The following is a 41,500-nucleotide window of genomic DNA, read 5'->3' as shown; positions in this document are numbered from 1 at the left end:
TACTGCTTGATAGATTGTGAAATTTAGCCTGCATGCAACTGGAAAAATACACTATCAACACTTCTTGACAAAGAGCCACAAATACGGCAGGGATCTTTACTTTATTAATATTCACTTGAACGAATACCGAAACGACGATAATCAATACCGCGCATCTCACACCAGTCGATAATATCACGTTGGAAGATGACATCGGTTTGCTTCAACTCAGCAACTGACTTTTTACCAAGTAACGTCATAATGGATGTCATTTTTTCTTTCCAGCTAGCAATGGTTTCGATGGTTTTCTCTGGGCCTTCTTCTAGCACCATATGCAGGAATTGTCCCGAAAGCCCAACCGCTTCAGCACCTAAGGCAAGTGCCTTCACAATATCATAAGGCGACTTCACGCCCCCAGAAGCTAATAAATGCACGCGGTCATTTAGTTCTTCACCTTCTAGCAAGGAAAGAACAGTAGACTGTCCCCAATTTTCTAAATCATCATAAGAAAAAGTGGTACGGCGAGCATTCTCGATTGCGGCAAAGTTTGTCCCGCCACGACCAGAAACGTCAATCCACTGAACGCCAACGCTGATGAGCTGCTCCATGGTTTCTCTACTCATACCAAAGCCAACCTCTTTGACCATAACCGGTACCCCAACTTTAGCTACGATACGCTCAATTTGCTTGAGCCACATAGAAAAATCACGATCACCTTCTGGCATAACAAGTTCTTGAGGAGCATTGATGTGGATCTGCAAACCATTTGCTTCTAAAATATGAACTGCTCGCTTTGCATTTTCTAAAGTGTGATGCGCACCTAGGTTAGCCAAAACAATACCGTTAGGATTCACTTGGCGGATCACCTTGAATGTGTCAGCGAGTTCAGGATGTTTAATCGCTGCGCTTACTGACCCGGATGCCATGATTAAGCCAGTAGCCTTCGCCACTTCGGCCAAATTCGCATTAATTGTTTTTGTTTTTTCGCTGCCACCCGTCATTCCATTGATGTAAAACGGCAACTCCATTGGATAGCCTAATAAATTTGATGCTAATGAGATATCAGCCGTTTTTATTTGGGGAAGGGAGTGGTGAACAAAACGTACTTTTTGAAAGTCAGACTGGCTGGCAGCTTGATATTGCCTTTCTGCCAAGTCTACGTGTTCGTCCTTGCGATTAGAGTCTATATTCATTCTTTTTCCTCCTGATCTTCTTGATACACTTGAAGGTCTAGGTGCTGGATACCAGCTTCTTGCCATTGATGTAGTAAATCTGTAATATTAGCGTCTTGCTCGATTAAGACAATGCCGCAATCACCACCGCCAGCGCCAGAACTTTTAGCAGCTCCACCAAACTGTTCTGCGATTTGAATAAGCTTGGTAAGCAACTTCGTTTCAATCAGGACACCTGTTTGTTCTGCAAGTTCATTCAATAACTGACGATTGGAGCGGATGCCCGTCTTAATAGCGGATAAGTGATCGTGATCAAAGGCATCAATTAATTCATTAACATATCGTTTACTCTGTGTTAAAAACTGTGGGAAAAATTCATTCAAGCCACTGCGCTTGTGATTTACTTTGTCAACTAAGTGGGTAGTGGAAGCAGGAGAACCGGTCCACCCGATTAATAACCGCAATTTTCGTGAAGGGTTTAACCGACGAATCATCAATCCAGGCCATGCAAGATTAACGAGCTGGGAAATGGATTGGGTTTCTTTTTGCGTTAATACCCAGTTGCGGTCAAAGCAAGAATAAGCAATCCATCCCGTATACGAGCTTGCTGCAATGTCACCAAATGAACCATTGCTGTTTACCGATAGGTGAGCGAGTGCTGCTAACTTATAAACTAATTCATTAGAAGACGGCAATGCGTAAAACTGCAATAATGCTTTAATCGTTGCTACGGTAACCGCACCGCTTGAGCCAAGGCCATATTTTTTTCCATGGGAATTATCTAATTTGCTCTCGACGGAGAGGTGGAAATAGACCAATTCTTTTCCTTGTTCTTGAATATATTGCTCTGTTATTTTGACTGCTTGGGTAATATAAATGAACGGATTTTCCCGCTCATCAATGGATAACTTACCTTCTTGTCTGGTCCAAGGAATTGGCAGCCCACCATTCAATGACGAGTGAATCGTCCCTTCATCTTCAGCTTCTTCCAATGTTACCGTGATAAATTGGTTGACAGCAATTAAAATAGCAGGGTGATTATGGGTTACTACGGCATACTCACCTGCAATGAATAATTTTCCTGGCGCGCTTGCTTTTATCAAATTCCTCTTCCTTTCTTCCTGACTACGATCGTTTCCACCCGTATGCAGTGACTTCTTCTTTGGTTAACTCTCGTATTCCTTCTCCTGGTCCAGTGACGAGGAGCTGTTCTTCATTGAAATATTTGGATAGTTCTTCTTTAATTTGTTTTGCCTGAGATAGTCGGCAGAGTACCTTTACATTCGGACCGGCATCCATTGTAACATAACAAAGCACGCCTTGCTCTCTCAAACGATTTACACATTGAATCGCTTGAATACTATTAGGTTCAAAGTACATAATGGGCGGATTAGCCCCCAACATCGAGCCATGCATTTTCATAGCACTGTGCTCTGCAATTTCACCCATTGTCTGAAAATCGCGCTCTTTGATTGCTTCTTTGATTGCTTGTAGATCAGTTTCTGCTGTCTCTACCCAAGAAGGGTAAAAAGGAGAAGTTTCAACAGTTTGCTTCATTCCAACTCGGCTCGAAACTTTCTTCGCTGAACGGTTTACCGCAACAATGACCATACCGATATCCCAATCCGCATCATCAACCGGAATCGCATACGAATCCGTTGGAGAAGTCCCTTTGTTCCATTCAACAAAGCCGCCGTAAATACTACGTGTCGCGCTGCCGCTTCCTTGGCGGGCAAACATGGAGAGGGTTTGATCATCTAACTGCAGTCCTGTTGCAAGGTTTGCCGCGCCTGCTAAGGCAGCAAATGCAGAAGCAGAAGAGGCTAGACCAGCTGCTGTGGGAACATGGTTGATGCTTTCCACGCGAGCTCGCACAGAGAGATTGGCTTCTTTGCGAAATAAATCAAGAAAACGAGAAATTTTTACCGTCTCTTGTTCACTTTGTTGTTTCCCGTTCAGATAAAATAAATCAGCTTCTAATGTTTCATCAAAAGTAACGCATGTATCGGTATATAACTCATTCAAAGTAAGAGAAAGACTACTGTTCATCGGAAGGAAGTATTCTTCATCCCGCTTTCCCCAGTACTTGATCAAAGCGATATTCGTGTGTGCACGAACTGCTGCTTGTCTCATTTTTCTTCCTCCTGTCTTAGGTGGGTAATCCACGTTGCCACTGCACCAGCTTCACGAAGAGCAGCACTCACTTGTTCAGCATCTTCTTTTGTTTCTGCTAGAGCAATCATACAACCACCACGGCCGCCACCGGTCAACTTTGCCCCTAGCGCGCCTGCTGCATTTGCTGCAGAAACAAGTTGGTTTAACTCGGGACTTGAAACGCCTAGATCAGTCAACAGCTCATGTGCTTGATCCATTGCCTGACCTAGTTCAGTTGGACGATTTTGTTCTAAATAATGTCGTGCTTGTTCTGCCAATTCTCCTAGAGACCGAATTTGGTTTAAGGTGCGTTTTTGGTCACCATTTTCAATTCGGCTGGCAATACTGGAAACAGCTTCTTTCGTTTGTCCAGTCACGCCGGTGTCTGCTACGATTAGGTAGGCATCCATATGTAACTGGAAGGGGATGAAGGGATGTCCTTTACGGAAAAAGACCGGCTCGTCACCGCTTGTCGTTACCGCATCTAGTCCGCTTGGATTTCCATGTGCTACTTGTTCTGAAAGGTGAACCAGTTCCAATAAAGCTTCGTTGCTTAACTTCGCACCATAATATTGATAAATCGCTCGAGTTACCGCAACGGCAACCGCAGCACTAGAGCCCATCCCGCGTTCAGGTGGAATGGTGCTTTCGATTGTAACACGAATATTTCTCAGCGGTTTCCCCAATGAAAGTAACGCTGTTTCAATTGCTTTTTTCAAGCTTTGTAGTACTTCCGGCATGTCGTTTGCAATGCCTTGGTAATAGGAACAATCAACCAGTAACGCTCCTGTTGTCGGCTTAACTGTCGCTGTCATAACTGCTGCGGGAAAGGGAAGAGCAATCGAAGGTTCCCCATAAACAACGGCATGCTCGCCCATTAAAATAATCTTCCCATGTGAATGGCCATTTGCCAATTTTTCTTCCATTTTCATCTTCCTTTACGTTCTATCTATTATGCAAACCATGAAATAATAAATGGTGCAGCATACAGGGTCATGAATTGAATCCCGTAGTTCATGCCCAGACGGTTTAGTGAACCTGCGACAAATCCGATTAACATGACTCCAAACACATTCAGAAGTCCGGCATCCATATAGGAAAGGAGGAGGACCAAGGCGATGAATAAGCCTAAAATAGCCTCATGAGGGACTTTCGTCAGTACCAAAGCAGTAATTCTAGTCGCATAGCGAATCGCTAGAAAATAAGCTAGGGAAATCGCAATTAGCGCACCTAAGAAAATAGCTAAGGTGAATTCGCCCATGGAGAGTGCATGGTGGATATTCGCTTCCAGAGTCAATACGGGAGGAGCTGTAAATAAAGCACCTCCGGGACCAATCGCAGCGGGTGATAATGGAATACCTAGTGCCACTACACAAATAATAATGCCCGATAAATACGTAGACTGTGCCAGAGCACTCATCGTAACAATAGAAGTGCTGGCACGTTTGACAGGATCCTTTTCACGTTTACCTACCAGTTCACCAAATAAAATAATAATACCTACTGGACTTAATACAAAAATAAACGTAGAAAAGAACGCCACGATGGCTGCTGGAATGGTTTCTTCTTTAGCTGCAATCTTGAATGGGTTCATCGTTTCTCGTTTCCCATCAATCACTGGAATCCAGGTTTCAGCCATTTCATCTTTTTCAGCCGCTTCTCTCGTTGAACGAATCAAGAACGACAATAGGTTTACCAATAAAGGACCTACCGTGATTCCTAAAAAGAAGGAAGTCGTAATATTCTTATCCGCTGGAACAATATTCAAGTCCCAATACAAAGTGCGTAAACTTTGAAAGAGCAGGGCAAGCGGGAGAATCATGAAGAGGGAAAGTGACTTTGCCTTCGACATCAGCGACAGAAAGATCGCTCCAACAACGAATAACCAACCTGAATAGGACTTGATTACTTCTGCATAAGGAGCGATTAGGTTTGCCACGAGCAGGCTAATCGGAACCGATACAAGAACACCAATTAATGCGCCTACTGCTGACTTTTTAATGTTTTGATGTGTTAAACCTTCTTTTTTGAGGGTCATCGAATGCCCAATCATCGGCGTAGAAAGAACCCCACCTGGCAACCCAACGACTAATGTCGGCATGGCATTCATCAGGTTAAGGGAAACAATAGCTGCAATAAAAAAGGTTAACACAACGATTGGATGCACGCCTGAGAGTACCACTGCCAATGTAATAGGCATTAATACGGCAGTTTCATCCGTTCCCGGGATGAAGCCAATCAAAGTATATAAGAAGGTAGCGCCGAGTGCGACAATGACCATCTGAATGAGTAATTGAAAATCCACAAAAATTCCTCCAATTAACGTTCTTGATTACTTTGCTTAATCAAACGTTTGGGCTTGATAAAAATGGTGTTTACGAGAAGGGCGAGCACAGCTCCTGCTAAACCAAAAAACAATTGTTTGGTTGTATCTCCGGCGGGAGCTAAGAAATAACCAGCCATTGTTAAGACGGCGGAGAGAAGCATTGCTTGCAGTAAATCACGGAGACTAACTAAATCACCCCATAATTCTAAATATTTCTCCTTTTTTTTCATTTTTTCACCACTTTCTCTTCTTTTATGCTTCTTCATTTTAACGAAGCCCCTTCTTAAAGTAAATGAAACACCACCTTTATTTAGGAAAATTTAACTACACTTTCGTACACTGGATTGCTCTTCTACATATTTGCTCTGGTACCCTTCCTAAAAGGTATGTTACAATGTTCGAAAATGTGAAGGATATGAAAGGAATCAAGCATGACTTCTAATAGCAACTACCATCATATTGAACGAGCTGAATGGAGAACATTCCATGAAGAATCGATTCCGATGATTTCGGAAGAAAAATTAATGAGTTTGACTGCCTTAAATGATAAGCTGTCCTTGGCAGACGTGAAAGATATTTATGTACCGCTTGTAGAAATGATTGACCTCGTACAACAAAACTATCGAAACTTAAATCGGGTAAAGAGTAAGTTTTTGCAACACCCATTTGATCCTTCTCCGCTCATTATTGGTGTTTCGGGAAGTGTAGCTGTTGGGAAGAGTACCACGGCTCGTGTGCTGCAGAACTTGCTTCAAAAATTTTACGCGGATAAAAAAATTGAAATGATCACGACAGACGGTTTTCTATATCCGAATGCGGAACTAAAAAAACGAGATATCATGAACCGAAAGGGATTTCCGGAGAGTTATGATATGGAGCGCTTGATTCAATTTTTACTAGACGTGAAAACTGGGAAGGAAAATGTCCAATTTCCCGTGTATTCGCATCGAATTTATGATATTGTACCAGATAGGTTTGAGGAAGTGGATCAGCCTGATATACTCATTGTAGAAGGGATTAATGTGTTACAACTTCCGAGTAATCAAACCATCTATGTCAGTGACTTTTTCGATTTTTCCATTTATGTGGATGCAGAAGTAGAAAATATTGAGAAATGGTATTTGGAACGCTTCGAGATGTTAATGGATTTGGCCAAAGACCAGCCTGATAATTACTACCATAGTTATGCAATCGGTGATCGAGAAGAAGCGATCCAAATGGCAAAGGGTGTTTGGAAGAACGTAAACTTGAAGAATCTGACTGAGTATATCGCGCCAACCATGACGCGCGCTGATTTGATTATCCATAAGGCAGATAATCATTACATTGATTACTTGAGCATCAAGAAGTATTAAACTAAATTACTTATTTTTGGAGGGACCAGATCGATGACGACAGACTTAGCTTCAATGGAAAAAATTATTGTATTAGACTTCGGTAGTCAGTACAACCAACTACTTACCCGCCGTATTCGTGAGTTCGGCGTGTTTTCTGAATTACTTTCTCACCGCACAACAGCGGAAGACATCAAGAAGATGGAAAATGTTAAAGGAATTATTTTTTCCGGTGGACCAAATAGTGTATATGAAGAGGGCGCCTTTACGGTTGACCCAGCTATCTATGAACTCGGCTTACCTATCTTGGGTGTATGCTATGGCATGCAATTAATGACTGTTCAATTCGGCGGTACCGTAAAAAAAGCAAGACATCGTGAATACGGCAGCTCAAATATTGAAATCTTAAATACAGCGAGCCCTTTGTTTAAAGGCTTAGAATCCAGCGAAACAGTATTGATGAGCCATGGGGACTTAATTGTTGATATCCCTGCTGGCTTTGACGTGACAGCAACAAATGCACAATGTCCTGTAGCAGCCTTTGCGAACCAAGCGAAGAACTTCTACGGCGTACAATTCCATCCAGAAGTGCGTCACTCCATTCATGGGAATGAAATGTTACGCAACTTCGCCTTTGATGTATGTGGTTGTACAGGAGACTGGTCTATCGCTGACTTTATCGATATTGAAATCGCAAAAATTCGTGAGACAGTCGGAGATAAGCGAGTCTTGCTTGGATTGTCAGGCGGGGTTGACTCTTCCGTTGTCGGCGTATTGCTTCAAAAAGCAATCGGCGACCAATTGACTTGTATTTTTGTAGACCACGGTTTGTTGCGGAAAAACGAAGCAGAAGCCGTAATGGAAAGCCTGTCTGGGAAGTTTGGCTTGAACATTATCTTGGTGGATGCGAAAGAACGCTTCTTATCTAAGTTAGCCGGCGTGAGCGATCCAGAACAAAAACGAAAGATTATCGGAAATGAGTTCATATACGTGTTCGATGACGAAGCAACCAAATTGGACGGAATTGAATTCTTGGCACAAGGTACGCTATACACAGACGTAATTGAGAGTGGTACGGAAACCGCACAAACTATTAAGTCTCATCATAACGTAGGCGGTTTGCCAGAAGATATGCAGTTCAAACTAATTGAACCATTAAATACATTGTTCAAAGACGAAGTACGCGAACTTGGAACCCAACTTGGTATGCCTGACAGCATTGTTTGGCGCCAACCGTTCCCAGGACCAGGACTCGGTATTCGTGTCTTAGGTGAAATCACGGAAGAAAAACTTGAAATTGTCCGCGAATCCGATGCCATCTTACGCGAAGAAATCGCCAAAGCTGGACTTGATCGTGATGTATGGCAATATTTCACCGTTCTTCCAGGTATCCGCAGCGTAGGAGTGATGGGTGACGGCCGTACCTATGACTACACAGTAGGAATCCGCGCAGTAACGTCTATTGACGGAATGACTTCCGAATGGGCACGCATTCCGTATGAAGTGCTAGATACGATTTCTAGAAGAATTGTAAACGAAGTAGAGCACGTGAACCGGATTGTGTATGATATTACGAGTAAACCACCAGCTACGATTGAGTGGGAATAATTTACTAACTTGATTTGGTAGTAAACGATTGGTTTAACAGGCTTCTTTCGGTTCTTAAAATGGATAAAATGGTTTGAATTGATTACGTTTCCCGCCAAAATCCCGCCAGACGTGTTGAAAGTGGGACTTTATCAATTCATAGTTTAGAGGGTGCATTCTTATGAAATGTACTCTCTTTTTTCTCCGCCAAAGTTTTGACTAACCATACTCTGCATTGAGTATACGATATATAAAAAATGCAATTTCAGTGTAGTGTTTGCTCATATTGAGCGTTGAATTCCTTAATGAAAAATTCTTTAAGTCTAATAATTAAAAGTAAGGCGATCAGAAATGAGCATATTAACTTTTTTACAAAATATATCTCCAATATGATAGAATTAAGAAAATAGTTGGAGGTAAATCATGTCAAGAGCAGAATCATACATCACAAAAGTTCTTTTTCAAAATAGAATATACAAATATGATGGCCAACAGTTTGAAGACTTTTTTGTAGCCATTATGTCTAAGTGCAATAATAAATTCCAAGCTGTTAAGCCTTATGGTAACATTGGAGATCGTAAGAACGATGGATTTGATAAGACTGCTGGAATTTATTTTCAAGTATTCTCACCTGAAGATATAACAAAAACAAAAACAAAAAATGATGCTATAAATAAGCTTGAAAATGATTTTATTAAACTCTATGCTTATTGGAATAAAATTTGTCCAATTAAAGAGTTTTATTTTGTTATAAATGATAAGTACAAAGGAATACCTTCCCCTATCATTGAAAAATGTATAGAAATTGGAAACAGAAAAGAATATAAGCATCTAAGTTTAAACATATTTAGCGCTAAAGATTTAGAAAAGCAATTTGATAGTCTTGATGTTTTGCAAATACAAGATATTATAGGCTACATACCAGACGAGGAGTTAGAAATAATCAAATACGATGCTTTGAACGAAACAGTTCAATTTCTAATCAATATTGAAGTAGATAATGGTGCTATAGATGTATTAAGTGTTCCAAATTTTGATGATAAAATTATGTTTAATGGTCTTAGCGATCAAGTAAAAATTTATCTAACAAACGGTTCTTATCAAGAAGGAACTCTAACTCAATATTTTAATGAAAATCCAGGCTTAGATAAGATACTTCAAGAAAAATTTCATTCTTTATATTTAAATTCAAAGGAAGAGATTTCTGGCGACTTAGAAAACGCAAGTGATGCTAGATTTTTTAGTATTCTTGAAGAGTCATGTTATAAACCTACTGTACCAATTCAGAGTTGTGTTTTCGTACTTATGGCACACTATTTTGCTAGTTGTGATATTTTTGAAGAACCCCTAGAAGAGAGGAGTGATTCCGCATGATATTACCGAAAAAACATCTATCAATTCATGAATCACTAATAGGATTTGGTGGTTTTTTATTAACACAACTACAGCAACCGTTGGATGTTGATTCTTTGTGGGAACGTTATAATAATGCATACTATAATCTTAAATATCCAGTAAAATTTACTTTTGACGAATTTATAATTGCTTTAGATTTCTTATACATGATTGGTGCTATTAAATCCAATAAAGGAGTTTTACATTATGAAATTGATTAGTTTAACTTCAAATATGCCTTCATTTCATAGTGTAATTTTTAAAGAAGGCGTAAATATTATTTTAGGAAAACAGGCCTCTCCCACTAAAGGAAACGACGGGAACACATACAATGGCGTTGGAAAATCTTTTACTATTCACCTGATTCATTTTTGTCTAGGATCAAATAAAATTGGTAGCTTTGAAAGTAGCCTTTCCAACTGGTCATTTACTTTGAAATTTTCGATTGATGGAAAAGTGTACACTTCAACTCGACATGCTGATGAACAAAATAATTTAATTTTTTGTGGTGAAAAAATCCCTCTTAAGACATTTAGGGCAAAACTTTTAAGTTTATGTTTTAATATTGAAGAAACACCTAATTATATGACTTGGAATACATTGTTTTCGCGTTTTGCAAGACGATATAGATCTAGTTATATTAATTTCGACACTTTTGTACCAAAAGAAACAGATTATAGTAAACTATTAAACAATGCATACTTATTAGGTATTGACTATGATCTTATAATTAAAAAAAGGAATCTCAGAGATAAACAAGATTCTGCTAATAAAACAGAAAAAGCAATTAAAAAAGACCCAGTATTCAAACAGTATTATCTTGGAAAACACGACGCAGACATTGATGTTACTGAATTGAACTATAAAATAAATCAACTACAAAGTGAACTTAATAGCTTTAAAGTATCTAGCAATTATCATGAATTAGAAAAAGAAGCAAACGATAAGAGTTTCAGTAAAAAGAAGTTGGAAAACAAACGATCGTTAATCAACTCTAATATTAAAAATATCACTATTTCTTTAAATCAGAGTATTGATGTAAATTCAGATCAATTATTGAATGTTTATAAAACGGCCAACGTTGAAATACCAGACATGATTAAAGAAAGAATTGATAATGTAATGGATTTTCACAACGAATTATTGAAAAGCCGGGAAATCAGGCTAAAGAAAGAACTTCAAAAAAACAACATTCACCTTTCTTCTATTGAAAATCAAATTAAGGAATTAGGAGAAGAAATGGATCGGCTTTTAAGCTATTTAAACTCGCATGGAGCATTGGAAGAATATTTAGCGTTAACTGAACAATTGTCTTCGTTAGAGCATGAAAAAAATAGAATAAATGATTATAAAAAAATTCTTAAGACATATCAAGAAACAAGATTAGATATTAAAGCAGATTTTATTTCTCAAGATAAAGAATCTGATACATATCTTGAAGAACAGAGTGACTATCTTGATCGGTTAAAAGAATCATTTCGTAGTTTATCTAAAAGATTTTATCCTAAAAAAAGTAGTGGCTTGATAATCAAGAATAATCTTGGCGAGAACCTGCTGAGATTTAATATAGATGCTAGAATTGAAGATGATTCTTCTGATGGTGTTAATGAAGTTAAAATATTTTGCTTTGATTTACTCATACTACTAAGTAAAGTAAGCAATATGCGCTTTCTTATTCATGACAGTAGGTTACTTGCGAATATGGATCCTAGGCAAAGAGAAATTTTATTTAGATTGATGAATGAGTATACTGAGACTAAAGAATTTCAGTATATATGTACTGTAAATGAGGATACTTTGCAATCAATAGAGCCGCTTATGAAGAAAAACGATTATGAAGAAATTATTGAAAAGAACATTGTACTTGAACTAAATGATGATTCTCCTGAAAGTAAGTTGCTAGGTGTTCAAGTTGATGTTGATCTAGAAGGAAATAACAAAAAATAATATTATTTATAAGACGTTCAGAAATGAGCGTCTATTTTTTTATTTAAATTTGAAAGGAGTCGATAATTTTAAAAAACAAAAACAAAAAAATAAAGGGACGCTCTCCATCCTGTAAGACCATCAAACTATTTAAAAGAAAGGATAGGTATAAATATGGAACTAAAATTTGTTATCCCAAATATGAAAGAAACATTCGGAAATTTAGAATTCGCTGGAGAGGATAAAATTGAACAGCGAAGAATTAACGGACAACTGACTGTCCTATCTCGTAGCTTCAATCTATACTCTAATGTTCAAAGAGCAGATGACATTGTCGTTGTTCTTCCTGCCGAAGCTGGAGAAAAGAACTTTGAATTTGAAGAAAGTGTAAAACTAATTAATCCACGCGTTACAGCAGAGGGCTATAAAATTGGTAATCGTGGATTCACTAATTATATTTTACATGCAGATGACATGATAAAAGCATAAAGAAAGAGAGGAATTTGATTATGAGATTAGCTAATGGCATTGTATTAGAAAAAGAGGCAACCTTTGGAGAGTTGAAATTTTCCGCACTCCGTCGTGAAGTCCGTATTCAAAATGAAGATGGGACAGTTTCAGAGGAAGTTAAAGAACGTACCTATGATCTAAAATCCAAAGGACAAGGACGTATGATTCAAGTAAGTATTCCTGCCAGCGTTCCTTTAAAGGAATTTGACTATAATGCAAGGGTAGAAATTATCAACCCAATAGCTGATACTGTCGCTACTGCTACCTTTCGAGGGGCAGATATAAACTGGTATATTAAAGCAGATGATATTATTCTGGCGAAAGATTCTAGTACATTTAGGAATCAACCACCTAAAAAAGAACCTGCTAAATAAAAATTGGCACTCTATCTCCCACTAAATAGAAAGGGGAAGATAACGGATGAAACAGATTGCATTTCATAGTAAAAGGATTCGCCCGAATGACAAAGATTTAGTCTTTCATTTTACAATAGCTACTTTGCTACCAATTTTCCTGCTGGTTGTTGGACTGTTTCATATTCAAGCAATCCAGCAGGTCAATTGGCAAGACTTTAATCTATCGCAAGCAAACCAGATTGACATTCCCTATTTAATGATGAGTATAGGTGTCGCAATTCTTGTTTGCTTACTAGTGGTATTTCTATTCAAAAGATATAGATATGATACAGTAAAACAACTCTATCACCGTCAAAAGCTGGCAAAGATGATTTTAGAAAATAAGTGGTATGAATCGGAACAGGTTAAAACAGATGGCTTCTTTAAAGATTCATCCAGTCGTAACAAAGAGAAGATAGCTTACTTCCCCAAAATCTATTATCGTCTTAATAACGGATTGATACAAATTCGGGTAGAAATTACTTTAGGGAAATATCAAGACCAGCTCTTACACCTAGAAAAGAAATTAGAAAGTGGCTTGTACTGTGAGCTGATGGATAAAGAGTTAAAGGATTCTTACGTGGAATATACCTTGCTTTACGATACTATCGCCAGTCGGATTTCTATTGATGAAGTACAAGCTACAGATGGGAAATTACGACTGATGGAAAATGTATGGTGGGAATATGACAAGCTCCCTCACATGTTGATTGCTGGGGGTACAGGTGGCGGTAAGACTTATTTTATTTTAACATTGATTGAAGCCTTGCTTTATACAGATTCAAATATGTATATTCTTGACCCAAAGAATGCTGACCTTGCAGATTTAGGCTCTGTGTTAGAAAATGTTTACTACAAAAAAGAGGATATGCTTTCCTGCATTGATAATTTCTATAAAGAAATGATGAAACGCAGTGAGGATATGAAGCAAATGGAAAATTATAAAACAGGAGAAAATTATGCCTATTTAGGACTTCCAGCCAACTTTCTTATTTTTGATGAATACGTGGCTTTCATGGAAATGCTGGGAACAAAAGAAAATACCGCAGTTTTAAATAAGTTGAAACAAATTGTTATGTTAGGTCGCCAAGCTGGATTCTTTTTAATACTGGCTTGTCAACGTCCAGACGCAAAATATTTAGGCGACGGAATCCGTGACCAATTTAATTTCAGAGTGGCACTTGGAAGAATGTCTGAAATGGGCTATGGCATGATGTTTGGTAGTGATGTACAAAAAGATTTCTTCTTAAAGCAAATCAAAGGACGTGGCTATGTAGATGTGGGAACAAGTGTCATATCAGAATTTTACACGCCCTTAGTACCAAAAGGTCATGACTTTTTAGAGGAAATAAAGAATTTATCTAACAGCAGACAGTCCACGCAGGCGACGTGCGAAGCGTAAGTCGCAGGTGTGGGCTGATCTTGCTGGCTGGTGTGGCGATAGCCGCGCCAGCACTTAACCCCCCGTATCTAACAGGGGGGTACAAAACAACAAGAAACAGACAAAAAATAGTAGAAAACCCTTTGGTTATAAGGGATTTAGAAAATTTGAGCGTATGTCAAATGAGCTTCAACAGTTGACATACGCTTTTTTGATTGGAGAGATTAAGCTGAGTGAAAAAACTTGGGTACAGGAATTAAAAGAAAAACGTCTTGTTTATGGGCTTTCACAAAATCGTATGGCAATTGCAACAGGCATTACAAGACAATATCTTAGCGACATTGAAACAGGCAAAGTAAAGCCATCAGATGAACTACAAGAATCACTTTGGCAAACACTGGAACGATTCAATCCAGAAGCTCCCCTTGAAATGCTCTTTGATTATGTGAGGATTCGATTTCCTACAACAGATGTCAAACACGTGATTGAGGATATTTTGAGATTGAAAATTTCCTATATGCTTCATGAAGAGTATGGTTTCTACTCTTATACAGAACATTATGTTTTAGGTGATATATTTATTCTATGCTCCCATGAGATAGATAAAGGAGTACTGGTTGAATTAAAAGGTCGTGGTTGTCGTCAATTTGAAAGTTATCTTTTGGCACAGCAAAGAAGCTGGTATGAGTTTTTTATGGACGCCTTAGTGGCTGGTGGTGTGATGAAACGCCTTGACCTTGCTATCAATGATAAAACTGGGATTTTAAATATTCCTAACCTCACAGAAAAATGTAGACAGGAAGAATGTATTTCAGTTTTCCGTAGTTTTAAAAGCTATCGTAGTGGTGAGTTGGTACGCAAAGATGAAAAAGAATGTATGGGAAACACACTCTATATCGGTTCGCTCCAAAGCGAAGTCTATTTTTGTATCTATGAAAAAGACTATGAACAGTTCAAGAAAAACGATATTCCCATTGAAGATGCAGACGTAAAAAATCGTTTTGAAATTCGATTAAAAAATGACCGTGCCTATTATGCAGTACGTGATTTATTAGCCTATGACAATCCGGAGCGTACTGCCTTTAAAATTATCAATCGCTATATCCGTTTTGTAGATAAAGACGGTACAAAGCCCCGTTCTGATTGGAAACTCAATGAAGAATGGGCTTGGTTTATTGGAAGCAACCGTGAACAATTAAAATTAACGACAAAACCAGAACCATATTCTTTTCAACGGACGTTGAACTGGCTGTCCCATCAAGTCGCACCTACTTTAAAGGTAGCCATGAAATTAGATGAAATCAATCAAACACAAATTATCAAGGATATTTTGGATAATGCCAAACTAACGGAACGACATGAGGATATTTTAAGACAACAGTCAGTAAACGATAAGGAAGTAATCACTTAGTACGTTCCTGTAAATTAAACAATTGTAAAAAAGAAAGGAGAATTTTTATGAATTTTGGACAAAATCTTTATAACTGGTTTCTATCAAATGCTCAATCGCTGGTACTCTTGGCTATCGTTGTGATTGGCTTGTATCTTGGCTTCAAGCGTGAGTTTAGCAAGTTGATCAGCTTTCTCATCATTGCCATTATTGCAGTAGGCTTGGTTTTTAATGCAGCTGGTGTGAAAGACATTCTATTGGAGTTATTCAATAGAATTATTGGCTCATGATACTTCTATAATAATGATATAATATATCTAATTAAAACATAGGAGGATTGATGAATGACTAAAAACTCAAAAAATTCAAAGTTTTTAAAAATAATTTACTTTGATGAAGTAGCGGCTAATGATTTTGTAACCATTAAAAATGGTGGGAAAATTGATTGGTCAACAAATGAAAATAAAGAAAGGTTAGCTAAGCTTGTGGCGGAAATAGATGCTCAAGCAAAAACTGGATTCAACTTTTTTTCTACTTTTAAGGCAACTATTTCAGGTAGTGTTAATACAGGTTATGATTCTAAAATGGCTAAAATAATGGAATCAACAATATCAAACACTTTATTAACTGATTATCTGTCACTAGCTGTAAAGGATAAAAACATTCATATCTTTAAATCTGAAGATGTATATGCTCCAGAAGAATCCATAACCATTTATAAAATGTATAGTTCATATTTAAATGTGGTACCTAAAGAAGAAATACCCATTGATTTAACTGAACTTAATAAAGCTATACTTGGGGATAGAGGATATTATCAAATGCTTTTAGGAAGCGAACCTGTTCCTAAAACAGTTTTAAGATTTAATATTAACGCTTTTAAAAATAGTTATACGTTAGCAGACTTATCAAAAATGAATCTTACTTACTATGGAATTAAAGTAGGAACTTGCACAATGAATCAACTATCAATGGAAAATGAGTTTAAATTCGAAAAGAAAAAAAGTGAAATTGACGTTACTGAAATAGTTACTGGGGAAAAAAATGAAGATAAAAATGATTTACTAGATGTATACGATGTAGTGTTGGGTGGTGTTATTAGTGAGTGATATAGTGATATTTTATGGTTCAAGAGTAGAATTTAATAAATCAATTCCAACTCAATATAAAACACTAACTGAATTAGTATATGAGAATGACAGAGATTCAAAAAATATGGTTATTCAGATATCTGATCAACCCCAACCAAAGAGTGAACCAGAAAAGATTAGGATAGAAAATATAGTTGTAGGTTCAGATGAATACGCTGGCGTTAGAGAACATGTGATCATTAACTTTAATAATTTTTTAAGTAAATTTGATTATGATAGATTATATCTGCATAATCCTCCATTACAAATTAGTGATCAAATTAAGCGGTTATTTCCAGAAACAGAAGTGTATAATCAAGAATATATTAATTTGGATATAGATGATTTAAAAGAAATCAATTCAAAATACGATGACAGAATTATTGGTCAAAAAAGTGCAAAAGATAAATTACTACAAGCATTGTTTCCTGTTACCTTATCTAATCGTAAAAAACCAATAGTTATACTATTATATGGAATGTCTGGAATCGGTAAGACCGAAACTGCAAAATTCATTTCAGAGATTATTGGTGAACCATTATTTAGAAAACAATTTTCTATGTATCAAAATAGTCAGTTTGCTAATTATCTTTTTGGTGGTGCACATTATGAAAAGAGTTTTGCTAAAGATTTATTAGATAGAGAATCAAATGTATTATTACTAGACGAATTTGATAAAGCCCATCCCTCATTTCATAGTGCTTTTTATCAACTATTTGATGAAGGAATATACGAGGATCAAAACTATTATTTAGAGTTAAAAAAATCAATAATAATCTGTACATCGAATTACCTAAGTCTTGAAGAAATTGAAGAAAACCTAGGAAGTCCTATATTTTATAGATTCGATAAAATTATACATTTTAAAGAGTTAACTAGTGAAGAAAAAAATAAAATCGGTCAAAAAATCCTTGTTGAATCTTCAAAACAATATGAGATGACCCTATCTCCTGATGTTAGAGAAAGACTTTTTGATAGTTTTATATATTGTTCAAATGTTAGACAGATTAGAAATTTAATACAGGATACTTTTGCATTCAATGCAATAGTTAATGAGATTGAAAAAGAATAATAGTAAAAACATTCGTATTGTTAAATAAAAAAGCATTAGATAAATTAATCTAGTGCTTTTTTTATGCAAATTTTAAAGAAAGAATGTGAATTTTATGGATGATATGCAAGTCTACATTGCCAATTTAGGAAAATATAATGAGGGGGAATTAGTAGGGGCATGGTTTAAACTTCCTATTGATTTTGAGGAAGTAAAGGAACGTATTGGGTTAAATGATGAATACGAAGAATATGCTATTCACGATTATGAATTACCCTTTGAAGTTGACGAATATACGTCTATTGGCGAATTAAATCGCCTGTGGACGATCGTTGAGGGATTACCAGATGAAATACGCGCAGAACTATCCAACCTGCAATCTCATTTTGGAAGCATTGAAGAACTCAATGAACATCAAGAAGATATTATTTGTCATTCAGATTGTGATGATATGGCAGATGTTGCACGCTACTATATTGAAGAAACAGGAGATTTAGGAGAAGTTCCTGCTAACCTACAGAACTATATTGATTATGAATCTTATGGTCGTGATTTAGAAATCGAGGGAACATTCATTTCTACTAGTCACGGGATATTTGAAATCTTATATTAAATCTATCAGTAGAGAAATGTCTGATAGATTTTTTATTTTATGGGTAGCTGAAACGAGCTACCCTGTTTTTTGTGAAAGGATTGATTACATGAAGAAAATACGAAGCTATACCAGTATCTGGTCGGTAGAAAAGGTGCTCTATTCTATCAATGATTTTCGTTTACCTTTCCCCATTTCTTTTACACAAATGACTTGGTTTGTAGTATCACTCTTTGCGGTGATGTTACTTGGAAACTTGCCACCACTTTCACTGATAGAGGGAGTATTTCTAAAATATTTTGGTATTCCTGTAGTTCTCACATGGTTTATGAGCCAGAAAACCTTTGATGGGAAAAAACCATATGGATTTTTAAAAGCTGTGATTGCCTATCTGACGCGTCCAAAACTGACCTATGCTGGAAAATCAATTAAGTTGAAAAAATCCCAACCAACAGAAGCCATTACAATCGTTAGGAGTGAAATCTATGACGTATCCGATTAAATACATTGAAAATAATTTAGTCTGGAATAAAGACGGGGAATGTTTTGCTTATTATGAGCTGATTCCCTATAACTATTCTTTTCTAAGTCCAGAACAAAAATATCTAGTTCACGATTCTTTTAGGCAGTTAATTGCACAAAACCGTGACGGAAAAATCCATGCCTTACAAATCAGTACAGAATCGAGTATAAGAGCTACACAAGAACGCTCCAAAGAAGAAATTACAGGAAAACTTAAATCAATGGCTTATGAAAAAATCGACCAGCAAACGGAGGCTCTTGTTTCCATGATTGGTGAACATCAAGTAGACTACCGATTCTTTATTGGTTTTAAGTTACTTTTGAATGATGAAGATTTTTCTATGAAAAATCTAGGTAAAGAAGCAAAAATGGCTTTTGCTGATTTCTTTCATGATGTGAATCATAAACTTATGGGGGATTTTGTCAGTATGAGCAATGATGAAATCTGGCGTTTTCAGAAGATGGAAAAATTACTGGAGAATAAAATCTCTCGTCGCTTCAAAATCCGCAGGCTGGAAAAAGATGATTTTGGTTATCTGATTGAACACCTATACGGACAAACAGGAACAACTTATGAAGATTATGAATACCATCTTTCAAAGAAAAAACGGAATAAGGAAACTCTTGTTAAATATTATGACTTGATTAAACCGACCCGTTGTCTACTGGAAGAAAAACAAAGACATTTAAAGATTGAACAGGAAAATGAGGCCATCTATGTGGCTTACTTTACTATTAACAGTATTGTTGGCGAATTAGACTTCCCATCATCTGAAATTTTTTATTACCAGCAACAACAATTTACATTCCCGATAGATACCTCAATGAATGTAGAAATTATAGCAAATCGTAAAGCTCTAAGTACCGTAAGAAACAAGAAAAAAGAATTAAAAGACTTAGATAATCATGCATGGCAAAGCGATAACGAAACCAGTTCTAATGTGGCAGAAGCCTTGGAAAGTGTAAATGAATTGGAATCTAATTTAGACCAAAGCAAGGAATCCATGTATAAGCTCTCTTATGTAGTACGTGTTTCAGCCAATGACCTTGACGAATTAAAACGCCGTTGTAATGAGGTATGTGATTTTTATGACGATTTAAGTGTAAAACTGGTTCGTCCTTTTGGAGATATGCTCGGTTTACATGAAGAATTTTTACCTGCAAGCAAAAGATATATGAATGACTATATCCAATATGTAACTTCTGATTTTCTCGCTGGTTTAGGTTTTGGAGCTACTCAAATGCTAGGTGAAAATGAGGGAATCTATGTTGGCTATAGTTTAGATACAGGCAGAAATATTTATCTGAAACCTGCTCTTGCCAGTCAAGGAGTGAAAGGTTCTGTAACCAATGCTCTCTCTGCTGCTTTTGTTGGTTCATTAGGTGGCGGAAAATCCTTCTCTAATAATATGATTGTTTATTACTCTGTTCTCTATGGAGCACAGGCAGTCATTGTAGACCCAAAGGCAGAACGTGGCAAATGGAAAGAAACATTGCCAGAAATCGCTCATGAGATCAATATTGTTAATCTAACCTCTGATGAAAAAAATAAAGGCTTGCTCGACCCTTATGTCATTATGAAAAATCCAAAGGATTCCGAATCACTGGCAATTGATATTCTTACATTTCTAACAGGAATTTCTTCCCGTGATGGACAGCGTTTCCCTGTTCTTAGAAAAGCTATTCGTGCAGTAACCAATAGTGAAGAACGTGGTTTAATGAAAGTGATTGAAGAATTACGAGTTGAAAATACAACCATGAGTAATAGCATAGCCGACCATATTGAAAGTTTTACAGACTATGATTTTGCTCATCTGTTATTCAGTTATGGAGAAGTTGAACAATCCATTAGTCTTGAAAAACAGTTAAATATTATACAAGTAGCTGATTTAGTGCTACCAGACAAGGAAACTTCTTTTGAGGAATACACCACAATGGAATTACTTTCCGTAGCCATGCTTATTGTCATTTCTACCTTTGCCCTTGATTTTATTCATACAGACCGTAGTATCTTTAAAATTGTTGACCTTGATGAAGCATGGAGTTTCTTACAAGTAGCACAAGGTAAAACCTTGTCTATGAAATTAGTAAGAGCTGGACGTGCTATGAATGCAGGAGTTTATTTTGTAACTCAAAATACAGATGACTTATTGGATGAAAAACTGAAAAATAATTTAGGACTAAAATTTGCCTTTCGCTCCACTGATCTCAACGAAATTAAAAAGACCCTTGCCTTTTTTGGCGTTGATCCAGAGGACGAAAATAATCAGAAACGACTTCGAGATTTAGAAAATGGTCAATGCTTAATTAGTGATTTATATGGACGTGTCGGTGTGATACAGTTCCATCCTGTTTTTGAGGAACTGCTTCACGCCTTTGACACAAGACCTCCTATTAGAAAAGAGGTGTAAAAATGAAACCATCTATGGGAATAACTAAATTAAAAGAAAAATGGAATCTCAAACAAATTTTAAAAATGACAGGTACAGGTTTTTTAATCCTTGTAACTGTCATTTTGCTTTTAGCAACATTGGGTACAGTAGCCCATGCCACAGGTTTAGTGGATGATACGATAAATACTGCCAATGCGTATAGCAAATATCCACTAGGGAACTATCAATTAGATTTCTATGTAGACAATAGCTGGGGGTGGCTACCTTGGAACTGGTCGGACGGCATTGGAAAACAGGTCATGTATGGTCTATATGCTATTACTAACTTTATCTGGACAATTAGTCTTTACCTTTCCAATGCTACTGGTTATTTAGTACAAGAAGCCTATTCCCTTGATTTTATTTCATCTACTGCCGATTCTGTCGGTAAAAATATGCAGACCTTAGCTGGCGTGACATCCGGAGGTTTATCATCAGAAGGATTTTATATTGGATTTCTCTTAATTTTAATCCTGGTTCTTGGGATTTATGTTGCCTATACAGGATTAATAAAAAGGGAAACTACAAAGGCAATCCATGCCATTGTAAATTTTGTCATGGTCTTTGTACTATCCGCTTCCTTTATTGCCTATGCTCCCGACTACATTAACAAAATTAATGACTTTTCATCCGATATTAGCAATGCCAGTCTTTCTCTTGGTACAAAAATTGTTATGCCCCATTCCGACAGTCAAGGGAAAGATAGTGTGGACTTAATTAGAGATAGTCTGTTTTCTATACAGGTACAACAACCTTGGCTCTTGCTTCAATATGATAATTCTGATATTGAAAGTATTGGTGTAGAACGAGTGGAAAATTTACTCTCGGTTAGCCCCGATACTAATAATGGCGAAGATAGAGAAACAATTGTCAAAGAAGAAATTGAAGATAGAGATAATGCGAATCTTACCATTACAAAGACCATCAACCGACTAGGTACTGTTTTCTTTCTCTTTATCTTCAATATTGGTATTTCCATTTTTGTATTCTTGCTAGCAGGAATCATGATTTTTTCACAAGTGCTTTTTATCATCTATGCCATGTTTTTACCCGTAAGTTTTATTCTAAGTATGATTCCCTCTTTTGATGGAATATCAAAACGAGCTATCACAAAGCTGTTTAATACCATTTTAACGAGAGCGGGAATTACATTGATTATTACCACTGCTTTTAGTATTTCTACCATGCTTTATACCTTATCTGAAGGCTATCCATTTTTCTTGATTGCCTTTCTACAGATTGTGACCTTTGCAGGAATCTACTTTAAGCTGGGCGATTTAATGAGTATGTTCTCTCTACAAAGTAATGATTCTCAAAGTGTTGGTAGTCGTATCATGAGAAAACCTCGTATGCTCATGCACGCGCATATGCACCGATTACAACGAAAGGTTGGTCGTTCTATGACTGCTTTAGGCGCTGGTACTGCCATTGCTAGTGCTACAGGAAAAGGACAGTCGGGTTCGGGAAGTTCTGCGAGAACACAAGCAGATCACTCACGACCAGACAAACAAGAAAAATCGTCCCTTGGAAAACGTGCAGGTCAAAAGATTGGGGCTATAGCGGATACCAAAGACAGAATCAAAGATAGTGCTGGAAACTTAAAAGAACAAGTCAAAGATTTACCAACCAATGCAAAATACACCGTATATCAAGGAAGATCAAAAGTGTCGGATAATGTCCGTGACTTGACAACTAATATCTCTCAAACAAAATCAGAAGAAGCCATGAGGCGGAAGGAACAGCAGGCGCAAAGACGTACAACGATTGCAGAACGTCGAACCAAAATGGAACAAGCTAAACAGAAAAAACAATCTGTTTCTACTAATCATGCAAGACCTACTACCAGACAGGAAATCTATGAGAAACGTAATAGACGACAGGAACAATTCCATGAGCGTCCTACTGCTCGACAAGAAAACTCTTATAAGCAAGCAGCTACTAGAACTACCACTCCACTGATTAACAAAACCAAAACACAAGAGGAGGAGCCAGACCGTCCAACAAGTAAAGTGAATTCTTCGAACCCGAAAACAGAGGGTCAAAATAATATACCAACAAAACGACCTATTCATAGATCTACTGTCTCAAGTCCAACAGTAAAAACGATACGACGTCCAGTCACAAGAAAAAATATGCCAATTATCCAACAAAAACCAGTAAAAAATATAAGAAATAAAACTATTCCAAAAACCACTCCTATTAAAAGGAATGGTGAGAAATCATGAAACCAAAATATTTAATTATTGGCGGTGCTGGGATATTCCTCACGGTTTTCTCTTTACTTCTCTTTGTTGCTATTCTCTTTTCAGATGAACAAGATAGTGGATTTTCAGATATTCAATCTGGCGGTATTAATGTTTCCGACGAAGTGGTGGCTCATAAACCTGTGGTAGAGAAATATGCTAAAGAATATGGAGTTGAAGAATATGTTCATGTGCTACTTGCGATTATACAGGTGGAGTCTGGTGGCACAGATGAGGATGTGATGCAATCTTCTGAATCCCTTGGATTTCCACCCAATACTTTAGGTACAGAAGATTCTATTAAGCAAGGCGTCAAATATTTTGCATCCTTGCTTCAAACGGCAGAGAAAAATGGCAGTGATTTAAACGCCGTCATTCAATCTTATAACTATGGTGGTGGATTTCTTGGTTACGTTGATAATCGTGGCAATAAGTACACTCTTAAACTAGCTGAAAGTTTTGCTAATCAATATTCTAATGGCGAAAAAGTGTCCTACCCAAATCCGATTGCCATTCCAATTAATGGTGGTTGGCGATACAACTATGGGAATATGTTTTATGTTCAATTGGTATCTCAATATCTTGTCACTACTCAATTTGATGATGATTCAGTACAAGCGATTATGGATGAAGCCTTTAAATATGAGGGATGGAAATATGTTTATGGAGGTGCTTCTCCCACGACTTCCTTTGATTGTAGTGGATTAACCCAATGGAGCTATCGTAAGGCTGGAATCAATTTACCACGAACTGCACAAGAGCAATATGATGTGACCCAACATATCCCATTGTCAGAAGCAGAAGCAGGGGATTTAATTTTCTTTCATTCCACTTATAACGCTGGCACCTATATTACTCATATAGGTATTTATTTAGGCAATAATCAAATGTTTCACGCAGGTGATCCTATCGGTTATGCCGACCTAACTAGCTCTTACTGGCAACAGCATTTAGTTGGAGCAGGACGAATCAAGGAATAAGAAAGGATGATTCAATATGATATTTAGAAAAAATAAGAATAAAGAAAAGGTACCAAAGGAAAAGAAACCTCGTGTCCATAAGATCAATCCTCGTAAAAAGACTGTAATTGCCTTATGGATGCTCTTAGGAGTGAGTTTTAGCTTTGCGACATTCAAACACTTTTCGGCTATTGATACCCATACTATTCATGAAACGAAAATCATAGAAAAGGAATATGTCGATACTCACAGTGTAGAGAATTTTGTTGAGGACTTTGCGAAAGTTTATTATTCATGGGAACAATCCGACAAGTCGATTGATAATCGAATGGATAAATTAAAAGATTATCTAACAGATGAACTTCAAGCTCTGAATATTGATACAGTTCGTAAGGATATTCCTGTATCGTCATCTTTAAGAGGGTTGCAGATATGGAGTGTAGAATCAGATGGCAAAAACCAGTTTAATGTGATCTACAGTGTAGACCAGTTAATTACGGAGGGAGAGGATAAAAAGAATGTCCAATCTGCTTATGAGGTAACCGTTTATGTAGAGGATTATGGAAATATGGTTCTTATTAAGAATCCAACCATTACCAGTATACCTGAAAAATCAGACTACACACCCAAAATAAAAGAAAGTAATAGTTCAATTGATTCTATAACAACCAATGAAATCAATGAATTTTTAATAACATTTTTTAAGCTCTATCCTACAGCCACTGCAAAAGAACTTTCTTATTATGTAAGTGATGGGATTTTGAAGCCAATCGGAAAAGAATATGTCTTTCAAAAATTAGTAAATCCTATTTACAATCGAAAGGATAATCAAATAACAGTATCATTGGCTGTAAAATATCTCGACCAGCAGACCAAGGCAACGCAAGTATCACAATTTGATTTAGTGCTAGAAAAGAATGGAGATAACTGGAAAATTATTAAATAACGAGTAGTGCATATCAGTATATTTTTCATATAATTGTATACCTGAATAATTCATAGTTTTTCAAAAACGCTTCAAAAACCTTGTTATAACAGTCTATTTTGTTTCGTTTATTCGCACCCTTTGGGTGTACAAAAAGAACCCCAATCTGCTATGGTTAAAGTGACTGAACCTAACCAAAGAAAGGGGTTCTCTCAATGGCAACTTTACACGAAAATCGTCTACTTTTCAATTCAAATGTTACAGTATCTCACTCTGGTGGAAATTTGTCCTCAGATTCCGGCTTAATATTAGCAAAAGAATTCATGAACAAATTTGAGTTTAGCCAAATCTTATGTAAAAACATCCAGATTCAAGATGACCGACTGTATCATGTTCATGAAAATGAATCTATTCTGGAACAAATCATCTTGCAGTTGATTGCAGGCTACCCTACAGATTCTTCAGCCAATATATTAGCAACGGATCCTATCTTTCAAGCTGTTTTAAGCAAAAAGCGGTTGGCTTCACAGTCATCCATTTCTCGCTTTTGGGATCGGATGTCAACAGAAAATATCGTCCAGCTACAAAAGGTTAACCAGATTTTGATTGATAAAGCACGTACGATTCGAAATACGAACGAAATGATTTTCGATTTAGATTCTACTCACAGTGATACCTTTGGAAACCAAGAAATGACCGATTATAATGCGCATTACCAGACAACCGGTTATCATCCACTCGTTGCCTTTGATGGTCTTACCGGAGACTTTCTTAAAGCAGAACTTCGTTCTGGAAATGTCTACACCTCAAAAGGCGTCGCAGCATTTACTCGTCCATTATTTGAGCATTATCACTCTGTGACACCAGTAAGCACTATTATGGTACGTGCAGATAGTGGATTCGCAATGCCTGATTTGTATGAACTTTGTGAAGAGTACGATAGTTTGTATACTATCCGTTTGAAATCCAATCGTAATCTGTACAGAATCGCTAAGCAATTCGTTACCATTAAGGATCATCACGATTGGAGTAAGAAAGAAGTTCATTACTATAACGCCACTTATCAAGCAAAGTCGTGGGGAAAATCCAGAAGGATCTGCATAAAATCAACCAGAGAAGCTAGTGAATTGCTTTTTAGACATGAATTCATCATTACTAATTTTTCAAAAGACGTCTCTCCAGAACTGGTTTTCCAAACGTATTCAAAAAGAGGAACGATGGAAAATTACATTAAGGAAGCAAAAAACGGCTTTTACTTGGATAAAACAGATAGCCCACGTTTTATAGAAAATCATGCTCGTATGATCGTAAGCCTATTGGCTTACAATATCGTGAACTTCATGCGAACATTGTGTTTTACCAATGAAACGAAAGGGTATCAGGTTTCTACTATTCGCTTATTTCTCTTTAAAATTGCTGGAAAGATAGTTCATTCCGGAAGAAGACAATACTTGAAATTAAGTAGTTACCATGTTTACCAAAAGCTATTTTATCGGATTCTACAAAACATTCAGGTACTGCAGTGTTAGTTGCGTTTATTGCGCCATTCAAAAAAATTCGTTAACCATCCGATAGGATGAGTGCGCCCAAAATGAGGTCTTTCTTGAACTTAATCAGTTAGCAAAAATAAATTAAACCCTTTAGAAAAATATTTTTGAGAAAAAGAGCCATTGAGCATAAAACTAAACAGATAATTATAAAATTTGGTAGTTTATAAAAAGTATGAATTATTCAGGGTATACTCTAAATGATTAAATAAATTTGACTTTATTAAATAAAATAGATAAAATGACTATGTAGTCAAATTTGACTTCGTAGTCAAAAAAAGGGGGGGTTAGTGGTATGTCTAAAGAAAAAAAGTTTAAAACAAGAAATAGAAACATCATTGAAACAGCGGAAAGACTGATAAAACAAAAAGGATATCATCATTTTAAAATGAGCGATATATCCGATGAATTAGAAATTGCAAAAGGTACTCTTTACAATCATTTTTCTTCAAAAGAAGATTTATTATTTATAATTACATTTCCTAAACTTCAAAAACTACGTGATAGTTTAAGTGAAATAGTTACAGAAGATACTGATTTTATTGAAAAATTTAAAAAAGTTATTCAAAAATCAATGGAAAGTGACTATCATCAATTTCTATTGCTAAGTTTTTCTGATGTGGCTGTTTTATTTCAAGAAAAGAATCAAAAAGATATGGAACGTATTCAAAATGATATTATACAAGAATTTAGCAATGTTCTCATTCTAGGAGTAAATGAAGGACTTATCAAAGAAGATTTCTCATTGGACTTTTTAAGTCATCAAATTCTATCTGCTTTGGATCCTTTGCTATATAGTCTTCTTGTTACTGATTCAAAAAAAATGAAGCATGAAGAATTTATAAATCAGACTACTGAACTTTTTTTATATGGTATTAGGAAAGGATACAAATTATGAATAAACAAGAACTCTATCAAGTTGCTAATAATTATATAAGTCACAAGAAACTGAAACAATTTGGAATTGCAGGCCATGTTTCCTGTGCATTAGAAACCATTAATGGTAATGTTTTTACAGGTATATGTATTGATTTACCTTGCTCTATTGGTCTTTGTGCGGAGCAATCAGCTATTGCTGAAATGGTGAAGAATAATGAAACTGTGATTGAAAAAATAGTTGCGGTATATGAAGATGGAAGTATTTTGCCGCCATGTGGAAGATGTAGAGAGTTTATTTCACAAATAGATGATCAAAACATGGAGACTAAAATCATACTACCTGAATTAAGAGAAGTTTTATTACAAGATTTATTACCCGAAGGGTGGGACAACAAATGGAAATAAAAAAGTTGACTAATAGAATATTTTATATACCACATCATCCCGAAACTGACCGTCCGCTCTTGGCATATATAAAAGGAGATAAAATTGCACTTGCTATTGATGCTGGAAATTCAGCTGCACATGTGGATGAATTTTATCAAGCTTTAGAAGTAGAGGGGCTAAAAAAACCAGATGTTACAATTATTACTCATTGGCACTGGGACCATACTTTTGGAATGCACCACATTAATGGTATATCTATTGCACATCATAAAACCAATGAATTTTTAGAAAAAGAGAAAAATAAACTATCAGATAATTCCTATATAAAATCTATGAAAAAGAATAACAAGTATTTAAATAGAGAATATGTAAATGACAGAAAAATCGTTATTACTCAATCTGACGTTCAATTTGAAAAAAAAATTACTCTTAATCTTGGTGGGACGACGGCACAAATTTTTCATGCAGAAGCACCTCATTCAGAAGATACAGTTTTAATATATATTCCAGAAGAAAAAGTACTGTTTTTAGGTGATTCAACTAGCGAGGATTTTTTTAATGATGGTTATATGGATATGGATAAGTTAAGGAAATTAATAAATCTGATTGAAAGCATAGACTGCCAGTACTGCATTTTAGGACATACTGAACCATTGTCCAAGTGTGATTTACTAGTATACTTAAAATCTATTTCAAACTAAAATAAATTTATGGAGGGTATATCTATGAAAGAAGCTCATTGGATTTTCTGCCCTTTATGTGGTGGTAAAACAAGATTGAAAATTCGTGAAGACACGGTACTCAAAAACTTGCCTATTTATTGTCCCAAATGTAAACAAGAAACTTTAGTAAGTGTTAAGTCATTGGACTTATCAATAATCGAAGAGCCAGACGCAAAGACGCAGAGCCGATAATTTGAGAATGATTAATCTCATCTTATCGGCTCTTTTTGTACCTTTAGTCATTCATTTTTTATGGATTTTGATTTTTTGATACCATATGCTAGTGATTCCATAAGTATTAGCTCTTTATCTGCAAAGTCATCCATTAGCTTTTCTACCTGTATACGTCTAGTGCTTTTTACTAGATCGTTAGCAGGTAGGAAAAATTCATCAACAGACACATGAAGCAATGATACAAGGTCATAAAGAACTTGTATGCTCGGGTGTTGCCCTTTGTTTTCGATATTTGTTAGATAGCGTGGGTCAATTTCAATTTTCGCTCCCACTTGCTCGCGGGTTAAACCTTGTTTCATACGAGCTTCTTTTATCTTAAGACCAAAGACTGTGAAATCATATTTGTCTTCTTTTTTACGCATAGTAAACCACCTCTATACATTTTACTGTTCCTATCTAATTAGAAACAGGTATATAAAAACGTATTATATGGTCTATGAGTTCCTGTTAAGAGACTTACCATAAAAATAATACTACCAAAAGGTTATAAAAAAAAACCGTAGTTTGGTAGTATCCTTTCATGCAGTAAATTAACAATTACTTTCAAACGACGGTTCAAGAGCCGTTGTTTTTATGTATTCAAAAACAATAATTAAGTTAGAAATGACGGCTTGTAGGAGGTCAGGTCGTCATGAAATATGCTATCTGTAATCAACTCTCATTATCGAGATTATTATCAAAAAAATCTATACTTCTACAGTAGATAGTTATAGCCATCAATGTGGTTTTATAGATCGTATAGAACGAACAAATAAAGCACGTAAACAGACAAATCAATCTGTTTACGTGCTTTTTTCGTTACTAAATCATTTATTTAAAAAGTTTTTTATCTGTTTATGCAACAAATCCCCCTTTCCTATCGGGACTAAGTGTGAAGGGAAACAGAGATACAATCTCATTTCCCTTTACACCAAGAAAGGGGGTGAGAAATCATGAAACCATCTACTTTTCAAACTACGATAGAAAATCAATTTGATTATATTTGCAAACGTGCCATGGAAGATGAACGAAAGGATTATTACAAATATCTTTCTAGACTTTCCAAAAATGAGGTTTCATTTTCCGATGTAGGTGATTATATCGTTAGCCAATTTTTTATAATGGATAACCATACGACTGACTTTCAAATTTATACCCTCAATGGAGTAACCGTTGGTATAGAACATGATTTGTTGAGTGAAGCATTGCGTGATTTGCCAGACAAGAAACGTGAAATTTTATTGATGTACTACTTCATGAACATGAGCGATTCAGAAATTGCAGAGCGATTAGAATTGAATCGTTCTACCGTTTACAGACACAGAACTAGTGGACTAGTTTTAATTAAAAAAATTATGGAGGGGTTAGAAAAGTGAAAAATACTTATCCAATGGTTTCCTTTCCCTTTATTGTTAAGGCTACAGATGGTGATACAGAAGCAATTAACCATATTCTAAAACATTATAAGGGATATATTGCAAAACGTTCCCTTCGGCTATTGAGAGATGAATACGGCAATCAAAGTATGGTTGTTGATGAAGCTCTGAGAGGAAGAATGGAAACCAGACTGATTACAAAGATTCTGGCCTTTGAAGTTAAGCAATAATATTTTTTCCTTTTTAATAGTTAGATCTATAGTTTGATAATTTAATGTTCTTTGAAAATTGAATAGCATGATTAGATACATTCAACATGTAAGGAGCTGTGTAAACAAATACGCCAGGACTTTTTTAATTGACGAGCGATTCTTATTTGATTTGCAAACTTCAACTTTGGAAAGTGAAGTAGCCTTGATTTACATGTTGCTATAATGATACGCCTACCTTGAACACTTCACGGTATTGGGTAGCTACTCCGAGTATGAGTAGAGGTGAAATTCCTGTGGGTTTTTTCAGACCGTCTAATCTTGCATTAAATTGATAACGAGAAAGAAGGTGAGTAGCATGCAACAGCTAGTTACTAAAGATGACTTAATAAAATTAGGTTTTCCTAAATATACAGCTATTAGAATTATTAGACAATCAAAAGAAATTATGATACAACAAGGGTATCCATTTTATAATAACAAACGTTTAGGACAAGTTCCGAGAGAAACTGTTGAAACAATTCTAGGTTGTGAACTAGAGTTGGAGGCAACAGATTATGACTAAAACGAAATATGCTGGCGTTTATATAGATAGCGCTGGCCAATTTTATTATGAGACAGAGTTGGGTAACGATCGTGTTACTGGAAAACGAATAAGAAAAAAAGCAAGATCGAATCAACAAGGAAAGAAGTTTACTACAGCCACACAAGCTTATAAAGAATTAGTACGCGTGAAAAATGAATACCATCAAGCAAATGGTTATGGAAATTACCATATGACTTATGGTCAGTACATGGATACCGTGTATATTCCCGCATATGAAACAGAAGTAGAAGAAAGTACTTTTTATGTTCGGGAAAGAACGCTAGAAACTATGAGAGACCGCTTTTCAACCATTGAGCTTCGTTCTTTAGCGGTAGAAGATGTCCAACAGTATCGAACCTGGCTCCTTTCCGATAAAGGAGCGGGATATTCCCAAGCATATGCAAGTTTGGTATTTGGTATGTTTCGAAAAAGTCTGGATATGGCAGTTGATATGCAATATTTAGAAGTAAACGTATCTAAAAAGGTGAAAGCTATTCCTAAAGGAAAAGCGGTTGTTCCTTACTGGACAAAAACAGAATTTGAGAAGGTTATTTCTACTATTTGTCTAGATGATTTTTATGAACACTTATGTTTTGTGATGTTGTGGACGTATTTCTTGACAGGCATACGAGTTAGTGAAGGAACGGCTTTGTGGTGGGATGATGTCGATTTTCAAAACAAGCGGCTTCGTGTTCATCATTCCTTGTATTTACGCAATAAAAGCAATTGGACACGAAAAAACTATACAAAAACAGAAGATGGAAAACGAATCATCTCTTTAGATGAGGACACGATACGAGTGTTGCAAACATGGAAACAACGACAATCAAAAATAGGGATTGATGATTTTGTTTTTAGTTATGACGGAGCGCCAATGATTAAATCAACGCTTGCTAGAGTCATTCAACGTTACGCAAAACTTGCAAATGTTCATCGTATTCAAGCTAAAGGGCTTCGACATTCGCATGCATCTTATCTCATTAATGAATTCAACGTATCTGTTTTGATTTTATCAAAGCGTATGGGACATTCTAGCCCGGAAATTACGTTAAAGCATTATTCTCATATGTGGTCTGGAGTGGATGAACTGATTGCGGAAGAGATGACAGGCAACATTAAAATACGAACCGCAGAAAAATCAGGTGTAGAATTTAATGGTAATCAAGCAGTAAAAAAATAAGTTCCGCCAGAATTTCCGCCAAAATAAAATTAAGGCATGACAAACATTGATATAACAATGTTTTGACGTCACCTGCAAACTTGGAGTGGGAATAGAATGTAGATCCAGAAACCTTACGTAACAAGGTTTCTGGGTTTTTTTTATCAAAAATTCAGCTCACTTGTCCAAAACTGCTTCGATTCGGACAAGTGAGTAGTCAAAAACAGATCCACTTGTCCGAAATGAGACAAGTTCGGACAAGTGAAGATAAAAAATCTAGCTCACTTGTCCGATTGTAAAGTTCACTTGACATCTAATTGACCTTCCACTACAATAATGTAAAGCAAACTTTACAAGGAGTGGTCAAAATGACAAAAAGTCACTGGAGAATTTCGTTTTTGGGATTACTATCTTATTTTGTCTCAAGTATCTTAGCAGAATTATTTTTCCCCAACTCTACAGGTCTAGCTACGCTTATTTTTTTATTTGCTTTCCTTATTAGTTTTATCGTAGGTTATCACTTCTATACAGAAAAGGTTCTGACATCTCAAGCGAAGAAGCTTCAGCAAAATGAAGTAGATGAGCGCTTCTACCAAATTCGCAATCTAGCTAGTTGGTATACTCTTCTTGGGTTATTCGTGAGCGGTGGGATTGTAGTAGTAGTTTTCCAGAACGTTTTTTCTGAAGAAGTTTTGCAAGCTTTTCGTATGGTAATCCTATTTGGAATTGGCTTGTACTTTGTAATTTTTTCGGTAGTGAGGAAGAGAATGTAATGAAGAATCGAATCGAAGAGTTGCGTAAGGAAAAGGGAATCACGCAGGATGAATTAGCTCAGATTCTTGAAGTATCAAGGCAGACGATCAGTTCGCTGGAAAATGGTCGTTATAATCCTTCTATTCAACTTGCCTTTAAGATAGGAAAATACTTCGGGTTATATATTGAAGAAATTTTCTTTCCGGAGTAAGGATTTTTAATAATTCTAAAGATAAAAAAAGAGGGCGACTTTATTGAAATACTTCAAAGAAGAAACAACAACGTATCACCAACATTTCGCGGCAGAAGGTTATAAAATCCCACTGGAAGAATTAGTTTTGATTCGTCCAAATCAAGGGTACGCAATCTACTGCGAAGGGGAGAATCTTTTCTTACTAACCCACATGTCTATTGAAGCAGGAATGGCTGTTGGAAGTGGCTATTATGTAAGACCATATGGAAAAGTGAAAGATTTAGAAACACTTCCGGTTACGCAAATAGACCGCGATGCCTATAACTTCTGGATGACGATGGCGCATTAAAGTGAGTCTGTTTTAGCGAAGCTCTTGCAAAAATTCGCAAACTCCTAGACAATAGAAAGAAGGAAAATTGATGAGGAGGATGGAATCGTTGCTTATTAAATTACTTGAACCATTGCGTGTTCCAGAAGAAATGATTGAAGAATTAGCGCAGCCCATTAAAGAAATGGGACATGAATTTGTTTACTATTCAGAAAAAACTACGGATCCAGCTGAATTAAAGGAGCGTAGTCAGGGTGCGGATATCGTGATGATTGCGAATAACCCATATCCAGCAGAAGTTATTGAAGCGCAAGACCAATTAAAATTAATCAATGTGGCTTTCACTGGGGTGGACCATGTGGACGGCGAAGCAGCCAAAAACAAAGGCATCAAGATTGCGAATGCTGCAGGATATTCAAATCAAGCTGTGGCAGAACTGGTCTTAGGCTTAACCCTGGATCTATACCGCGGAATTACACAAGGGGATGAAGATATTCGCCAGGCAGAACAATTCGCTGGACCCTTTCAAGGCAGAGAAATAAAAGGGAAGACGGTCGGCATTATCGGTACCGGGAAAATTGGTACCTTGACTGCAAAACTTTTCAAAGCCTTTGGCGCAAAAATAATCGGATATAATCGTTCAGAACACGAAGAAGCTAAGGAATTAGGCCTAACATATGTGTCGCTCGAACAATTAATGGCAGAAAGTGATATTATTTCGGTTCACTTGCCACTGAATGAATCTACCAAAGGAATTATTTCCCATGACATGTTGGCAAAAATGAAACCTTCTGCCATCCTTATCAATTGCGCACGCGGACCAATTGTTGAGAACGACGCACTAGCAGCACTCTTGAATGAAGACAAAATTGCTGGAGCAGGGATTGATGTATTTGATATGGAACCGCCGATTCCAGCGGACTATCCTTTGCTTCAAGCGAAGAATACGGTGTTGGCTCCACATGTTGGCTTCTTAACAGATGAAGCGATGGTACTGCGAGCGAAAATAGCTTTTGAAAACACCGTTGCTTTTCTTAAAGGGAATCCACAAAATATTATCGGGGAATAGATTGAATCGACACTAAAATAAAGCCACTTATTTTCTACTTTTAGAAAAATAAGTGGCTTTTTCAGGTATACTAGTAGAGGAGATTATGTGGAATCGAGGAATGGCATGAAGAAGATAGATGAAGTACTGAAACAATATTACGGCTATGATTCTTTCCGACCGGGGCAAGAGAGAATCATTGAAGCCATCATGAACGGACAAGATGTGTTAGGAATTATGCCGACTGGCGGCGGGAAATCACTGTGTTATCAAATTCCGGCGATTTGTATGGAAGGGACTAGTTTAGTGATTTCTCCGCTTATTTCCTTGATGAAGGATCAAGTAGATACATTACTAACGATGGGAGTGCGAGCGGGCTATATCAATAGTCAAATGGACATGGCTACGTACCGCGCTACTATGGATAAGGCGATGTTTGGCTATTACGATTTATTGTATATCGCACCGGAGCGTCTGGAGAGCGAATACTTTCTTAATACCATCCAACAAATGAATATTAATTTAGTGGCTGTGGATGAAGCACACTGTATTTCCCAGTGGGGACAAGATTTTCGTCCAAGTTACCAAAATATTCCGCAACTAAAAGACCTGATTCGATTGGATGTGCCATTTGCGGCTTTTACCGCAACGGCTACTACTCGTGTCAAAGAAGATATTATTCGTCAATTGAAGCTTCAACAACCTTATACGTATGTGGCGAGTTTCGACCGGCCGAATTTATATTTCTCCGTTATTGAAACGAAGAAAAAGAGCCAAGAATTATTCCGCTATATTGAAAAAGAAGGGTCAACGATTATCTACTGCAATACGCGGAAAAATGTCGAGGCGGTCTATCACAGCTTGGTTAAAAAAGGGCTGCCGGCTACCTATTATCATGCCGGTATTGCACCAGAAGACCGCAACCAAAATCAGGAAGACTTTATCTATGATCGGAAAACCATTATGGTAGCGACGAATGCGTTTGGGATGGGAATTGACAAATCAAACGTACGTAAGGTAATCCACTATAATATGCCGCTTGATATGGAGAGTTACTACCAAGAGGCGGGGCGTGCTGGAAGAGATGGGGCGCCTTCTCAGGCCGTCCTCTTGTATTCCAGTCAAGATATTATTACGAATACCTTTTTAATCGAACAAGGAAATCAGCCGAATGCGAAAGAAAAACTTACACAAATTACTTCCTACTGTAAGACAGGGAAATGCTTGCGCAGTTATATTCTGAGGTACTTTGATGAAACGCCGACATTCCAAGAATGCGAACACTGTTCGAACTGTGATGGTGAAACAGAGATTATCGACGTAACAGTTGCCAGCCAGAAAATCTTGTCTTGTATTTACCGGATGAACCAACGATTTGGTACAGGAATGGTAACTGATGTATTGCGGGGTAAAAAGAACGAACGGATTCGTCAGTTCCAGTTTGATAAACTCTCGACTTATGGAATCATGGCAGATACGGAAGAATACCTCATTAAGGATATTATTTCCTTTCTGATTAGCGAAGGGCATTTGGCCCTGTCGGGTGATAAGTATCCGATCCTGACGTTTACCACCACTTCTCCGCACGTACTAACCGGCAAGGAAATTTTGTCCATGGTTCGGAAAATTCGTGAGAAACCGCAAAAACTTATCGAAAAACAAACCGTTACGGAAACAGAATATGACGTGAGTCTCTTTGAAAAGTTACGTGAATTGCGGACAAAAAAAGCACAAGAAATAGGCAAGCCTCCTTTTGTCGTCTTTACCGATCGCTCCTTGATCGATATGGCAGTAAGGCTGCCCAAAACAGATGAAGAGTTCCTTGAAGTGCATGGGGTAGGGGAAAGTAAACGAACGACCTATGGCGATGAATTCATGCTTGTGATTCAACAACATGTAAAAGGCAGGAATGAATAAGAATGAAGAAAAAGTCACCGAGAAACAAAACAATCGATATCGATTTGGAAGAAGGGTCGCACTATTTAGAACGTGTGGTTTCTTTGACGAAAGAAGCGAGTATGGAAGAAGTCTGCAATAAAACGTTGGTAGGAGATACTTTTGAAATGTTACCGCTGCTTCCGAAAGAAAGCATGGACTTGATTATCGTTGATCCACCTTATAACTTGACGAAAACCTATCATGGCAAGAAATTTTCCAAAATAAAACAAGAAGATTACTACATTTATACAGTAAAATGGCTCGATTTGGTGCTTCCACTTCTGAAGCCGAATGGTTCTCTCTATGTGTGTTGCGATTGGGAAACGAGCCTGATTATTGGTCAAGTCTTAATGGAAAAAATAAATGTGAGAAATCGGATTACTTGGCAAAGGGAAAAAGGTCGTGGTGCCAAGTCAAACTGGAAAAATGGGATGGAAGACATTTGGTACTGTACGAAGTCGGATCAGTATACTTTCAATGTAGATGCTGTAAAAGTTCGCAAAAAAGTGATTGCTCCATATAAAGAGAACGGCAAGCCAAAGGACTGGCAGGAAACAGAAAAAGGAAATTATCGTAATACACATCCCTCTAATTTCTGGGATGATGTGACCATTCCGTTCTGGTCTATGCCGGAAAATACTGCTCACCCAACTCAAAAATCAGAGAAGTTAATCGCCCGCTTAATTTTAGCGAGTTCGAATCCAGGAGATGTGGTATTCGATCCGTTTTTAGGATCTGGTACGACGAGCGTGGTCGCTAAGAAATTGGACCGAAACTATGTAGGGATTGAACAAAATCCTTTGTATTGTGTCTGGGCAGAGAAACGTTTGGAAATGGCTACTGCCGATAAAGGCATCCAAGGATATACAGATGGGGTCTTTTGGGAACGAAATACCTTGCCTCAACAAAACATCATCAAAAAAGATGGAATTGAATAAAATATAGTAGACTTGGTCGTATAAAAGGAGTGTTTTTCATGAACGTAGTCAAAACAGATGAAGCGGCAATTACTTATTTAAGCGAACGAGATCCCGTTTTGAAAAATATAATGGAACAAATTGGTCCGATTGAACGACCAGGTCGAGGAGAACTGTTTCCAGCATTGTTACGGCAAATTGTTGGACAACAAGTTTCTATGAAAGCTGCCAGAACCGTATGGGGGCGTTTTGAAGAATTAGTTGGTGAAGTTACGCCGGAGCATGTTCTTGCCCATTCTGCTGAAGAAATTCAAAAGTGCGGGCTCTCCTTTCGAAAAGTTGCCTATATCCAATCAACAGCCTCCGATATTGCGGAAGGGCGAGTCGATTTAGACAGGTTAGCTTACAGGGAAGATGAAGATGTAATCATGACGCTCTCTTCTTTGAAGGGAATCGGAAAATGGACGGCAGAAATGCTGCTCCTTTTTTCAATGGAACGTCCAAATGTCTTGTCTTATGATGATTTAGGTATCCAGCGTGGAATGAGAATGGCCTATCAACAGGAGAAAATTACGAAGGCTTTCTTCGAAGCGTGTCGCAAACGATACTCTCCTTATGGAACGACCGCCAGTCTTTATATATGGGAAGTGGCGGCTGGTGCTATCCCAGAAATGAAAGATCCAGCCCTTTTTCAAAATTAGATTGACAAAGATTAGAAATCTCATTATGATAGTACGCATATTCTAATCTTATTTTAATTTTTTGGAGGGGTCATATGTTAAAGGGAAAGATTGGCTTAGTGCCGAAACTTTTAATGGGTATTGCAGTTGGTATTATTTTAGGCACCTTTGTCTCTGAAAGTGTCATTCGAGTGTTCGTGACCTTCAGTTCCTTCCTCTCAGCTTACATTTCATTTATCATTCCTTTAATGATTATTGCATTTGTTACAGCAGGAATTAGTGAATTAAAGACTGGCGCTGGAAAATTGCTCGGTCTAACGATGGCAATTGCGTATGGATTTACGATTATATCAGGTACATTTTCCTACGTTGTTTCCCGTTTGGTATTCCCAACGTTCATTTATGAAGAATCAGCAGCAATGGTGAGTGAAGGCGGGGCAGCAGCCTTGACGCCATACTTTACGATACCACTACTGCCTCTAGCCGATGTAACTTCAGCGTTGGTGTTCGCCTTTATCATGGGACTTGGAATTTCTGCATTACGTGGTGAAGAGAAAACGGTAAAAACGGGGACAATGATGGCGGATTTCTTTGCTGGATTCCAAGAGATTATCCACCTGGTTTTGGCAAAAACAATTATTCCATTATTACCATTTTATATCGCTGCGACTTTCTCAGTCATGAGTTACACAGGTGAAGTGTGGCGCGTGTTAAGTATTTTCTGGCGCGTTTACTTGATTATTTTCGCAATGCATTTCTTAGTCCTTCTATTCCAATACGGAGTTGCCGGAGCGGTTGCGAAAAAGAATCCAATCCAATGGCTGAAGAATCAAATCCCAGCGTGGCTGACAGCAGCAGGAACGCAATCTTCTGCGACTACGATTCCAGTAAACGTAGAGGTTGCGAAAACGAATGGTGTATCGAAAAGTATTCGTGAGTTTGTAGTTCCCTTGTGTGCGACGATTCACCTATCTGGAAGTATGATTTCTTTAACTGCTTTCTCAACTGCCATTCTGATGATGAATAATATCGATTTCGGTTTTGATAAAATCCTTCCATTCCTGTTAATTCTAGGAATCAGTATGGTGGCTGCCCCTGGAGCGCCAGGTGGGGCCGTAATGAGTGCCTTGCCATTCTTGCCAATGATTGGCATTGCGACAGATGGACCTCTAGCAAGTTTAATGATTGCCCTTTACTTGACGCAAGATAGCTTCGGGACCGCCTGCAACGTATCTGGAGACAACGCTGTCGCTGTGATTGTCGATCAATTAAAATCACGTATAGGTATTGTGGAAGAAGAGTCCGTAGAAGTAGCTGAACCAAGTCTTTTATCTTAATGAAATAAATCCTGAGTTTTCATAGGCTCAGGATTTTTTTGTGCAAAATAATGGTATAATAAAGTTAGTAAATGAAGAGGAGATGTATGAATGATTAAAGGATGGAAAAATATTGCCATCTCTTATGGGGTTCCCTTGATTGGATTAATGATTTACTGGTATTTCTCATTAACGCCGTTAAATTTCCAATCACTTGAGTTTTGGATGAATGTATTTGTTTACCTAGGAGTCAGTGCGTTTATATCGTACGCCTTAGCTCCACGAAAAAACTGGAATGTCATTCGAGTGAATGGGCTTGCCGCTGGAATCGGTGTTGTTGCACTTCTTGTAGCGATCGTATTAGGAATGCCAATCTTCCGGTCTGAATCTTATGCGAATTTGATTACCCATGAAGAAGGAAACTTTGTTGAGGATTTAGAAGTAACGAATCCGAGTGAAATTCCAACGATTGACCGTGACATGGCAGAACGTCTTGGTAGCCGTAAAATTGGAGAGGTACTAGACTTAGTATCCCAATTTAATGTGGCGAACGAGTACACGCAGATTGCCTACAATGACCAGTCGTTACGAGTATCGCCGTTAGAGTACGTAAATGTATGGCGTTGGTTTACCAACCGTAAGGAAGGAATCCCACATTATGTTACCGTTGATATGGTGTCAGGAGAAGCAGACTTGGTTGATTTAGAAGAAACCATTCGCTACTCTCATTCTGGATTCTTGAATGATGATATTACACGTCATATTTTCTTGAGTTACCCGACGACCTTGTTTGAAACACCTGCCTTTGAAATTAATGATGCGGGCGTTCCTCACTACGTTGCACCTATTATTAAGAGACGACTCAGCTTCCTAGGACCAAAAGATGTCGTTGGAGCATTCGTAGTTGATGCAACTACAGGTGAAATTACAAAGTATGACCTAGCTGATATTCCTGAATGGGTGGATCGTGTCTTCCCGGCAGAAATGGTGATGGATCAGATCAATTACAATGGGCAATATCAAAATGGATATTGGAATAGCTTAGTAACGAAGCGTGGCGTTGTTCAACATGCGGAAGGCTACAACTATATCGTGATTGATAATGATTTGTATTTGTATACAGGACTTACCTCGGTTGCTTCTGATGAGTCGAACATTGGTTTTGTATTGGTAAACTCTCGTACGAAAGAATCAAAACGCTACAACATTAGTACTGCAACAGAGTGGAGTGCAATGGAAAGTGCAGAAGGTTCCGTACAAGAAAAAGAATATCAAAGTACATTCCCGTTGTTATTCAATATGAATGGAAAACCTGTTTATCAGTTATCCTTGAAAGATTCGGCAGGTTTGATTAAGTTGTATGCCTTTGTGGATGCCATGAATTATCAACGTGTCGGAATCGGTGAGACCCTTTCAATTGCATGGTCCGCTTATAATGGTGGACAAGTAATGGAACCGGAAGAGGAACAGCAAGAGGGTGAATTGGAACAAGTTTCCGGTGAAGTCACATTAATTCAAGATGTAGTAGTTGGAGGAGAAACAACGTACTACTTTACTTTGGATAACAATGAAGAAATGATTTACATTGCCCAAGTAAGCTTGAACAATCAGCTCCCATTCATGGAAGTTGGCGATACGGTGACCATCGAAGTACAAGGTACTATAGTAAGAAGTATTATTTTAGAATAAAATGAGTAAGAGCAGGGAATTTTTCCAGCTCTTTTTATATGAAAACACAAGCTAAAAAAAGCGCAAAAAGTCACTACCCATGGTATCATGTAGGTGTTAAAATTTTAAATTTTTAGAGGGCTCTTGTTCTGTTGCCGCAGACCGAGAGCTTTTTCCT

The 41,500-nt window shown here is 37.2% G+C and carries 43 protein-coding genes; 36 read left to right on the top strand and 7 right to left on the bottom strand.

Features of this window, described 5'->3' with window-relative positions:
• Positions 1-104: 104 nt before the first annotated feature.
• The 6 genes from fni to PVE40_RS05775 are packed head-to-tail and all read right to left on the bottom strand — an operon-like array spanning position 105 to position 5,897.
• Positions 105-1,172 carry a type 2 isopentenyl-diphosphate Delta-isomerase gene (fni, locus tag PVE40_RS05800; RefSeq protein ID WP_274730941.1) on the bottom strand — a complete coding sequence of 356 codons (1,068 nt, stop codon included), beginning with the start codon at positions 1,170-1,172 and terminating at the stop codon, positions 105-107.
• The gene (locus PVE40_RS05795) at positions 1,169-2,254 is read right to left on the bottom strand and encodes a phosphomevalonate kinase (protein WP_274730940.1); all 1,086 of its coding nucleotides are present in this window, start codon (positions 2,252-2,254) and stop codon (positions 1,169-1,171) included. The genes fni and PVE40_RS05795 overlap by 4 nt, the downstream gene beginning before the upstream one ends.
• Positions 2,255-2,276: 22 nt before the next feature.
• A complete protein-coding gene (gene mvaD, locus PVE40_RS05790; RefSeq protein ID WP_274730939.1) occupies positions 2,277-3,284 on the bottom strand; it encodes a diphosphomevalonate decarboxylase in 1,008 nt (335 codons plus the stop codon).
• Entirely contained in the window at positions 3,281-4,231 is a 951-nt protein-coding gene (mvk, locus tag PVE40_RS05785) for a mevalonate kinase (protein ID WP_274730938.1), read from the bottom strand. Before mvk ends, mvaD begins: the two co-directional genes overlap by 4 nt.
• 26 nt (positions 4,232-4,257) lie before the next feature.
• Entirely contained in the window at positions 4,258-5,610 is a 1,353-nt protein-coding gene (locus PVE40_RS05780) for a tripartite tricarboxylate transporter permease (RefSeq protein WP_274730937.1), read from the bottom strand.
• Between the two features lie 14 nt (positions 5,611-5,624).
• On the bottom strand, positions 5,625-5,897 hold the full coding sequence (locus tag PVE40_RS05775; protein ID WP_274730936.1) for a hypothetical protein: 273 nt from the start codon (positions 5,895-5,897) through the stop codon (positions 5,625-5,627).
• A 165-nt stretch (positions 5,898-6,062) separates the two neighbouring features.
• Here PVE40_RS05775 and coaA point away from each other — a divergent pair, with 165 nt between their 5' ends.
• The 23 genes from coaA to PVE40_RS05655 all read left to right on the top strand — a co-directional run bounded on the left by coaA (position 6,063) and on the right by PVE40_RS05655 (position 29,130).
• Complete coding sequence (coaA, locus tag PVE40_RS05770) at positions 6,063-6,986, top strand: type I pantothenate kinase (RefSeq protein ID WP_274730935.1); 924 nt, start codon at positions 6,063-6,065, stop codon at positions 6,984-6,986.
• A gap of 33 nt (positions 6,987-7,019) precedes the next feature.
• Positions 7,020-8,573, top strand: a complete 1,554-nt coding sequence (guaA, locus tag PVE40_RS05765; protein WP_274730934.1) for a glutamine-hydrolyzing GMP synthase — start codon at positions 7,020-7,022, stop codon at positions 8,571-8,573.
• Between the two features lie 402 nt (positions 8,574-8,975).
• Complete coding sequence (locus PVE40_RS05760) at positions 8,976-9,926, top strand: ABC-three component system protein (protein ID WP_274730933.1); 951 nt, start codon at positions 8,976-8,978, stop codon at positions 9,924-9,926.
• Complete coding sequence (locus PVE40_RS05755) at positions 9,923-10,168, top strand: ABC-three component system middle component 6 (protein WP_274730932.1); 246 nt, start codon at positions 9,923-9,925, stop codon at positions 10,166-10,168. The genes PVE40_RS05760 and PVE40_RS05755 overlap by 4 nt, the downstream gene beginning before the upstream one ends.
• Positions 10,155-11,894 (top strand): DUF2326 domain-containing protein, encoded by a 1,740-nt coding sequence (locus PVE40_RS05750; protein ID WP_274730931.1) that lies wholly within the window; start codon positions 10,155-10,157, stop codon positions 11,892-11,894. Before PVE40_RS05755 ends, PVE40_RS05750 begins: the two co-directional genes overlap by 14 nt.
• Before the next feature lie 153 nt (positions 11,895-12,047).
• The gene (locus PVE40_RS05745; protein ID WP_274730930.1) at positions 12,048-12,362 is read left to right on the top strand and encodes a YdcP family protein; all 315 of its coding nucleotides are present in this window, start codon (positions 12,048-12,050) and stop codon (positions 12,360-12,362) included.
• Between the two features lie 17 nt (positions 12,363-12,379).
• Positions 12,380-12,757: a YdcP family protein gene (locus PVE40_RS05740; RefSeq protein WP_274730943.1), complete on the top strand. Its 378-nt coding sequence runs from the start codon at positions 12,380-12,382 to the stop codon at positions 12,755-12,757.
• Between the two features lie 46 nt (positions 12,758-12,803).
• A complete protein-coding gene (locus PVE40_RS05735) occupies positions 12,804-14,180 on the top strand; it encodes an FtsK/SpoIIIE domain-containing protein (RefSeq protein WP_274730929.1) in 1,377 nt (458 codons plus the stop codon).
• 154 nt (positions 14,181-14,334) lie between these two features.
• Positions 14,335-15,570: a MobT family relaxase gene (gene mobT, locus PVE40_RS05725; protein ID WP_274730942.1), complete on the top strand. Its 1,236-nt coding sequence runs from the start codon at positions 14,335-14,337 to the stop codon at positions 15,568-15,570.
• Positions 15,571-15,617: 47 nt separating this feature from the next.
• Positions 15,618-15,839: a hypothetical protein gene (locus tag PVE40_RS05720; RefSeq protein WP_080145564.1), complete on the top strand. Its 222-nt coding sequence runs from the start codon at positions 15,618-15,620 to the stop codon at positions 15,837-15,839.
• A 54-nt stretch (positions 15,840-15,893) separates the two neighbouring features.
• Entirely contained in the window at positions 15,894-16,658 is a 765-nt protein-coding gene (locus tag PVE40_RS05715; RefSeq protein WP_274730928.1) for a DUF6414 family protein, read from the top strand.
• Entirely contained in the window at positions 16,651-17,751 is a 1,101-nt protein-coding gene (locus tag PVE40_RS05710) for an AAA family ATPase (RefSeq protein WP_202545733.1), read from the top strand. The genes PVE40_RS05715 and PVE40_RS05710 overlap by 8 nt, the downstream gene beginning before the upstream one ends.
• Positions 17,752-17,845: 94 nt before the next feature.
• Entirely contained in the window at positions 17,846-18,343 is a 498-nt protein-coding gene (locus PVE40_RS05705) for an antirestriction protein ArdA (RefSeq protein WP_274730927.1), read from the top strand.
• Between the two features lie 88 nt (positions 18,344-18,431).
• Entirely contained in the window at positions 18,432-18,824 is a 393-nt protein-coding gene (locus tag PVE40_RS05700) for a conjugal transfer protein (RefSeq protein ID WP_274730926.1), read from the top strand.
• The gene (gene tcpF / locus PVE40_RS05695; RefSeq protein WP_274730925.1) at positions 18,808-21,255 is read left to right on the top strand and encodes a conjugal transfer ATPase TcpF; all 2,448 of its coding nucleotides are present in this window, start codon (positions 18,808-18,810) and stop codon (positions 21,253-21,255) included. The genes PVE40_RS05700 and tcpF overlap by 17 nt, the downstream gene beginning before the upstream one ends.
• A gap of 14 nt (positions 21,256-21,269) precedes the next feature.
• Positions 21,270-23,501: a CD3337/EF1877 family mobilome membrane protein gene (locus PVE40_RS05690; protein WP_420828514.1), complete on the top strand. Its 2,232-nt coding sequence runs from the start codon at positions 21,270-21,272 to the stop codon at positions 23,499-23,501.
• Positions 23,498-24,499, top strand: a complete 1,002-nt coding sequence (locus PVE40_RS05685; RefSeq protein ID WP_274730923.1) for a bifunctional lytic transglycosylase/C40 family peptidase — start codon at positions 23,498-23,500, stop codon at positions 24,497-24,499. The genes PVE40_RS05690 and PVE40_RS05685 overlap by 4 nt, the downstream gene beginning before the upstream one ends.
• 16 nt (positions 24,500-24,515) lie before the next feature.
• Entirely contained in the window at positions 24,516-25,424 is a 909-nt protein-coding gene (locus PVE40_RS05680) for a conjugal transfer protein (RefSeq protein WP_274730922.1), read from the top strand.
• 194 nt (positions 25,425-25,618) lie between these two features.
• Complete coding sequence (locus PVE40_RS05675; protein ID WP_274730921.1) at positions 25,619-26,932, top strand: IS1380 family transposase; 1,314 nt, start codon at positions 25,619-25,621, stop codon at positions 26,930-26,932.
• Between the two features lie 313 nt (positions 26,933-27,245).
• Positions 27,246-27,848, top strand: a complete 603-nt coding sequence (locus tag PVE40_RS05670) for a TetR/AcrR family transcriptional regulator (RefSeq protein ID WP_274730920.1) — start codon at positions 27,246-27,248, stop codon at positions 27,846-27,848.
• The gene (locus tag PVE40_RS05665; protein ID WP_274730919.1) at positions 27,845-28,234 is read left to right on the top strand and encodes a cytidine deaminase family protein; all 390 of its coding nucleotides are present in this window, start codon (positions 27,845-27,847) and stop codon (positions 28,232-28,234) included. Before PVE40_RS05670 ends, PVE40_RS05665 begins: the two co-directional genes overlap by 4 nt.
• Positions 28,225-28,917: an MBL fold metallo-hydrolase gene (locus PVE40_RS05660; RefSeq protein ID WP_274730918.1), complete on the top strand. Its 693-nt coding sequence runs from the start codon at positions 28,225-28,227 to the stop codon at positions 28,915-28,917. The genes PVE40_RS05665 and PVE40_RS05660 overlap by 10 nt, the downstream gene beginning before the upstream one ends.
• Before the next feature lie 24 nt (positions 28,918-28,941).
• Positions 28,942-29,130: a cysteine-rich KTR domain-containing protein gene (locus PVE40_RS05655; RefSeq protein ID WP_274730917.1), complete on the top strand. Its 189-nt coding sequence runs from the start codon at positions 28,942-28,944 to the stop codon at positions 29,128-29,130.
• 47 nt (positions 29,131-29,177) lie between these two features.
• On the opposite strand, the gene PVE40_RS05650 is transcribed toward PVE40_RS05655, so the two are convergent.
• Entirely contained in the window at positions 29,178-29,534 is a 357-nt protein-coding gene (locus tag PVE40_RS05650) for a helix-turn-helix domain-containing protein (RefSeq protein ID WP_274730916.1), read from the bottom strand.
• Between the two features lie 570 nt (positions 29,535-30,104).
• Here PVE40_RS05650 and PVE40_RS05645 point away from each other — a divergent pair.
• The 13 genes from PVE40_RS05645 to PVE40_RS05585 all read left to right on the top strand — a co-directional run bounded on the left by PVE40_RS05645 (position 30,105) and on the right by PVE40_RS05585 (position 41,343).
• The gene (locus PVE40_RS05645) at positions 30,105-30,527 is read left to right on the top strand and encodes an RNA polymerase sigma factor (RefSeq protein WP_174104169.1); all 423 of its coding nucleotides are present in this window, start codon (positions 30,105-30,107) and stop codon (positions 30,525-30,527) included.
• The gene (locus PVE40_RS05640; RefSeq protein ID WP_274730915.1) at positions 30,524-30,757 is read left to right on the top strand and encodes a helix-turn-helix domain-containing protein; all 234 of its coding nucleotides are present in this window, start codon (positions 30,524-30,526) and stop codon (positions 30,755-30,757) included. The genes PVE40_RS05645 and PVE40_RS05640 overlap by 4 nt, the downstream gene beginning before the upstream one ends.
• Before the next feature lie 337 nt (positions 30,758-31,094).
• A complete protein-coding gene (locus PVE40_RS05635) occupies positions 31,095-31,301 on the top strand; it encodes a DUF3173 domain-containing protein (RefSeq protein WP_274730914.1) in 207 nt (68 codons plus the stop codon).
• Complete coding sequence (locus tag PVE40_RS05630) at positions 31,294-32,502, top strand: tyrosine-type recombinase/integrase (RefSeq protein ID WP_274730913.1); 1,209 nt, start codon at positions 31,294-31,296, stop codon at positions 32,500-32,502. Before PVE40_RS05635 ends, PVE40_RS05630 begins: the two co-directional genes overlap by 8 nt.
• A gap of 347 nt (positions 32,503-32,849) precedes the next feature.
• Positions 32,850-33,254 carry a hypothetical protein gene (locus PVE40_RS05625; protein ID WP_274730912.1) on the top strand — a complete coding sequence of 135 codons (405 nt, stop codon included), beginning with the start codon at positions 32,850-32,852 and terminating at the stop codon, positions 33,252-33,254.
• Positions 33,254-33,445: a helix-turn-helix transcriptional regulator gene (locus tag PVE40_RS05620; protein ID WP_274730911.1), complete on the top strand. Its 192-nt coding sequence runs from the start codon at positions 33,254-33,256 to the stop codon at positions 33,443-33,445. Before PVE40_RS05625 ends, PVE40_RS05620 begins: the two co-directional genes overlap by 1 nt.
• Positions 33,446-33,488: 43 nt before the next feature.
• Positions 33,489-33,776, top strand: a complete 288-nt coding sequence (locus PVE40_RS05615) for a hypothetical protein (protein WP_274730910.1) — start codon at positions 33,489-33,491, stop codon at positions 33,774-33,776.
• Between the two features lie 88 nt (positions 33,777-33,864).
• Positions 33,865-34,824: a 2-hydroxyacid dehydrogenase gene (locus PVE40_RS05610; RefSeq protein ID WP_274730909.1), complete on the top strand. Its 960-nt coding sequence runs from the start codon at positions 33,865-33,867 to the stop codon at positions 34,822-34,824.
• A 105-nt stretch (positions 34,825-34,929) separates the two neighbouring features.
• The gene (recQ, locus tag PVE40_RS05605; protein ID WP_274730908.1) at positions 34,930-36,720 is read left to right on the top strand and encodes a DNA helicase RecQ; all 1,791 of its coding nucleotides are present in this window, start codon (positions 34,930-34,932) and stop codon (positions 36,718-36,720) included.
• A 2-nt stretch (positions 36,721-36,722) separates the two neighbouring features.
• Positions 36,723-37,679 carry a DNA-methyltransferase gene (locus PVE40_RS05600; protein ID WP_274730907.1) on the top strand — a complete coding sequence of 319 codons (957 nt, stop codon included), beginning with the start codon at positions 36,723-36,725 and terminating at the stop codon, positions 37,677-37,679.
• 38 nt (positions 37,680-37,717) lie between these two features.
• The gene (locus tag PVE40_RS05595; RefSeq protein WP_274730906.1) at positions 37,718-38,359 is read left to right on the top strand and encodes a DNA-3-methyladenine glycosylase family protein; all 642 of its coding nucleotides are present in this window, start codon (positions 37,718-37,720) and stop codon (positions 38,357-38,359) included.
• Positions 38,360-38,433: 74 nt separating this feature from the next.
• Entirely contained in the window at positions 38,434-39,675 is a 1,242-nt protein-coding gene (locus PVE40_RS05590) for a dicarboxylate/amino acid:cation symporter (RefSeq protein WP_274730905.1), read from the top strand.
• Positions 39,676-39,765: 90 nt separating this feature from the next.
• Positions 39,766-41,343 (top strand): hypothetical protein, encoded by a 1,578-nt coding sequence (locus PVE40_RS05585; protein ID WP_274730904.1) that lies wholly within the window; start codon positions 39,766-39,768, stop codon positions 41,341-41,343.
• The last annotated feature ends 157 nt before the right edge of the window (positions 41,344-41,500 follow it).

The organism is Jeotgalibaca caeni (genome assembly GCF_028863945.1).
GTDB classification, from domain to species: domain Bacteria; phylum Bacillota; class Bacilli; order Lactobacillales; family Aerococcaceae; genus Jeotgalibaca; species Jeotgalibaca caeni.
The sequence above is the reverse complement of the archived record's forward strand: the minus strand, read 5'-3'. Positions and strand labels throughout refer to the sequence as shown.

Bases quoted from the DNA above. Each gene is read 5' to 3' on its own strand.
- fni (WP_274730941.1), bottom strand. From the start codon at position 1,172: ATGAATATAGACTCTAATCGCAAGGACGAACACGTAGACTTGGCAGAA.
- mvaD (WP_274730939.1), bottom strand. From the start codon at position 3,284: ATGAGACAAGCAGCAGTTCGTGCACACACGAATATCGCTTTGATCAAG.
- mvk (WP_274730938.1), bottom strand. From the start codon at position 4,231: ATGGAAGAAAAATTGGCAAATGGCCATTCACATGGGAAGATTATTTTA.
- PVE40_RS05775 (WP_274730936.1), bottom strand. From the start codon at position 5,897: ATGAAGAAGCATAAAAGAAGAGAAAGTGGTGAAAAAATGAAAAAAAAG.
- coaA (WP_274730935.1), top strand. From the start codon at position 6,063: ATGACTTCTAATAGCAACTACCATCATATTGAACGAGCTGAATGGAGA.
- guaA (WP_274730934.1), top strand. From the start codon at position 7,020: ATGACGACAGACTTAGCTTCAATGGAAAAAATTATTGTATTAGACTTC.
- PVE40_RS05760 (WP_274730933.1), top strand. From the start codon at position 8,976: ATGTCAAGAGCAGAATCATACATCACAAAAGTTCTTTTTCAAAATAGA.
- PVE40_RS05755 (WP_274730932.1), top strand. From the start codon at position 9,923: ATGATATTACCGAAAAAACATCTATCAATTCATGAATCACTAATAGGA.
- PVE40_RS05750 (WP_274730931.1), top strand. From the start codon at position 10,155: ATGAAATTGATTAGTTTAACTTCAAATATGCCTTCATTTCATAGTGTA.
- PVE40_RS05745 (WP_274730930.1), top strand. From the start codon at position 12,048: ATGGAACTAAAATTTGTTATCCCAAATATGAAAGAAACATTCGGAAAT.
- PVE40_RS05735 (WP_274730929.1), top strand. From the start codon at position 12,804: ATGAAACAGATTGCATTTCATAGTAAAAGGATTCGCCCGAATGACAAA.
- mobT (WP_274730942.1), top strand. From the start codon at position 14,335: ATGTCAAATGAGCTTCAACAGTTGACATACGCTTTTTTGATTGGAGAG.
- PVE40_RS05720 (WP_080145564.1), top strand. From the start codon at position 15,618: ATGAATTTTGGACAAAATCTTTATAACTGGTTTCTATCAAATGCTCAA.
- PVE40_RS05715 (WP_274730928.1), top strand. From the start codon at position 15,894: ATGACTAAAAACTCAAAAAATTCAAAGTTTTTAAAAATAATTTACTTT.
- PVE40_RS05705 (WP_274730927.1), top strand. From the start codon at position 17,846: ATGGATGATATGCAAGTCTACATTGCCAATTTAGGAAAATATAATGAG.
- PVE40_RS05700 (WP_274730926.1), top strand. From the start codon at position 18,432: ATGAAGAAAATACGAAGCTATACCAGTATCTGGTCGGTAGAAAAGGTG.
- tcpF (WP_274730925.1), top strand. From the start codon at position 18,808: ATGACGTATCCGATTAAATACATTGAAAATAATTTAGTCTGGAATAAA.
- PVE40_RS05690 (WP_420828514.1), top strand. From the start codon at position 21,270: ATGGGAATAACTAAATTAAAAGAAAAATGGAATCTCAAACAAATTTTA.
- PVE40_RS05685 (WP_274730923.1), top strand. From the start codon at position 23,498: ATGAAACCAAAATATTTAATTATTGGCGGTGCTGGGATATTCCTCACG.
- PVE40_RS05680 (WP_274730922.1), top strand. From the start codon at position 24,516: ATGATATTTAGAAAAAATAAGAATAAAGAAAAGGTACCAAAGGAAAAG.
- PVE40_RS05675 (WP_274730921.1), top strand. From the start codon at position 25,619: ATGGCAACTTTACACGAAAATCGTCTACTTTTCAATTCAAATGTTACA.
- PVE40_RS05670 (WP_274730920.1), top strand. From the start codon at position 27,246: ATGTCTAAAGAAAAAAAGTTTAAAACAAGAAATAGAAACATCATTGAA.
- PVE40_RS05665 (WP_274730919.1), top strand. From the start codon at position 27,845: ATGAATAAACAAGAACTCTATCAAGTTGCTAATAATTATATAAGTCAC.
- PVE40_RS05660 (WP_274730918.1), top strand. From the start codon at position 28,225: ATGGAAATAAAAAAGTTGACTAATAGAATATTTTATATACCACATCAT.
- PVE40_RS05655 (WP_274730917.1), top strand. From the start codon at position 28,942: ATGAAAGAAGCTCATTGGATTTTCTGCCCTTTATGTGGTGGTAAAACA.
- PVE40_RS05650 (WP_274730916.1), bottom strand. From the start codon at position 29,534: ATGCGTAAAAAAGAAGACAAATATGATTTCACAGTCTTTGGTCTTAAG.
- PVE40_RS05645 (WP_174104169.1), top strand. From the start codon at position 30,105: ATGAAACCATCTACTTTTCAAACTACGATAGAAAATCAATTTGATTAT.
- PVE40_RS05635 (WP_274730914.1), top strand. From the start codon at position 31,095: ATGCAACAGCTAGTTACTAAAGATGACTTAATAAAATTAGGTTTTCCT.
- PVE40_RS05630 (WP_274730913.1), top strand. From the start codon at position 31,294: ATGACTAAAACGAAATATGCTGGCGTTTATATAGATAGCGCTGGCCAA.
- PVE40_RS05625 (WP_274730912.1), top strand. From the start codon at position 32,850: ATGACAAAAAGTCACTGGAGAATTTCGTTTTTGGGATTACTATCTTAT.
- PVE40_RS05620 (WP_274730911.1), top strand. From the start codon at position 33,254: ATGAAGAATCGAATCGAAGAGTTGCGTAAGGAAAAGGGAATCACGCAG.
- recQ (WP_274730908.1), top strand. From the start codon at position 34,930: ATGAAGAAGATAGATGAAGTACTGAAACAATATTACGGCTATGATTCT.
- PVE40_RS05600 (WP_274730907.1), top strand. From the start codon at position 36,723: ATGAAGAAAAAGTCACCGAGAAACAAAACAATCGATATCGATTTGGAA.
- PVE40_RS05595 (WP_274730906.1), top strand. From the start codon at position 37,718: ATGAACGTAGTCAAAACAGATGAAGCGGCAATTACTTATTTAAGCGAA.
- PVE40_RS05590 (WP_274730905.1), top strand. From the start codon at position 38,434: ATGTTAAAGGGAAAGATTGGCTTAGTGCCGAAACTTTTAATGGGTATT.
- PVE40_RS05585 (WP_274730904.1), top strand. From the start codon at position 39,766: ATGATTAAAGGATGGAAAAATATTGCCATCTCTTATGGGGTTCCCTTG.